We start from the raw sequence: 49,220 nt of genomic DNA, 5'->3' as shown, positions 1-49,220 counted from the left end.
CTTTGAGATCATTATTGACGATATCAGCAGCCAGAAGAGAAGTAAAACGGAGCCAGTTTGTTTTTGCCGAATTTAGGAACCGATAAAAAGTGTTCTTTGAAAAATCTTCCTTAAAAGAGCCAGTTCGTTGCTGCATATACATGCTTCTTCCGACAAAAATGTTGCTGAGCTTGTAGCGGAGCAGAGAAACAGGTGAAACACCTTTTTCTTTCATCCCATTGCATTTGGCGAGAAGCTTGCCGACATGATGCCTGGAAAAAAATCTCTGAACACAATCAATTAACTCGTTCTCATCGCAATAGTTTTGTGGTATACTGGACATGGCATAAATCTCCTTTGTATAGATGGTTTTTCGTCAATTCCATTATACCAAACGGGACAGGTTTATGCCTTTTTTATTGGCTGAAATATTGAATTTTCAAGGTTCAACACACCGTATTGGTGTGGGAAGTTTTAGTTATTTATATTTAGCAGGAGCACAATATGAGCGGGCACTTGAATTGGAAAAACCAGAAAAAATGTTAAAAATGTCTTTGAATACACTTAGACAACTCTCACCAGATGATTGTAGCGATATGGGATATACTATTGAATGTAATATTTTGTATTACTTGAAAGAATATCAAGAAGTTCTGAAAATTTATAAAAAAGCAAAAGACAAATATGGTGAAGCAATAGTTGCTGGACAATGTGGGCGAGCTGCACTTTTTGCTGCTTTAGAAATAATGAGAGAAAGTAGTGGAAATATAGAAAAATTAGAAGAAGTATTGAATGAGGCGGTAGACTGCTATTTAAAGGTACCAACAAGTATGTTAGATAGTGCTAAACGTTATATCCCTATATTTGATTTTTACTTAAAATACAAAGAAAAGCAATATATACAAATAGCATTAATTGAGCTGTTTTTTGATTTGGTAGAGGTTTCTTCTGAGTTGATGGAAAAACTTTGTTTTGACGATGAATCTGTGGATTTGGGTTACTATACAAGTTTATCATCACTATACTATCTTTTAAATGATGATATGGAGGAGGTAAAATATAGAATTGCGTTGTTTGATGCGAGACATATGAATGATCCTAATGAGGGGAAAGTGCTGGACGAATATTTAGGAAAGGCAAATGGGGAAAAATATAATAAGCGGAGAGGCCAACTCAAAAGATGGAAGTATGATAATACAATTATTTTTTTAAAGTCATTCACTACAAAGGTAGACAGTTTACCTATGTGGGTACAATATGCGGATGAAGGAAAAGGCTGTTTTATTCGTATAAGTCAAGAAATGTTTAAAAAAGGACAAAAACTTGTAGAAAGTAGAGAAGATATGGAAATCAATAATCTTCGAAATGAAGAGTCGTATTGTTTATATAATGTTGCTTACTTTGATGGGCAAAAATTTTGTACCAGTAATGGAAAAGATGTTACGACATACATAAACGCAATGCAAAAAATTTATCTACAAATTTTAAAAGTGATAGATAATTGTACAGAGGAGATAAAAGACGACGTAGAGGAAGTTGTGAATTGTATTTTAAATCGTGTGCAATATCTGATCAAAAAAGATGATTATAAAAACGAGGAAGAGGTACGAGTATTTTTTATCAGGAATGGAAATGAGAAAGATATAAAGGAATCAAAATGTATTGAAGGAGGAGTACCGAGAATATATCTCCAATTGAAAGTATCAACAATTATTAAAGAAATTATTTTGGGGCCTAAAATTGGTAATGGTTATGATAAAGTCCCATACATATATTGGAAATTGCAGAAAATAAGTGAGCAACAACCTGTTAGCGTATCTCAGTCAGCCATCGAATATGTGTGATGTATATTTCATTGAAGTATTACTGAATCATTTATAAAGAGCAGTATATTTGTGATCAAGAAAATGTTTTAGACAAATGATTTGAAACAGACAAAAATGTTGGGCAATACTGAATCTGCGGAAAGATTTAGAAGGAACAGTAGCTCAGATTTTGTGAACAGAATCGGATGAAATGGACAGGATAATGCTAGGCCGATAAAATGATTTTGCGGCTTTGGGCAGGAAAATTCGTAATGATAGTCTTTTGAAAAGGTTTAAAAGGTTGTTATTAGGTGGCATTTACACTATAAAGTGTCTGAGTGGAGAATAGACATCTGTTTTAAAATATAGAAATATGAGAAAGGGGGTAAAATAATGAAAGATTTTTCCTTTTGGGAGGAATATGAAGGCGCATCTGAAGGAAGTGGTAGAAGTGAAAAAATTTGGCTTCAAAATCCTGCTACAGGTCAAACGGGCTTGTTTAAATTTAAAAAAGATATTGGTACAACAGATCACGTTTCTGAATGCATTGCTTATGAAATAGCAAAGTTGCTGGAAATTCCCTGTGCTAAGTTTGAATTGGGAATATATCATGGAAGAGAAGGTTCGATGAGTTATAATATTATAAAAAATTCTAATCAAAGTCTTGTTGAGGGAATCTATTTTATTACAGTAATATATCCGGAATATAATCCTGAACAGTTTATTGATAGTGTAACGAAGCATAGATATTCTATTGAAATGGTAAAAAAAGCAATAGAACCATTTGTACCAATAGAAGGTTTCTTGAAAATGCTAATGTTTGACTATTTAATAGGAAATTCAGACAGACATCAAAATAACTGGGCAATTATTATAGAAGATGATAAAATGGAATGGTCTCCATTGTATGATAATAGTTCTTCGTTATGTGCATATATTGCGGAAGAACAGATAGCAGGTTATTTTGGAAAAGATAAAACTAGGTGGAACTCACTAGTTGATACAAAATCAAGGTCATTGCTTCGATGTAAAGAGCTTGATGAAAAGCGTCCAACTCACTTAAATGTGCTGAAATATTTAAAAGAAAACTATTTTGACGAGACATGTGATTTTGCAAAAAAAATTTTTGCTATTATGACGGAAGAACAAATTTATGATATACTAAAAGTGTATTCGAAAGAGGAATTATCAGATAGTAAGAAAAAGTTAATTTCAAAATATTTATTGGAAAAAAGGCAGATGTTGAGAACGGTCTATTTTGGAGAGGAGGAGTAACGTGGCAATTAAAGATGGCAAGGACTATTTATATTTGATTTGGAAATGTGCTTCAAATAGACGACAATACATTGTTGGTCAGCTAACAAAAAATGGACAGTATGAGTTTCAATATTGTGAAGAAATAACAGAGGCTCTTAAAGTTGGATTTACACCTTTAGTATCATTTGAAAAATTAGAAGTTGTATATAAATCTGAAAAATTGTTTCCTGTTTTTGCCAGCAGGCTTCCAGATAGAAAAAGAAAAGATATCAACAAAATTTTAAAAAAATATGATTTGGAAGAGTACGATTCGTATCAGCTGCTAAAGAAGAGTGGGGCTAAATTGCCGATTGATAATTTACAATTTATTGATCCGATTTTAAATTATGAAAGTAGTTTTGAAAAATTATTTTATGTGGCTGGAGCAAGGCATTATTTGGGCTGTGATGGTAATCAGTGTAAGGAGGCAATTCAAGTTACAAGAGGAGATGAAGTTTTTCTGAAACATGAAGTTGATAATCCGCATGATGCAAATGCGATTCGTGTAGTCAATGAGCAACAAAAAACATTGGGATATGTCCCTAGGTATTACTCTCGAGCTTTTGTTAAGTTTATTGAGGAAGCTAGAGTTGAAGAATGCCATGTCGAGAATGTTTCAAAAGAGAATTGCTGCGATGAATGTATAAGGGTAGTAATAAAAATTACGGAATTAAAGAAATAATCAATTTTTAATTGTAATATGAATAATTGATTCAGTTAAAGTACAGAACGAATTCGAATGTTTGTTCTGTACTTTCTTTTTATACTTTGCTATAATAGCGGAAGAGAATGAAAATACTAGATTCATAAAGGAGATAATCATGGATCATTTTGAATTAGTATCAGAATACAAGCCGACCGGCGACCAGCCTCAGGCGATCGAACAGCTGGTTCAAGGTTTCAAAGAGGGAAATCAGTGTGAGACGCTTCTTGGTGTCACCGGTTCCGGAAAAACATTTACGATGGCAAACGTCATCCAGCAGTTAAATAAACCGACGATTATTATCGCCCACAATAAGACACTTGCCGCGCAGCTCTACGGTGAATTCAAGGAATTCTTTCCTCATAACGCCGTAGAGTACTTTGTCTCTTACTACGATTACTACCAGCCGGAGGCATACGTTCCGTCCTCAGACACCTACATTGCCAAGGATTCAGCGATCAATGATGAAATCGACAAGCTGCGGCATTCGGCCACTGCGGCGCTGTCTGAGAGAAAGGACGTTATTATTGTAGCGAGTGTTTCCTGTATCTATGGACTTGGTAGCCCGATCGATTATCAGAACATGGTGATTTCCCTGCGGCCGGGTATGATCAAGGACCGGGATGAAGTGATCGGGAAACTGATTGATATTCAGTATGACAGAAATGATATTGATTTTAAGCGGGGAACATTCCGGGTGCACGGTGACGTGCTGGAAGTATTTCCGGCGGGATCGGGAGAAAATATCATTCGGATAGAGTTTTTTGGCGATGAGATCGACCGGATCACAGAGGTGGATTCTCTGACAGGAGAGATTAAAAATGAGCTGAATCACATCGCGATTTTCCCGGCGTCCCACTACGTGGTATCAAAGGAAAACATGGACCGGGCGCTTGGACAGATTGAGGAGGAACTGGAACAGCAGATCCGTTTTTTCAAAAGTGAAGACAAGCTTTTAGAGGCGCAGCGGATTTCGGAACGGACGAACTTTGATATTGAGATGCTGAGGGAAACAGGATTCTGCTCCGGGATTGAGAACTATTCTAGACATCTGACGGGTCTGAAAGAGGGCGAACCGCCGCATACGCTTCTGGACTATTTCCCGGATGATTTCCTGATGATTATCGACGAGTCTCACAAGACGATTCCGCAGATTGGCGGAATGTATCATGGAGACCAGTCCAGAAAGACGACGCTTGTGGATTATGGATTCCGTCTGCCGTCAGCAAAGGACAACCGTCCGCTTAACTTTGAAGAATTTGAAAGCAAGATCAGCCAGGTGATGTTTGTGTCAGCGACGCCGGGCACCTACGAGGAAGAGCATGAGCTTCTGCGGGCAGAGCAGGTGATCCGCCCGACGGGACTTCTGGATCCGGAAGTGGAAGTGCGTCCTGTGGAGGGCCAGATTGACGACCTTATCGGTGAAGTCAACAAAGAAGTGGCCAAGAAAAACAAGATTCTGATCACAACACTGACCAAGCGGATGGCAGAAGATCTGACGGATTATATGCGGGAATTGGGAATCCGGGTGCGGTATCTTCATTCTGATATTGATACGCTGGAACGGACAGAGATTATCCGTGACATGCGTCTGGATGTATTTGACGTGCTTGTGGGAATCAACCTGTTGAGGGAAGGTCTTGATATACCGGAGATTACACTGGTGGCGATTCTGGATGCGGACAAGGAAGGATTTCTGCGTTCGGAGACTTCGCTGATTCAGACGATCGGACGTGCCGCACGAAATGCGGAAGGCCATGTCATCATGTATGCGGATACTGTGACGGATTCCATGAAAGCTGCCATTGACGAGACGAGACGGCGCCGGGAGATTCAGATGCAGTATAATGAGGAACACGGCATCACGCCGAAGACGATTCAAAAGGCAGTCCGCGATCTGATCAGCATTTCCAAGAAGGTGGCAAAACAGGAAAAGATGCTGGAGAAAGATCCGGAATCCATGAGCAGGGAAGAACTGGAAAAACTTGTAAAAGACTTGAACAAGCAGATGAAAAAGGCAGCCGCCGATCTGGATTTCGAGACTGCGGCAGAGCTGCGTGACAAGATGATTGAAATCAAAAAGCATCTGCAGGAGATAGATGGATAATAAGAAGGGAAAAAAGATGGGCAACAAACAGTATATCCGTATACGCGGAGCAAATGAACACAATCTGAAAAATATTGATCTGGACATACCGAGAAATGAACTTGTCGTACTGACGGGATTGAGTGGTTCCGGAAAGTCATCTCTTGCCTTTGATACGATTTATGCAGAGGGGCAGAGACGATATATGGAGTCATTGTCTTCCTATGCGAGACAGTTTCTGGGGCAGATGGAAAAGCCGAATGTAGAGAGCATCGAGGGACTTTCCCCTGCGATTTCCATTGACCAGAAGTCGACCAACCGGAATCCAAGATCAACGGTAGGAACCGTTACAGAGATCTATGATTATTTCCGTCTTCTCTACGCGAGAATCGGAATTCCGCACTGTCCGAACTGTGGAAAGGAAATCAAAAAGCAGACGGTGGATCAGATGACGGATCAGATTATGAGCCTGCCGGAGCGTACCAAAATCCAGCTTCTTGCACCGGTGGTAAGAGGCAGAAAGGGAACTCACGCCAAGCTTTTGGATAAAGCGAAAAAGAGCGGGTATGTCAGGGTCCGTATCGATGGAAATATGTACGAGCTGACAGAAGAGATCAGTCTGGAAAAAAATATTAAACACTATATCGAGATCGTAGTCGACCGGCTTGTGGTAAAGCCGGGAATCGAAAAGCGTCTGACCGATTCCATTGAGACCGTACTGAATCTGGCGGAAGGACTGATGACAGTCGACGTGATCGGAGGCGAGCCGATCAACTTCAGCCAGAGCTTTTCCTGTCCGGACTGCGGCATCAGCATTGATGAAATTGAACCAAGAAGTTTTTCGTTCAACAATCCGTTCGGCGCCTGCCCGGAATGTTTTGGACTTGGATATAAGATGGAGTTTGATGCAGACCTGATGATTCCGGATAAAGGACTGAGTATCAATCAGGGCGCGATTGCAGTGCTTGGATGGCAGTCCTGCATGGATCCGTCCAGTTTTACCAATGCCATCCTGCGTGCTCTCGGAGAAGCCTATGATTTTGATCTGGATACCCCGTTTGAAGAGTATCCGAAAAAAATTCAGGACATTCTGCTTTACGGAACCAACGGAAAGTCGGTAAAAGTCCGTTACAGAGGACAGCGGGGAGAAGGTGTCTATGACGTGGCTTTTGACGGACTCATAAAGAGTGTGGAAAGAAAATACCGGGAGACCGGATCGGAGGCGATGAAGGCCGAATACGAAACTTTTATGAGAATTACCCCGTGCCATGCATGTAAGGGACAGAGACTGAAGAAAGAGGCGCTGGCAGTGACGGTAGGCGACAAAAATATTTATGAAGTTACCGCAATGTCGATTGAAAATCTCCAGAAATTTCTCGAGAATCTGGAACTTACACCGGTTCAGGAAATGATCGGAGGCCAGATTTTAAAAGAGATCAAGTCCAGAACAGGATTTTTGATGGATGTAGGACTGGATTATCTGACGCTTGCCAGAGCAACCGGAACGCTGTCCGGAGGAGAGGCACAGAGAATCCGGCTTGCAACACAGATTGGATCCGGACTTGTCGGAGTCGCCTACATTCTGGATGAGCCAAGTATCGGACTCCATCAGAGAGATAATGACAAGCTGCTCAGTACGCTCAAACATCTTCGTGATCTTGGAAATACGTTGATTGTGGTAGAGCACGATGAAGATACCATGCTTGCTGCAGATTACATCGTGGATATCGGGCCGGGAGCCGGGGAGCACGGAGGCGAGGTAGTTGCTGCAGGTACAGCGGAAGAGATTATGAATACGCCGGGTTCTGTCACCGGAGATTACCTGAGCGGAAGAATCCGTATCCCTGTTCCGGAGAAACGGGCGGTTCCGTCCGGATATCTGAAAATTGTCGGGGCAAAAGAAAACAACCTGAAAAATGTCAATGTAGAGATTCCACTTGGCGTTATGACCTGTGTAACAGGAGTTTCCGGTTCGGGAAAAAGTTCTCTGATCAATGAAATCCTGTACAAAAAGCTTGCAAAAGTGCTCAATCATGCAAGAACGATCCCTGGAAAGCATAAAGAGATTCTGGGGCTGGAGAAGCTTGACAAAGTCATTAATATCGACCAGTCTCCGATCGGGCGTACGCCGCGGTCCAATCCGGCCACGTATACAGGAGTGTTTGACCTGATCCGTGACCTGTTTGCGGCAACGCCGGATGCAAAGGCGAGAGGCTACAAGAAGGGCCGGTTCAGTTTCAATGTAAAAGGAGGACGCTGTGAGGCGTGCAGCGGGGATGGAATCCTGAAGATTGAGATGCATTTCCTGCCGGATGTCTATGTACCGTGTGAAGTCTGTCACGGAAAGCGTTATAACCGGGAAACATTGGAAGTGAAATATAAAGGAAAGAGCATTTACGACGTGCTGGATATGACAGTGGAAGAAGCGCTGACCTTCTTTGAAAATGTGCCGAGTATCCGCAGAAAGATGGAGACGCTCTACGACGTGGGACTTTCCTATATCCGTCTGGGCCAGCCGTCTACCACCCTTTCCGGAGGGGAAGCACAGCGGATCAAGCTTGCTGCCGAGCTGAGTAAACGAAGTACCGGAAAGACTGTTTATATTCTGGACGAGCCTACAACAGGACTTCATTTTGCAGATGTCCATAAGCTGACCGAGATTCTCAGAAGACTTGCGGCTGATGGAAATACAGTCATTGTCATTGAACACAATCTGGATGTGATCAAAACAGCAGATTATATTATTGATATGGGTCCGGAAGGAGGAGACAAGGGCGGAACTGTGATTGCAAAAGGAACTCCAGAAGAGATCGTCGAATGTCCGGAATCCTACACAGGACGCTATCTCGCCCCATTCCTTAAGAAATAATGAAAGTTACAGATTCTGGGAAAAAACTCTTTCCATTTTCAGGAAGATTGATTATAATAACAAATGTATGCGTAGAACCAGAGGTTTATGAGTTCTGACATGCGAAAGAGGAAGTATAATAGACCAAAGAGGAGCGAATATAGAGGATTTGCGAAAGGGGTTTAGTTCATGGCGGTAGTAGATATTGGAATTGACCTGGGGACAGCGAGTGTCCTTGTATATGTGAAAGGAAAAGGCGTTGTGCTCAAGGAGCCGTCCGTAGTTGCGTTTGACAGAGATACAAATGAGATCCGCGCAATCGGGGAAGAGGCAAGACTGATGCTTGGAAGAACACCGGGCAATATTGTAGCGGTACGTCCTCTCAGACAGGGCGTGATTTCAGATTATACGGTTACGGAGAAGATGATCAAATATTTTGTGCAGAAGTCGCTTGGAAAGCGTACATTCAAACGCCCTCGTATCAGCGTCTGTGTACCGAGCGGTGTAACAGAGGTTGAGAAAAAGGCTGTGGAAGAGGCGACATTCGCGGCAGGCGCAAGAGAAGTGCATCTGATCGAAGAGCCGGTTGCAGCGGCAATCGGGGCAGGTATCGACATTTCCAAAGCATGTGGAAATATGATTGTAGATATCGGAGGAGGCACATCGGATATTGCGGTGATCTCTCTTGGCGGTACTGTTGTCAATACATCACTGAAAATTGCGGGAGATGACTTTGATGAGGCGATTGTGCGTTACATGAGGAAAAAGCACAATCTTCTGATTGGAGAACGTACCGCAGAAGATATCAAGATCCGGATAGGCACGACTTATCCGCTGGTGGAGGACGAGACGATCGAGGTGCGGGGACGTAACCTTGTTACGGGTCTTCCAAAGACGGTAACGGTTTCTTCTTCGGAGACAGAAGAAGCTTTAAGAGAGCCGACAAGTCAGATCGTGGAGGCTGTAATTGGTGTGCTGGAGAGAACACCTCCGGAGCTTTCAGCAGATATTCTCGACAGAGGAATTGTTCTGACAGGAGGCGGTTCCCTGCTCAGAGGCTTGGAAGAGCTGATTGAAGAGCGGACAGGCATCAATACAATGACAGCGGAGGATCCGATGCAGGTTGTTGCGATCGGAACCGGTCAGTTCGTAGAATTTATGAGTGAGAACAAAAAGTTTCATGTATAGAAGTCAAAACAGAAGGACTGCTGCGGGAAGAGGATTACTTTCGCAGCAGTCCTGTTGCTTTCCGCCGGTTGCATGACAAGAGGCTGGCGGTATTGAAGGTGAATACAAATGGAGGAAACAGGTGGAAAAGATAACGGGATACATTGACCATATTATTTTCAGAAACGAGGAGAATGGTTATACGGTATTTCAATTTCATAATGAGAACGGGGAAGTAACCTGTGTCGGAAAATTTCCGTACATTGGGGATGGGGAATTTCTGGAACTGGAAGGAGAGTATGTCATGCATCCTTCTTACGGGCTGCAGCTTCAGGTGACAGGGCACAAGGTAAAGGAGCCGGAGGACAGGGAATCCATTGAGCGGTATCTTGGATCCGGTGCTGTGAAGGGGATCGGGCCTGCGCTTGCAGGAAAGATCGTTGCGAAATTTGGAGAAGATACATTCCGCATTATGGAGGAAGAGCCGGAGCGGCTGGCGGAAATCAAGGGAATCAGTGAGAGAAAGGCCCGGGAAATCTGCGTACAGGTAGAAGAAAAGAAAGACCTCAGACAGGCAATGATTTATCTGCAGAAATACGGGATTTCCATCAATCTGGCAGTCAAGATCTATCAGAAATACGGACTGGGAATTTACAGCATTCTGGAAGAAAATCCATACAGACTGGCAGATGATATTGAAGGAGTCGGATTTAAAACGGCAGATGAGATAGCATTCAGAATCGGAATTCATACGGATTCAGATTTCCGGATTCAGAGCGGGATTTTTTATACACTGCTTCAAAGTGTACAGGAAGGTCATGTATATCTGGAAGAAAAGGTGCTTTCAGCAAAAGCGGCACAGCTTCTGGAAGTGGAGATTACAGATATTGAGAAGTATCTGATGGATCTTGCGATGGAAAAGAAGGTTGTCCTGAAGCAGGATGAAGAGCAGGTCCGTGTATATCCGGCAAAGTACTATTACATGGAGATGAATACGGCACGGATGCTCAAAGAGCTGAATATCCGGTACGAGGAAGACGACAGTCTGATCCGGAAACGGATTGAAAAGCTGGAAAAGCAGAATGAGTCCACGCTGGATGAAAGACAGAGAGAAGCGGTGGCAGAGGCGGTAAAAAACGGTATCTTTATCCTGACAGGAGGGCCGGGAACCGGAAAGACAACCACGATCAATGCCATGATCCGCTATTTCCTGAGTGAAGGGATGGATATCCGTCTTGCCGCGCCGACAGGACGCGCCGCCAAAAGGATGACAGAGACGACCGGATATGAGGCGCAGACAATTCACCGCCTTCTGGAAGTCAGTGGAAATCCTGAGGAGACAGGGAAAGGAGGATTCGGGAGAAATCAGGAGAATCCTCTGGAAACAGATGTGGTAATTATTGATGAAATGTCCATGGTGGATCTGCCTCTGATGCATGCGCTTTTGTCTGCGGTGATCCCGGGGACAAGACTGATTCTTGTAGGAGATATCAATCAGCTTCCGTCGGTGGGTCCGGGAAAAGTGCTCAAGGATCTGATCGATTCCGAAGTATTTCCTGTCATGATGCTGACCAGGATTTTCCGGCAGGCACAGGAAAGTGATATTGTCGTCAATGCGCATCGGATCAACGCGGGACTGGAAGTACGGCTTGATAATAAGAGCAGAGATTTTTTCTTTTTAAAAAGACAGGATGCAGATGTTATTATCAGCGTGATCCTGACACTGATCCAGAAAAAACTTCCGCGGTATGTGGATGCAAAAATGACAGATATTCAGGTGCTGGCGCCGATGAAGAAGGGGCTTCTGGGAGTGGAACGGTTAAACCGGATTCTGCAGCAGTATTTAAATCCGCCGTCCCCTAAAAAGCAGGAAAAGGAATATGGGGAAAAAATATTCCGTGTCGGCGATAAAGTGATGCAGACGAAAAACAACTATCAGCTGGAATGGGAGATTGCCACAAAATACGGACTGGTTGTTGATAAAGGGATCGGAGTTTTCAACGGAGATATAGGTATTGTGACGGCCATTCATACATATGATGAGACTGTGGAAGTGGAGTTTGACGAAAAACGTAAGGTAAAATATCCGTTTAAGCTGCTGGATGAACTGGAGCTTGCCTATGCGGTTACTATCCATAAATCTCAGGGAAGTGAGTATCCGGCGGTTATTATTCCGCTTCTCTCGGGGCCAAAACAGCTTTATTGCAGGAATTTATTGTATACGGCAGTTACAAGAGCAAAAAAATGTGTTACACTTGTAGGAAGCGATACTGTTTTTCAGGAAATGATTCGAAATGTTGAAGAGCAGAAGCGGAACACTTCTCTCTCGGAGAGGATCCGGGAACTATCGTAGGGAAAATCAGAACAAAAACAGCATGAAGAATATATGGAAACTGCTTTATCCGGATGTCTGCCCGTTCTGCGGAAAGGTGAACGCGAAGGGGCCGTGTACAGACTGTCTGAAAAAACTTTCATGGATAAAAGAACCAATGTGCAAAAAATGCGGGAAACCGGTCGGGGATGAACAGACAGAGTACTGCAGGGACTGCCGGGAGAGAATTGAGGATGGAAACTGCTGGTTTGACAGAGGGAGGAGTCTCTGGACGCACCGGCCCCCGGTGAGCGGCTCCATCTATCAGTTCAAGTTTAAAAACCGCAGGGTATATGCCCGGTATTATGCGGAAACAATGAAAGAACGTCTGGGAAAGCAGATTCAGAAATGGAAGGTACAGGCGATCCTTCCGGTTCCGATGGATAAGTGGAAGAAGAGAAAACGTGGTTACAATCAGGCGGAAATTCTGGCAGAAGAACTTGGAAAACTTACCGGAATTCCGGTGGAAACCGGACTGATCCGAAAGCGGAAGACGTCAGACGCTCAGAAAAGTCTGAACAGACGCGGAAGAGCACATAATCTGGAAGGAAGTTTTCAGGTTGAACGAAAAACCGGACTTCCGGAACGGGTACTTCTTATTGATGACATCTATACGACGGGCAATACGGTCAATGAGGCCGCAAAAACACTGAAGAAAGCAGGAGTCAGGAGGGTGTTCTTTTTGACGATAAGTATTGGACAAGATATTTGATTTTTGATATACTGAACATAGTTTTCTGAGGATAGGAAGGTGGAATATGGTTAACGAAGAAAAAGTAAAGCTGATGAACAAAATGGCTCTATATGAGGAAAAATATGGAAAAGAAGATTTTAAAATTGCTTCCTATTACAAAAAAGATTATATCAGCTATCAGACGATTATTACTGTGATCTGGGTTACGATAGGATATGTAGTTCTGTTTGGAGTGTTTGCGGCCGCTTTTATGGAATCCTTTCTGAATGAGGCAACTTTGATAAGCATAGTTCTGATTATGCTGGCGGCTGTTGCGCTATATCTGATTCTTGCTGTTTCTTACGGGCTTTTTGCTTCCAGGTTTTACCAGAAGAAGCATATCAGGGCAAAGGGGAGAGTAAAGCGCTATGTCCGTATGCTGACTCAGCTGGAGAAATTTTACGGTAAAGAAAGGAAGAAAAAAAATGAGTAATTTATTTGTCCTGAAGGAGCAGCTGCAGGCCTTTTACGCGAAATACTCAAAAGAAGTAGATAAAATCGTACAGTTTCTGCTTGCTTTTATTGTATTTTATCTTGTTAATTCCAAGATTGGTTATATGGAGGCTGTGGCAAATCCGCTTGTTACTTTGATACTGGCTCTGATCTGTGCGTTCCTTCCGGGAACACTTACCGTACTGGTGACAGCGGTGCTGATTTTAATTCACGTATATGCCCTGTCGATGGGAGTTATGATTGTGACGGCAGCTCTGTTTGCAGTAATGTTCATTTTCTATTTTCGTTTTACACCGGAAAAGTCGATGATTGTCCTTCTTGTTATGGTCGCATACTTTTTCAAGATTCCGTTTGCGGTTCCGATGGCATTTGCGCTGATGGGAACGCCAATCTGTATCATGCCGATTTTTTTCGGTACGCTGATCTATTCCATGATCAATTATCTGGAAATGTCGGCAACAGCTGTAACGGGGGCAAGCGGAATGGCAGGAGAGATGACCTTGTTTGCCACACAGATCCTGCAGAATAAAGAAATGTGGATTTACATCGCATCATTTGTTGTGGCGGTTCTGGTTGTCTACACACTTAGAACAAGTGAGTTCGATCAATCATGGAAAATCGGCGTGGCAGCCGGAGCGGTGGCCGACATTATCGTCATCGTTGCAGGAAGCATCGTCTTCAGTGTACAGATTGATTATGTGACATTGATTTTCGGAAATATTATTTCGGTTCTTCTTGCCCTGATTCTGGAGTTTTTCATTTTTTCTGTCGACTATTCCAAGGCAGAAAAATTTCAGTACGAGGATGACGAATATTACTATTATGTTAAAGCGATACCAAAGGTATCTGTTGCTGTTCCTGAAAAACGGGTGAAAAAGATCAGCAGACGAAAGACAGATTCCAAAAAGAATGAGAACAAAAACCGGGATACAAGGATCGAAGAAATAGAAGAAGCTTCCCCGTCTCCGGCGGAAAAAACTACAGAGAAGACCTACATACCGGGGATGACAGAAGAGATGCTTCTGGCCAAGCAGCTTCAGGAAGAAATGGATCTTGAGAAGCTGCTGAAAAATGAATTGGACGATAAAGACGAATCTAAATAGCAAAAGAAAAAAGGGGATAACATGGGTGAGTATAAGATGATGGGAGGTGACAGGAATGAACAGCAGATTTTTTGAAGCTATGAGAGGATATTTTCCGGACTGGTATCTGCCGGATATTTACTGGACGGATATTGTGGAAATTGTGATTGTAGCGTTTCTGATCTATCAGATCATGGTCTGGATCAAAAACACAAAGGCATGGATGCTGCTAAAGGGAATTCTGGTCCTTGCTGTTTTCATTCTTGTCGCAGCCATATTGAAGATGAATACCATTTTGTGGATTGCAAGGAACAGTGTATCGATCCTTGCGACCGCGGCGATTGTGGTTTTCCAGCCGGAGCTTCGCCGGGCGCTGGAAAAGCTTGGGGAAAAACGGTTCCTCACAGCGATTGTGCCGCTTGACAAGGGGAAAGAAAACGAACGGTTCAGCAGCAGGACGATCGATGCGATTGTGGAAGCATGCTTCGCCATGGGAAAAGTAAAGACAGGAGCACTGATTGTAGTGGAGCAGGCGATCCGTCTGACGGAGTATGAAAGTACCGGAATCTATATGGACTGTATTGTATCTTCCCAGGTTCTGATTAATATTTTTGAGCATAATACCCCGCTGCATGACGGTGCAATTATTGTAAGGGAAAACCGGATTGTTTCCGCGACCTGTTACCTGCCGCTCTCAGATAACATGGAGATCAGTAAGGAACTGGGGACACGGCACAGAGCTGCTCTTGGAATGAGCGAAGTCAGCGACGCGCTGATCATTGCGGTATCCGAGGAGACCGGATATGTGTCTGTAGCACAGGGCGGACAGCTTGTAAGAAATGTGACTCCGGAATATCTTAAGGAGAGTCTGATCAAGATTCAGACGAAGAATACGGAAAAGAAAATAGCGAAACTGTGGAAAGGAAGGCGGAAACATGAAAAAGAAACTGACTAAAAACCTCCCTCTGAAGCTGTTGTCGCTTGCACTTGCCGTATTTTTATGGGCAGTCGTTGTAAACGTTGACGATCCGGTTACATCCGTGCAGTTTTCAAATGTACCGGTCGAAGTACTGCATCCGGAGGTTGTGACCAGTAAAGGAAAGACCTATCAGATTGAAGATGAAACAGATACGGTCCGGGTGACAGTAAGGGCCAAGAGGTCTGTCCTGCACAGCATGACTGTTTCTGACATTAAAGCATCTGCGGATATGAAAGAGATGTCTCTTGGTTCACAGGTTCCGATTGAGGTGTCGATACCGGGATTTGAATATGTGGAGGCATATTCCAGTCCGAGAAATCTGCAGGTAACGATCGAGGATGAAGCACAGAATACATTCCCGATTACGCCGACAACAACAGGAAGCGTCAGAGATGGATACGTGCTGGGAGAAATTAAAGCAGATCCGGAGAAAGTAAGAGTCAATGGACCGAAGTCCATCATCGATCAGATTGACAAGGTGGTTGCTGAAGTAGATGTAACCGGACTGGCAGAAGATACGACACTTCAGTCCAAGCTGGTATTCTATGACGCGGAAGGAAAGACAATCGATAATACGCTGCTCACACTTCAGGATCTGAGAGATGAGAACGATGTAAGTGTTCAGGTTGAGGTGAGAAATACAAAACGACTCCAGCTGGAGTTCGACACATCATCCATCAGGACGGCTGACGGATACATATTTACAGGTATCACGACAGAACCGACGGAGGTTCAGGTATCAGGAAGTTCAGATGTACTTGAAGATCTTGACAAGATTGAGATCCCTGCAAGTGCTTTGAACATTCAGAATCTGAACAGTAAAGAGGAGGTTGTGGTTGATATTACCCCGTATCTCCCGGATGGCGTGGAGCTGATTGATAAAAATGCCGGAGCGGTTGTCGTCACAATAGGAATTGAAGAGGAAGGAAGCAGGACTCTGGAGATGCCGACAGGATCCATTGTCGTGAACAATCTGCAGGAAGGTCTCCGCTATTCCTATGTATCCGGCAGCAATCTGGAGATCAAGGTTCAGGGAGATCAGGAACTCCTGGATTCTCTGGAACTTGGAGAAGGCAGTCTGTCAATTAATCTTGTCACATATCGAGAGCCGGGAGAATATGATGTACCGGTGGAAGTAAGACTGCCGGAAGGATGTTCACTGGCGGAAGATGTTGTCATCAAGGTCAGGCTGGAACAGGTTGAAAACGAAGAAAGTGAATAACTGGAGGGAATACTATGGTTAGCCGGAAAGTAGTTGTAAGCAATCCTACGGGACTTCATCTGAGGCCCGCAGGACTGTTCTGTAAGACTGCGGTTGAATTTCGGTGCAGTGTAAAGTTCCGTACGAATAAAGGCGAGAGCAATGCAAAAAGTGTTCTCAGTGTTCTTGGAGCCTGTGTGAAATGCGGAGATGAACTGGAGATCATCTGTGACGGAGAAGATGAAAAACAGGCACTTGAGACAATGGTGGCACTTGTTGAGAGCGGACTAGGAGAATAGAGACAGAAGAATGAGGAGTGTGATTGGAATGCTGAATTATCAGAGATACAGGAGGGTGCCGGTTGTTCCGTATCCAGAACGGACCTGGCCGGATAAACAGATCGAAAAAGCACCGGTATGGTGCAGCGTGGATTTAAGAGATGGAAACCAGGCATTGATTGAACCAATGGTTGTAGAAGAAAAAATAGAGATGTTTAACCTGCTTGTCAAACTTGGGTTTAAGGAGATCGAAGTAGGATTTCCGTCTGCTTCCCAGATTGAGTATGATTTTCTGCGGAAACTGGTGGATGAAAATCTGATTCCGGATGATGTATGGATTCAGGTGCTTGTACAGTGCAGAGATCATCTTGTGCAGAGAACATTTGAGTCTCTCAAAGGAGTGAAGAATGCGATCGTACATATCTACAACTCTACGTCCACCCTTCAGAGGGAAGTTGTATTCAAAAAGGGAAAAGAAGAAATTAAAGAAATTGCCCTTGATGGAACAAGGATGGTAAAAAAATACGCGGAGGACTTTGAGGGGAATTTAAGGCTGGAATATTCCCCGGAAAGCTTTACCGGAACAGAACTTGATTATGCTCTGGAAGTGTGTGTGGCTGTTCAGAAAGAATGGGGAGCGACAAAAGAGAAGCCTATCATCATTAACCTTCCGGCTACTGTGGAAATGACAACACCGAATGTGTATGCAGATCAGATTGAGTGGATGAACCGTCATTTCAGCGACAGGGAAAGCGTGATTCTCAGCATTCATCCGCATAATGACAGAGGAACCGGTGTTGCCGCGACCGAGCTCGCACTCCTCGCAGGAGCAGACAGAGTGGAGGGAACGCTTTTTGGAAACGGAGAAAGAACAGGAAACCTGGATATTCTCACCGTTGCTTACAATATGTTCTCACAGGGTATTAATCCGGAGCTGAATATCGAAAATGTGACAGAGATCAAAGAAGTTTACGAAAGATGCAGCAAGATGGATGTTCCGATGCGTCATCCATATGCCGGAAAGCTGGTGTTCACTGCATTTTCAGGTTCTCATCAGGATGCCATCAACAAAGGTATGCAGGCAATGCATGAGAAGAATCAGGAATGGTGGGAAGTACCGTATCTTCCGATTGATCCATCCGACATCGGAAGAGAATATGAACCGATCGTCCGCATCAACAGCCAGTCAGGAAAAGGCGGCGTAGCGTTTGTGATGGACAGCGAGTTCGGCTACAAGCTTCCGAAACGGATGCACAAAGAGTTTGCAGATGTAATCCAGAAGATTGCGGAAGAACAGGGTGAAGTTGCACCGGCAACCATCATGGAAGTATTTGAAAAAGAATATCTGCGGAAAAAGACACCGTATGAATTCATTCGGGCAAAGGCAGAAGATGTGGCTGAAAATGAGACAGAAGTAGAAGTAGTATTCATGGCAGGTGAAGAATTAAAGAGTGCAAAAGCAGTAGGAAACGGTCCGCTTGCCGCACTTAAAAAGCTGATGGCAGACGAAACCGGCATGGATTTCACACTGGTGGATTATTCACAGCATGCACTGAGCAAAGGATCCGAGGCAAAGGCAGCTGCTTATATCTGTCTGCATGATAACCGCACCGGAAAAGAAACATACGGAGTTGGTGTCAGCGCTAATATTACGAGAGCAGGCTTCCGCGCATTCTTCAGCGCAGTTGACAGACTGATTGAAAATTAAGATACAGGGCAGGATATCCTGCCCTGTTTTGTTATGTTGTCAAAAATGAGAAATGGGCTGATGTGTCTGGTAGACAATTATTATAAAATTCAGTATAATGAAGAAAAATCTTAATTTATAAAAGGAGAAAAAGTGATGAGCAGAGCAGCTTTAGTGATTATGGCGGCCGGTATCGGCAGCAGATTTGGCGGAGGGATCAAACAGCTGGAACCGGTAGGGCCAAATGGGGAAATCATTATGGACTATTCAATCCGGGATGCCGTGGAGGCTGGATTTGACAAAGTTGTATTTGTCATTCGAAAAGACCTGGAAAAAGATTTCAAAGAGGTCATCGGGGAGCGGATTGAAAAACAGATTCCTGTTGAATATGCTTTTCAGGAGCTGGATGACATTCCGCAGGAATTTCAGGAAAAATTCCAGGGAAGAACAAAGCCTTGGGGAACAGGGCAGGCAATTCTGGCATGCCGGGGTAAGGTAACAGAGCCGTTTCTTGTTATCAATGCAGATGACTTCTACGGTAAAGAAGCATATGTGGAGGCATATCAGTATCTGAAAGAGAAAAAAGAAGCATCAGGAAAAGAGCCGATCTGCATGGTTGGATTCGTACTGAACAACACCTTGAGTGAAAACGGGGGAGTGACAAGGGGTGTCTGTGAGGTCGATGAAAACGGACATTTGACAAACATTGTGGAGACGCACAATATTATCAGAAAAGGAGAAAAGGCTGAGGCGGAAGACGGAGCAAAAGAGCTGGAGCTTGATGTTCCGGTATCCATGAATATGTGGGGACTGCAGCCGGAATTTCTGGATATTCTGGAAAAGGGATTTCATGAATTCCTTGAAACAACAAAAGCAGATGATCTGAAAGCAGAATATCTGCTTCCGACCATTATCGGAGGACTTCTGAAAGAGGGCAGGGCAGAAGTCACCGTGCTGAATTCAAAGGACAAGTGGTTTGGAGTCACTTATAAAGAGGACAAGGAAAGTGTGGTGAATGCTATCAAAGAACTGATTGAAAAAGGAATTTATTAAGGAGTAAAGAGTTATCAAAGGAAAGAGAGAGGGATCAGGAATGAGAAAAATGATGAAGTGCGCAGCAGCGTGGGTACTGGCGTTTGCGGTTGCACTGACGGCGGTTCCGGTGGCCTATGCAGAGGATGCGGCCGGAAATCCGGAGACAGAGAATACAGTACAGGATGAAGCTGTGAAAGAGGCAGCCACAGTGGATCAGGAGTCCCTGAACGACCAGGCAGGACAAGGTGATCAGAATCCGGATTCTACGGAAGGAAGTGTTCTGGAAACAGAAGACGAGAAGGCAGGAGCAGAAGAAAATGCGGCACAGCAGACAACGCCGGGCGAAGGAGTAGAGACTGAGAATCCTGCAGCAGTGGATCCGGCAGTGGAGAGTGAAGAGCAGACGCAGCCGGCGGAAGAGGCGCAGGCGGAGGCTGTACAGCAGCAGACAGAAACTGATGTGCAGGAAAAAGCAACACCTGAGACCGAACAGGAAGCTGTTTTGCCGGAACTTACCTATCGGACTCATGTGCAGGATATTGGCTGGCAGAGCTGGAAACAGGACGGAGAGATGGCCGGAACCAGCGGACTTTACAAGCGGCTGGAAGCAATTGAGCTGAAGCTTTCAAAAAGCGATTATGAAGGAAGCATTGAATATCAGACCCATGTACAGAATATTGGCTGGCAGGGCTGGAAACGGGACGGACAGCTGTCCGGAACACAGGCAAGAGCACTTCGTCTGGAAGCCATCCGGATCCGTCTGACCGGGGAAATCGCAGAGTATTATGATATATACTATCGGGTACATATCCAGAATTATGGATGGCTTCCGTATGTAAAAAACGGGGCGGCAGCAGGAAGTGAGGCCTTTGGACTCCGGCTGGAAGGCATCGAAGTTAAACTGGTGAAAAAGGATGAAGGCACGGCACCGGCTGTCGGATATGGTTTTTTGAAAAATGTGCTTTATTATTCCGGCCATGTCCAGACACTTGGAAATGTAAAAGAGGTTAAATCAGGAAGCGTTCTGGGAACAGTAGGACAGTATAAGCGGATGGAGGCTCTTTCTGTCCGGCTGAAAGGGATGGACGGATATGCGTCGGGAAATATCCGCTATCAGGCCCATGTGCAGAATATTGGCTGGCAGGGCTGGAAACAGAACGGAAGCAGTGCCGGAACAACCGGAAAGGCGCTGCGCCTGGAAGCGGTTCAGATTCAGCTTGACGGTGAAATCGCTCAGATTTACGATGTGTATTATCGGGTACATGTTCAGAATTACGGATGGCTGGGATGGGCTAAGAATGGAGCCGTATCAGGAACAAGCGGATTCGGATACCGGATGGAGGCCATCCAGATTCAGCTGGTTCCTAAGGGATGGAAAGCCCCGGGCTCTACAGCGCATGCTTATCTGAAAAATTACACGAACAATGATCTGACCTATTCCGGTCATGTTCAGAACGTGGGAAACGTAGCGGCAGTAAAGGGCGGTGCCACACTTGGAACCGTTGGAAAAGGAAGAAGGCTGGAAGGTTTTTCGATCAACCTGAATGATTCCGCAGATGGACTGGCGAAAGGAAGTATCCAGTACCGTGCCCATGTACAGGATATCGGCTGGCAGGGCTGGAAACAGGAAGGGACTCTTGCCGGAACAACCGGACAGGGAAAACGGATGGAGGCCGTTCAGATCAGACTGACCGGCGAACTTGCTTCCTACTATCACGTATATTATCGGGTTCATTCACAGTATTTTGGCTGGCTTGGATGGGCAAAGGACGGAGAGTCTGCCGGAACAAGCAGCCTGTCTCTGAGAATCGAAGCCATTCAGATTAAACTGGTGCCGAAAAAAGACAGTCAGAGTGCCTATCAGACAGGAAAGGCATACTATAATACGTATCGCTATCAGAATCCAAAGCAGTACCTCCAGATCAGACATGTGCAGAAGACGTTAAGCGGCGGCGGATATAATCTGAGCAGAGGATACATGGGCCTGAAAGTCTGGTATGTACAGAGAAAACTTGGACTTTCCGGAAGAAGGGCAATCATGGACTCCACGACCATCAACGCTGTAAGGAATTATCAGAGAAGGAGCGGTCTTTCGGCGACAGGTGTGGTCGATCTGGCAACCTGGAAAAAGATGGGATATTCCGAGTCTGCATGGTATCATCTTGGAGCATACGCAAGTCCTCTGAAGACGAATCCGGCAAGCACACGCAGTGACTGTATCGAGGCTATGATCAGTACGGCGTATCAGTATCTTGGCAATCCATATATTATTGGAGCTTCAGGAGATCCGAATCATGGACTGGACTGCAGCGGCCTTGTCATGCAGGCACTGTATTCCGCAGGAATTGATCCGGCACCGGTAAGTCCGATCCGCCATTCAAGACCGGGATACGAATATGAATGCAGGAATTTATGGAATCTCCCGATGAAACATGTCCCGTATTCACAGCGGCAGAGAGGAGATCTGATATTCTATAAGAGCGCAAATGGAACAATTATCCATGTGGCGATTTATCTCGGAAATAACAGGGTGATTGAATCCTGGCCAAATAAAGTAGTAGTATGGCCGGTTCAGAATTCACACCGCTCCCTGATTGCAGGGGTCGCAAGACCATTTGTATAGGGAGGCGGAAAATGAGAAAGCAGAAAAAACGGTTCATAGCGTGTATTCTGGCTCTGACACTGGCAGGAGGACAGCTTGTTCCGGCATCGGCCGCCGGAACAGACCAGATGCCTGCACAGGAAAAGACAGTTGGTACTGTGGAAGAAACGCAGGAAAATCAGGAGACAGATCTGACGGATCAGGGAGACATGGCAGAATCCGGTGAAAATCCGGATATGGATCCGGCAGAAGACGCAGATGCCCCGGATTCTGTTCAGGATGATACTGACAGCAGCCAGGATGATGCTGGAAGCACTGAGGAACAGGACCCGGAAGCCGGAGCCGGTGAAGAGGAAGCTGGCAAGACAGGCGGGGAAACAGAGACTCTTCCGGATGGAGAAATCCCGGAAGACACAGATGAAACAACTCCGGATATGGATGCAGAAGGTCAGACAGAAGAAGCGGCAGAGGAAGAGCAGGATCTGCTGACACAGAGTCTGGAAGAACCGGTTGCAGGCGTGTCTTATCAGATATCCGGACAGAGTAATATGGAAAAACCCGTGATGGACGGTGCTGTGGCGGGCCGGCCGGGATCCGGACAGAGAATAGAGGGGATTTCCATAAAGCTTTATACAAAAGAAGGGGAGGAACAGCCTGCCGGAGGAATCCGGTACCGGGCCCATGTACAGAATATCGGCTGGATGGACTGGGTCAGTGATGACGATTATGCCGGAACAAAGGGACAATCACTTCGGATGGAAGCAGTACAGATCGAATTGACAGGTGAAATAAAAGAGCAGTATGACGTGTATTATACAACCTATGTACAGAACATCGGCTGGCTTGGCTGGGCGAAAAACGGACAGAGCTCCGGAACAGAAGCTTTTTCACGGCAGGTCGAAGCAATTCGGATCTGCCTGGTGGAGAAAGGAAGCGAAGCGCCTGGAGAAAATCAGGGATATTTTGTAAAGGGGGTTCCATCTTCCGCATTATCTGCAACAGCACATATTCAGACATACGGCGACCGGACGACAACAGGTTCTGGAAAGTTGATTGGAACGACCGGAGAGAAAAAGCGGATGGAAGGTCTCAGGCTGACTATAAAAGGAGCCGGGGAATCAGGTTGTCCGTCCGGAGGAATCCGGTACCGCGCCCACGTCCAGAATATCGGCTGGCAGGGCTGGAAACAAAATGGTGAACTGGCAGGTACGAAAGGAAAGTCGCTCAGAATGGAAGCGATCCAGATTGAGCTGACGGGAGAACTTGCCAGATATTATGATGTATACTATTCTGCTCATGTTCAGCAGCTTGGGTGGCTTGGCTGGGCGAAAAACGGTGAGAGCGCCGGAACCGAAGCTTTTTACTATCGGATGGAGGCAATGAAAATCTGTCTGGTCAAAAAAGGTGATCCGGCACCGGGAACAGCCGGAAATGCGTTTTGTAAAGGGTACAGCACGGGAAATCTGAAGTATTCCGGTCATGTGCAGAATATCGGGAATACCCGTGAAGTCACAAATAATCAGATTCTTGGTACGGTCGGGAAGAGTCTTCGGATGGAAGCTTTGAAAATCCGGTTGACGAATGCAGCCATGAATGGAAGATCCGGAGGAATTCAGTACCGCGCCCATGTGCAGAATATCGGCTGGCAGGGATGGAAACAGAATGGAGCCCTTGCGGGGACAACCGGCAGGGCGCTTCGTATGGAGGCGGTTCAGATTCAACTGACCGGAGAGATCGCAAAGTACTACGACATTTACTACCGTGCCCATGTCCAGAATTTTGGCTGGCTTGGGTGGGCGAAAAATGGTCAGAGTGCCGGAACGACAGGATACGGATATCGTATGGAGGCACTCCAGATCCAGATGGTTCCCAAAGGAGGAAATGCTCCGGCAAATTCAGGATACTATAAACAGTATACGGGGAAGAAGTCATTAAATGTACCTTTGACCTATCAGAATCCAAAGTATCCGAACGGGTGTGAGGCAATTTCTTTATATATGGTACTTCGGTATTATGGGTATATGCTGACGACAAATGATGTCTGCAATAAATATCTTCCAAGAGGGCCGCTTCATTCCACAAATCCATATGCGGCCTATATGGGGAATCCGGGCTCACTGACAGGCGGTTATGGATGCTGGGCCCCAGTGATCTGCCAGACGGCGGCGAACTATTTCAAGGCGGTCAACGTGAAAAACAGATCTGCCAAAAATATTACCGGAACATCGCTTGAAGGACTGTTTCAGTATATTGACAAGGGAATGCCGGTTGTTGTGTGGGGAACCCTCAATATGGGAAGTACGACATGGTTCCGGGCAGGAAGAAAAAATGGTGTTACCTTTTACTGGCCTTCCAGAGCCCACTGTGTCGTTCTGACCGGCTATGATAAAAACAGAAAAGTGGTAAAAGTCAATGATCCTATCCGGGGAAAAGTAGAATACAGCTTTTCGAGTTTTGAAAAAGCGTATAGGACCATGAACAGAAATGCAATGGTAATACAGTAAACGAGGAAAACAAGGAGAAATCTTTTACGGGATTCTCCTTGTTTTTTATTTTCACAAAAATTTCAGAAAATTGATAAATGAAGAAAAGTATGACAATACATTGGAAAAGATAAAGGCTTAGAAAGGATTTTGAGAAAAAAGTGTTACAAAATTATTACAAGATAAGAAATTTTTAAGGTCTAAAAACTTGCGGAAAGTATGGAAATCTTATATAATATAGGAAGTTTGTAGACCAGAGAGGTGTTTTATGAAACGAGAACTGAAAAAATTTGAGTCAACCATGTGGCTGTGCATCAAATTGTTGCTATATATTTTATTGATGGGCACCTTTATGTTTATTATGTCCAGAGAAAATAAGGCTCTCGGCGTACTTTCCAGAACGATGGGAATTACGTTTTCCACATACTGCATTGTAGGGCTTTTGTTTCTCAGCATTTACGGCAAGTATGATGTAGGCCGGAGAAAGAGTAAACCGATCATCTATTCACTTTCTCTGGCTGTTTTGTTCACGGATATTGTGACGTATATTCAGCTGATGATTATGAATACGATTACTCCAAGCATTTATGCATTCCGGCTCGACAGCATCGGGTCTCTGATTTTGAGTTTTATTGTTCAGGTCATTATTATTATCATCTTTGCGTATGCCGGAAACGGACTGTTTTTTACGATTCACAAGCCGGAGAGCTGCTGTATCGTAACATCTTCTCAGGAAAGCCTTGATAATATTGTAAGAGGAATTCTGAAATATAAAAAACAGTATAAAATCGACTATATCATGGACTATAGAGATAGACATCTTCTTGAGACGGTAAAGAAAGCCGATACCGTGTTTATTCATGACGTTCCGCTTGAGGTCAGAAGTAAAATAGTAAGATTTTGTTATAAGTATAAGATCAATATTTATTTTAATCCGGAAATCGAGGATATTGTTGAGATGAGTGCCAAATACTATCTTCTGGACGATGTTTCCGTTCTGAATGCCAATGTCAAAGCCTGGACGATGGAACAGCGTGTTATGAAGAAGCTTCTGGATATGTCTCTTGCGATTGTTCTTGGAATCGTAACTTCTCCAATCTGGATTGTCAGTGCAATTGCGATCAAAGCATATGATGGAGGACACATTTTTTTCAAGCAGAAGCGTGCGACATTAAACGGACGTGTTTTTGAAGTGTACAAATTCCGGACGATGAAAGAAAATGTAGAAAATCACTCTGTAACAGATGACGATGACCGGATTACCAAACCGGGAAGAATTCTGAGGAAAATCCGGATGGACGAGCTGCCTCAGCTGATCAATATCTTAAAAGGGGATATGAGTTTTGTAGGACCTCGTCCGGAGATGCTGGAAAATGTGGAGGCGTACGAGGAAGAACTTCCGGAATTCCGTTACAGACTCCGGGTGAAGGCGGGACTGACCGGATACGCGCAGATTGCGGGGAAATATAATACATCACCAAAAGACAAGCTGATCATGGACATGATCTATATTGAAGAATTCAATATTTTGCGCGATATTCAGCTGATTTTCCAGACGGCGATTGTCCTTCTGAAATCGGACAGCACGGAGGCGTTCCGGACAGGTGAAACAAGTCAATATATTTTTAAAGAAGCAGAAGAAACGGAAGCGGAGGAATAACAGGATATGAAAAAGTATGATTATGTGATTGTAGGCGGAGGGTTATTTGCAGGTACTTTTGCGTACTTTGCAAAAAAAGCAGGGAAGTCCTGCCTGATTGTGGAAAAAAGAGAAACTCTCGGAGGGAATCTTTACTGTGAGGATATCGAGGGAATTCATGTACACAAATATGGCGCCCATATTTTCCATACAAGCAACAGGAAAGTATGGGATTTTGTCAATTCTCTTGTAGAGTTTAACCGTTATACGAATTCTCCTGTCGCAAACTACAAAGGTGAAATTTACAATATGCCGTTCAATATGAATACTTTCAGTAAGATGTGGGGAATTGCGACTCCAAAAGAGGCGGAAGAAATCATCAACAGACAGAAGGCCGCAGTCAAGGGAGAACCGAAAAACCTGGAGGAGCAGGCCATCAGCCTTGTAGGAGAGGATATTTATAAAAAACTCATCAAAGGATACACGGAAAAACAGTGGGGCAGAGACTGTAAAGATCTTCCGGCGTTTATCATTAAGCGCCTTCCGGTGAGATATACCTACGATAATAACTATTTTAACGATCTTTATCAGGGAATTCCGATCGGCGGGTACAATGTTTTGATTAACGCTCTGTTTGAAGGATGCGATGTAGAGCTTGGCGTTGACTATAACGAGGAAAAAGAGAAATACAATGCACTGGGTGAGAAGGTACTCTATACTGGAATGCTGGATGCATATTACGGATATCGTTTTGGAAAGCTGGAGTACCGGAGTCTGAAATTTGAGACGGAAGTGCTTGATGAGAAAAATCATCAGGGTGTGGCGGTTGTCAATTATACCGACAGAGAAACTCCGTATACCCGGATTATTGAGCATAAGCACTTTGAATTTGGAACTCAGGAGAAAACTGTGATTACCAAAGAATATCCGACCGACTGGGAAGAGGGTATGGAGCCGTATTATCCGGTTAATGACGATAAAAATCAGGAACTTTATCAGAAATACAGAAACCTTGCGGATGAGGAACATCTGCTTCTTGGCGGAAGACTTGCGGAGTACAAATATTATGACATGGACAAAGTGATTGAATCCGCATTTCAGCTTGTGGAAAAAGAATTACAGTAGGAGAGCGTGATTATGGGAGAAAATAAAATCAAAGTCAGTGTCATTATGCCTGTCTATAAGGTAGAAGAATATGTAGGAAAGGCGATTGAGAGCATTCAGGCCCAGACATTAAAAGACTGGGAATTTTTGATCGTCGATGACGGAACTCCGGACCGGAGCGGTGAAATCTGCGATGCCTATGCCGCAGAAGATGAGAGAATTCATGTGATCCATAAAGAAAACGGGGGAGCTCCAAGTGCCAGAAATACAGCAATTGATATTGCAAAAGGGGAATACATGTATTTCATGGATTCCGATGACTGGGCAGAGCCGACTATGCTGGAAGATATGTACAAGCTTGCAAAACGTGATAACGCTCAGCTTGTCGTGGCAGGATTTTATATCGATACCTACTACGATAAAGAGAATTATGTGACAGATGACTATGTGGTGGAGGATGCCGTATATCCGGACAAAGAGTCTTTCCGCCGCAATGCCTACAAACTGTTCGATAAAAACCTGCTCTACACACCGTGGAACAAGCTTTTTGAATCCAGATACATCATGGAAAACAATCTTCGGTTTCCGGAAACATTCTGGGATGATTTCCCGTTTAATGTCAGCATTGTAAGAAACGTAGAACGGGTGACAGTGACTCACAGACAGTACTACCATTTTCTCCGGGCACGTTCCGAATCCGAGACAGCGGCTTACCGCCCGGGAATGTACGAAAAACGGGAAGAAGAACATGGCTGGATGATGGATCTTTATAAGGAATGGCATGTCGGAGACGCGAGAAGCAAAGAGATGATTGCCAGAAGATATATTGAACGCTTTATCGGATGCGTGGAAAATGTCACCAACCCGAAATGTGATATGACAGAAAAAGAAAAACGGGACGAGATCAAAAAGATGCTGGCAAATCCAAGAGTAGAGAAAATGGTCAGAATCGCGAGACCAAGATCTTCCTATATGAAGGTAATGCTTTTGCCGGTACGCTGGAAGAGCACATGGCTTACTTATCTTGAGGCGAAAGTGATCACATTTGTAAAAACAAAGAACACGAAACTGTTTACAAAATTAAAGGCGGGAAGATAATGGAAAAGAGACAACCGTGGATCAGTGTGGTGATGCCGGTGTATAATGTGGAAAAGCATCTCAAGAAGGCGGTGCATAGTATTCTTGATCAAAGTATACAAGACTTTGAAATTATTTTAGTGGATGATCATTCACCGGATGGCTGCCCAAGCCTTTGTGAGAAATTTGCGGCTTCTGATGAAAGGATCAGGGTAATACATCATGAGGTCAACCGGGGACTCAGTATGGCAAGAAATACCGGGTTAAAAGAAGCGAAAGGAAAATATATCTGGTTCATGGATTCTGACGACTATGTAGATGATGGACTTTTTGAAATGGTAAAGGAGTCACTGAAAAGAAATCCGGCAGAAATTGTAGTATTTGGTCTTACAGAAGATTATTATGATGAAAATAACCGGTTTCATCATAGTGAGAAGATCTTACCGGAACAACATTATTTTTCGGAGCAGGATGAACTAAGGGAATATATTATTGAACTGGAAAAAAAGACCTTATATGGATATGCATGGAATAAGATTTATGACTTGGATTACCTGAAAGATATCGGACTTCAGTTTGAAAAAATTACATTGATCGAAGATATCCTGTTTAATGTAAAATATTGCATGAACATTCAAAAAATGAATGTGATACCATATTCAGGATATCATTATAATAAAAGAATGGATAACAGCCTGACGTCTAAGTTTGTGCCAGAGTATTACAAGCTGCACAGGAAACGGATTGATCTGATTTACAGACAATACGAAATCTGGAATAAGTGCAGCGATGAAATCCGTTCTGTGCTGGGAGCATTGTATACAAGATATATTTTTTCTGCCGTACAGAGAAACTGTGACAAACGTGCGAATATGAATTTTCACAGCAGAAAAAAGTGGATACAACGTATGTTAAATGAACAGCTGGTACAGGAACTGATTCCGTATGCGGAAACAGAGGGGATACTTCTAAAAGTAATGATCTTGTTAGTGAAGAGAAAATGTACGTACGGCATCCTTTTATCCGGTAGAGTTATTTTTGTATGTAAGAACAAACTGCCATTGATGTTTGCTGTATTGAAACAGAAACGATAAGGGGTGAATCATTTGAAGTACTTAAAATTAGGAATTATCTATTTGTGCAGGATCGGTTTGAAAGTACTGTATATCCGGCCGGTTCGAAGGAATCGTATTTATCTTTCGGCTGACAGAGGAAGCGGAATTCGCTGTAATCCGCTCTATATTTACCGGTATATGAAAGAAACTTATCCGGGAGAATATGAATATATCTGGCAGTATGATGGTGTAAGTGATGAAGCAGATACCACCTATGTGAAACCGGGGAGCATCAAAGATCTGATTGCCATGATGACATCCAAAGTACTGATCAGTAATGATGGTTTTGGAAGTTTTATTCCAAAAAGGAAAACGCAGCTGTTTATCAATACATGGCATGGCGGAGGAGCATATAAAAGATCAGGTGTTGATTTCATAACAGATCAGCACCCGGTTGATTTAAAGATCAATCAGATTTGCGGCAGACAGACAGATATTTTTTTGTCAAGCAGCCGTAAATTTTCTGAAGTGATGACAACAGCAAAAATGGTTCCGAAAAAACGGTTTCTGGAATGCGGTATGCCAAGAAATGACTTTCTTGTGACAGGAACAACAGAAGATATCAAAGGGAAAGTCAGAGAATATTTTGGACTGAAAAAAGAGACGAAGACAGTACTGTTTGCTCCGACATACCGGGGAGAAGAACAGACGGCAACATTTCATTCAGAACTGGACAGTCAGGGGTGTATCGAAGCTTTAAAAGAACGGTTTGGAGGAGAATGGGCATTCCTGATGCGGAAGCATCATTTTGTAAAAGAGACAAGCTATGATGGCAGTATCAATGCAAGTGATTATCCGGACATGCAGGAACTTTTATATGCGGCAGACGTCTTTATTACAGATTATTCATCGACAATCTGGGACTATTCACTGACATTTAAACCGGGATTTCTGTTTGCGCCGGATCTTGATCAGTACAGTAAAGAGCGTAATTTCTATACGGATCCGGACACCTGGGCATTTCCGATTGCCAAAAGCAATGAGGAGCTTCAGAAGCTAATTCGGTCGTTTGATGAAGAAGAAGCTAAACAAAAGATTGAGGAGCATCAAAAACTGCTGATCAATAAGGAAACCGGAAGAGCAGCAGAAATTGTGGCAAAAAGAATCAGACAGTTCAAATAGAAGAAAGGAACAGATGTATGGAGAACTTTTACGATTTGAATGACTTTATAGCATATATTTTGAGAAAATGGAAAATCATTATTGTGATCGTATGTATCGGAACAATCGGATTTGCAGGATTTAGATTTCAGAGTCTGTATCAGGATTACAGAGCATCACAGAATCAGCCTCAGGAGACTGCTCAGGCCGTTTCTGTAAGTGAGCCCATGAAATGTTGGTCAGAAATCAGTGTGAATGTCGGTCCGAATTATGAGGTTGTCGGGACAACAGGCATTGCAAGAGGAGAAGAAATTGCGAATGCGTATAATGCAGTGAAAAATGATAATGAGATTATGACGCAGATGCATGACCAGTTTTTTGAACAGGCTAAAATTTACGGCGATAAAATGCGGGAGCTGATGTCTACATATGGATATATTCTTGATAAAGAACGAAACAATGAATATGTGGAATATGATTTTCGCAGGCAGTTTTCAGTGTCTGTTACACAGAATTATGTAACGATTGGTTTTTATTCCTTAAATGAAGAATTTTCAAAGGAAGTGGTGACTGCATATGAGGGGCTTCTTACTGCGGCAGTGGAAGAGCAGTATCCTCATTTTGAGTATACAAAAGTTGCCCAGGCAACAAGATATGAACTTCCGGAGACTTCTGCAGGTGCTTCTCCGAGCAGAAATGTAGGAGGAAGTACACCGGCTGCTTCAACCATGACGATGTCAACAGTGATCAAACAGACAATAAAAGGATGTGTATGGGGAGTTATTATCGGATGTGTGGCGGCTCTGATTATTGTTTTCCTAATGTATATGATGTCAAGAAAAGTTTTGATCTGGGCACAGTTGCAGAAGGAGAATATCAGAACTTATGGACTCTGCTATAAAAAGAGGGGTAGCGGTATTACAAAACTTTATCGCAGATGGATTGCCGGACTGGAAGGAAATAAAACTGCATTTCCGAATGATGAAAACTTATGGCAGGTGGTCCTGACTGATATCAGGAATCGATTTGATGATGATGTGCCTATTGCTGTATGTGGAAGTACCGACTTTAAACTTGTCCGTAATATTGCGGATCGTCTGAATACACAGTGCAAAAAAGAGAGATTTCGGGCAGTGAAGTCTCCACTGACATCCGGTGCTGATATGGAAAACGGATGTGGAAAAGTGATTCTTGTGGAGTGTATTGGAAAATCACTGAAGCGTGATCTGGATAAAGAAATAGAGATTTTTGGTAATTACAATGTAACTGTCGTTGGAATTATTGGAGTCGAATAAAAAAGGAATGGTGAACTATCAGAACATATACGATTATGCTGCTGATTACCGTTGGATTCGCATTTCTTTGGCAGAGGTGCGAACAGCGGTGCCAGGCGGCGGGAAAAACTTTTTACGAAAATAAAACAAACTATTTACTTCTTGGGATTAGTGTTTTGGGGACGTTTCTTCCAATGTATCTGGTAAACAGCTGTATGTCTTATGTCGGAAATGACTATATCAACTATTACCGGTATTATCAGAATATTGCCGCAGGAAGAGAACAGGATGTTGATATCGCATATAAGCTGATAAATATTTTTGTGATTAGAGCAGGTCTTGATTTCCAGTGGGTATACTTTATTACCTGCTTTCTTGCGTATGGGCTGTTGATCTTGTGCATATGGAAATATTCGAAAAATTATGCTTTAAGTTATCTTTTATTCTTTTTTGGAGGATACTTTTTTCTTCTCGGTTTAAATCAGATTCGCCAGTTTGTCTCTATGGGGATGATTCTTTGGGGAATTCAGTATATTCAAAACAGAAAGTTCTGGAAATATTTGGTGTGCGTATGTATTGCAGGCCTGTTTCATTTCACTGCATTTATTATGATACCGTTTTATTTCATTCTGAATAAAAAGATCAAATTTTCCATGTATTTTGTTATCAGTATGTGTGCACTCCCGATTAACTTTTTCCTGACAGATATTTTGACATTTCTTTTTAAAACCTTTCTGCCAAGATATCTGCAGTCGAATTATATATCTAAAACATATTCTCTGAATGTGCCATATCTGACAATGATACTTATGACAACTGTAGTTACCTTGATTTTGGTTGCCAGAAGTCCAAAGGAACGTTGCGATGAAAAGAACCGGGTATATTTTAATGGCGTGATGATCGGAGCCGTAATTGCGATGTTCTGTACATGGATTCCTGAGTATCAGAGATTTGTATATTACTTTTTTATGGGGGAGATCTTCTTTTTACCGAATCTTCTGAAAACGGAAGAAAGTCGATGGAAGAAAATCTTACTGATCTTAATAGTGATTGCAGCGGATATGGTTTATCTGGTGACAACAGCCGGAGAAATGAATGTTTTGACTTATCGAAGTATTTTCTAAAAAGAGGAATTTATGAAGACAAATAAGCTGATAAAAAATTTTTCATATTCTGTTCTGGCAAATGGGACTAATACGTTAATTTCCTTAATTCTGGTACTGTTTGTACCAAAGATTCTGGGAGTCAAAGAATATTCCTATTGGCAGCTGTACTTGTTTTATGCATCCTATATAGGATTCTTTCACTTTGGATGGGCTGACGGCGTGTATCTGAAGTTTGGCGGAAAAAAGTACGAAGACCTGGATAAAGGATATTTTCATTCTCAGTTCTGGCTTCTGACAATTTTTGAGATTGTCCTGTGCGTGATTTTTGGAATTTTGACGGTTATTTTCTGTGAGGATGAAAGCAGAAGAATTGTTCTCCTTGCAGTAGCATTGTGCTGTGTCCTGCAGATTCCAAGAACGTTTTTGCAGTATCTGCTGCAGACTACAAATAGAATTGTGGACTATGCCAAGAATTATTTGCTGGAAAAAATTGTATATGCAATTCTCGTAGTGATCGCACTGTTTCTTGGTGTACGTAGCTTTGAAATTCTTGTCTGTGCAGATCTGTTTTCCAGATTCCTGACACTTGTTTTACTGTCAAAAGAATGCAAAAATATAATACTGGGAAAAGTTATTGACTGGACCGGAGGTATAAGAGAAGCGTGGGATAATATCAGTGTGGGAATTAAACTGATGTTTGCCAATATTGCCGGGCAGCTTTTGGTTGGAATCGTACGGTTTGCGATTGAAAATCACTGGTCGGTAGAGGTTTTTGGAAAAGTTTCTCTTACAATTACAGCATCAAACCTGCTTCTTGTGTTTATCAATGCAGTCAGTATTGTGATGTATCCGATGCTGAAAAATATGGATGAGCAACATTATGTGGAAATGTACAGGAAAATGAGAAATATTCTGATGATTTTTGTACTTGGCCTTCTGATTGTATATTATCCTGCAAAGGTCATCTTGTCATGGTGGCTTCCTAAATATGCGGATAGCCTGCGATATATGGCATTATTGTTTCCGATGTGTGTGTTTGAAAGTAAGGTGACGCTTTTGATCAGTACATATCTGAAAGCACTTCGAAAAGAGAAAGAATTTATGATAGTAAACTGGCTTGCCGTTGGAATCACTGTAATCTGCACAGGAATTACCGTATATCTGCTGGATAATCTGACACTTGCAATAGTTATGCTGCCGGTGCTGATGGGAATCCGATGCTGCATAGGAGAACTTTTGCTGGCGAGAGAACTTAAAATATCAGTAAAGCAGGATATCATTGCAGAATTTATGATGGCTGGAGGTTTTATTATTGTAAGCTGGCTGATTAATTCCTGGTTGTCTTCTGTTCTCTATCTTGCGATGTATGCAATATATCTGTGGTGGAAACAGGATACAGTATACGATATTACCGGAGAAATTAGAAAAAGAATCAAAAAGTAAAGGTTGAAATTACAAAATTTGTTGGAGGAGCGATATGGATAAAATAATGGTCAGTGTAATTATGCCGGTATACAATTCGGAAGAATATCTGGAAACGGCAATCAAAAGTGTCCTGAATCAGAAAATGGAAGAAATGGAACTTTTGCTGATTGATGACGGATCTAAAGATAGAAGTGGCTCGATTTGTGACCAGTATGAATCTGACTGGAGAGTAAGGGTCTTTCATAAGCAAAATGAAGGAATCTGTGCGACGAGAAATTTTGGCGTAGACCATGCGCGCGGCGAATATCTCATGTTTATAGACAATGATGATGAACTTACAGAAAATACAGTGGAAGACAACTATAGACTTGCAAAACAGTACAATGCAGATGTAGTCAAATTCGGGTGCAGTATTGAAGAATCCTTCAAAAGCGGCTTTGTGGAAAAAAGAGCAAACAGATTCCGTCAGCTTGCAGTATTTTCAAGAGAAGAGGCGGCATCTCATTATGCCATGGCAGAGAGAGACCGTTATTTCAGTTATATCTGGAACGGGATGTACAGAACAAACTGGTGGAGAGAGGAGAAACTTCAGTTTGACACCTCTATTAAGTGTGGTTTTGAGGATCGTGTCCTGAATTATAAGATTTTTGAGAAAGCTCAAAAACAGGTATTCAACCCGGGAATCGGATACCGGTATTTCCAAAGATATGAACATAGTACATTCAAACGGTTTAACAGAAATATGCTGTATTCCTGCCTTCTTTCTGCCGAGGCGGAATTCAGACTGTTTGAAGTTCTGAAAAATGATCAGGGATTTCAAGGAGACTGGGTTCGTAAATCGGCTGAGTATCTGATAGAGTTCCTACTTCTTTTAAGCAGAGAAGACAATGATATGAGCAAAGAAGAACTGGCAGACTTTATGAAGAAACTTCGGGTCAGCAGGGCGTTTCGGAGCATTCAGAAAAAGGGAATCGGTAAGAATCTTGCTTTGACAAAGAGAATGGTTGTCAGTCTGTTTGCGCAGCGAAGATACAGAGCATTGCTGGGTTTCGCGAAAGTATATCTGAAATTTATTTATTTGAAGAGAAGGCTTGGAAAACATTAGCAAAGGAGCTGAGTGGATGAAAAATATAGCGGTTGTGTTTGCCGGAGGAATCGGCCGGCGGATGAATAGTAAAGCGCTTCCCAAACAGTTTCTGAGACTGTACGGAAAAGAAATTATTATTTATACTCTGGAGCATTTTGAACATCATAAGGAGATTGATCAGATTGTCATTTCCTGTATAGAGGACTGGATTCCGTTTATGGAAGAACTGCTTATAAAATACCGGATGAAAAAGGTAAAAAAAGTAGTGCCGGGAGGAAGTACCGGACAGGAATCAATTTATCACGGGCTGAAAGCAGCGCATGAGACAGCGGGAGATAAAAAGGCTGTTGTTTTGATTCATGACGGTGTAAGACCGCTGATCAACAGAAAATTGATCAGCGAATGTATTGCTACAGTGAGGGAAAAAGGCAGTGCAGTTACGGTTGCACCTGCGATTGAAACGATCATCCGGTCAGAAGGGAAAGAAACGGTGGATGAAATTATAAGACGATCTGACTGTCTGCTGGCGAGGGCTCCGCAGTGCTTCTATTTGAATGAGATATTGGAAGCTCATGAAAAGGCGCGAAAAGAAGAAAAAGACGATTTTATCGATTCCGCGTCCATGATGTCATATTACGGAAAGAAAATATATCTTGTAGAAGGACCGACTGAGAATATTAAAATCACGACACCGATGGATTACTATACATTTAAGGCACTTGTGGAAGCCAGGGAAGACTCTCAGCTTTTTGGTGTATGATAGTAAAGGAGAAGAGAAGATGAAAGTATCGATTGTACTTTGTAGTTATAACGGAGAAAAGTATATTGAAGAACAACTGGATTCTCTGCGTGTTCAAACACGTCCTGCTGACGAAGTGATGATTTTCGATGACAGATCAACAGATCGCACAGTTAAAATTGTTCAGGATTTTATTCGGAAGTATGAGCTTTCTGGATGGAGCATTGAGGTGAATTCTGAGAATAAAGGATGGAAAAGAAATTTCATGGAGGGAATGCAGAAAGCCTCCGGAGATTTGATTTTTCCATGTGATCAGGATGATGTCTGGATGAGGAATAAAATTGAAAAGATGTCGGAAATAATAGAAAAAAATAATAACATACTTCTTCTGACGGCTAATTATAAATCAAGCTATGTTTGCGGGGAGGGGTACAGAAAGGTATCAAATGTCTTTACTAGACGGAATAGGGACGATGAATCAGTCTGGAAGATTGAAGCAGATAAAAAAGGGCTCTATATTATGCGCCCTGGCTGCGTGATGGCTTTTCGAAGAGAACTTCTGGATCTTTGTCTTCGTTATTGTTTTGATGAGTATCCGCATGATGCCCTGCTCTGGAGAACTGCGGTGATTGCGGGAGGACTTTACCGATATGAATATCCATGTATAGTATGGAGAAGACATGAAGATAATGCATCTGGACAGAAAGAACATCAGGTAAACCAGAGACTGGAAAATATCTGCTATTATCATGAGGTCTGTGATAAACTGATTCAGTTGGCAAAGGATAAAGGAGATCAGGAAAAACTGGTGCTGTTGAAGAAAATTAAAAAATTCTGGATTCTTCGAAAGCATTTTTATGAAACCAGATCGATCCGGGACGCTGTGATCCTGATGACAAGATACTTGGGCTATTACCTGACGCTGAAAATGGCTCTGGGTGATCTTTATATAGTCATGAGAAATAAATAGGAGGGAACAGCTATGAACCAGATTATTCGGGAAGATATGAAGCGGATTGCCGAAGATCCGTTTTTTCAGGAGCTGTCCGGAAGCAGCATCCTGATTACCGGAGCAACAGGGCTGATCGGTTCGCTTACGGCAAAAGCGTGTTTGAAGTACAATGAAAATCACGATACAAAAATTACGGTTATCGGTTTGATACGCAATGTAAAAAAGGCGGAAGAGGTTTTTGCAGAATTCCGGGGGAACCCACAGCTTTGCTTTGTAGAAAGAGATCTGACGGAACCGCTGCATATTCAGGAGGATATCGACTATATTCTCCATACTGCAAGTGTCACAACTTCCAAGTTATTTGTGGATCAGCCGGTGGAGACCATTGAGACATCCTACCGGGGAACAAAACATGTTCTGGAACTTGCAAAGGAGAAACAGTGCAAAGGAATGGTCTATCTGTCATCAATGGAAATGTACGGGAGGCCGGATCCTTCACTTGAGAGAGTGACCGAAGAGGATCTGGGGTATATTGATGTTCTGAATGTGCGGAGCAGCTATTCGGAAGGGAAACGGATTTCAGAATGTCTCTGTGCTGCCTATGCGGATGAATACAAAGTTCCGGTACGGATTGCCAGACTTGCCCAGACATTCGGAGCGGGTGTGCTGAAAAGTGACAACCGTGTCTACGCCCAGTTCGCAAGAAGCGCGGTAAAGGGCGAGGATATCGTACTTCATACAGAAGGTAAATCAAACGGAAACTACTGTTATACGACAGACGTGATCAGGGCTCTCGCACTTCTTCTCTGTAAAGGGGAAAACGGTCAGGCGTATAATATCTGCAACGAGGAGACGACAACTACCATTGCAGATATGGCAAAAATGGTGGCAGAAGAATTCGGAGGAGGGAAATCAAAGGTTGTTTTTGATATACCGGAAGACGCAAGAACATTCGGCTATGCCCCTGATGTGAAAATGCATCTGGACGCAGGAAAACTCCGCGGGCTTGGATGGAAACCCGAGTTTGGACTCAGAGAAATGTATGCAAGATTAATTGCGGGAATGGAGCAATAGAAAGTTAAGGAAAATGTAAGGGAATTGATAAGAGAATTTCTGGACATTTTATAATAAAACGTGTATCATAATCTTATGTATGTAAATAAAATCTGAGACGAAAGAAGAGGTACAAATATGAAATTGATGAAACGATTGGCAGCCATGCTGCTGGCAGTATGTTTGGTAGTACCATGTGCCAGTCTGGCTGTAAACGCGGCGGATGGGCTGATTTTCTTTACAGATCTGGAGGGAATCAGTGTCGGTGAGACTTTCACCATAACAGGAAGCGTGGTGAATCGTGACGGAAATCTCAGCCAGGTCGATCTCACGATGAGTTACGACAGCACAGCCATGAGGTATGTGGGCGGAGATGATAATGTGACAGATCAGGGAGACGGGACGCTTGTTTACTCCGGATCTGTAGACGGAAGCCGGCTCGATTTTGACATGCAGTTTGAGGCTTTGATCCAGGGTGAGACCAGACTGGAACAGGAGAGCGCGGAAGTTACGGACGCGAACGGCGATACGCTGAACCTGCTTGATCCTCCGGGATATTCAGATGTTCAGATCGTAGAAGGAGACGGAACGGCTGCATCTTCCTCTACTACTGCCCAGGCGAGCGGAGTTACCCTGACAGTCAATGATACGGAATACACAGTTGCAAGCAGCTACCCTGACAGTGAGCTTCCGGCCGGATTTGTTTCCGCAGATATTACAGTTGGCGGAGAGACAGTTACGGGAGCTTCACAGGAAAACGGCAGTGCACAGCTGGTCTATCTTCTTGACGGAAACAATGACGGAGCGTTTTTCCTTTATAATTCCGAAGATAATACAGCTTCCCCGATTCAGATTGTGACATTGACTTCCGGCAGTACACTGATTCTGCTCGGTGACAGAGGAGATGTGACACTTCCGGCAAGATATCAGGAAGTAGAGCTGGATATCTCCGATACACAGACACTGCCGGCATGGCAGGACAGCAAAAACAGCAGATACTATCTGATGAACGCGCTGAATGCATCCGGAGACCGTGCGCTTTACCGTTATGATTCTACCGATCAGACATATCAGTACTACGGTGATGATGTAACAACAACGGCTTCAGGTACAAATTCCGACAGCGGTATTTTCGGAAGAGTTTCGACGTTTGTACAGGATCATGTGGATGTAGTGATGATCGGAGCCGGATTTGCATTCCTTGTTCTGCTTCTCTTGATTATTATTCTGGCAGTGAAGCTTCACCGCAGAAATCTGGAGCTGGATGATGTGTATGATGAACTGGATGAACTGACAAAGAAAAAAGGTTCCGACGGACCGGGAGGACCGGAGCGCAGAAGCGAGAGCAGAGAGAGCGCGGAAAATCTTCCGGAGATTCAGATGCCTGAAGAGCAGTTCGATGAATTTGAGCAGTACGGTGACGAAGACTTCGAGGAGTATGACGAGTCCGAAGACGAAGAGTTTGAGGATTATGACGACGACTATGAGGACTTCGAAGACGATTACGAGGATGAAGAAGAGTCCGATGAAGACAGTGACTATGATTCGGATTACGATGACTTTGAAGAGGATTATGAAGATACAAAGCCGTCTAAAAAATCCAGACGTAGTAAAAAGAACAACGAGCAGAATAATGATGATGACGATGATTTTTCCATAGACTTTATTGATCTGTAGGAAATTGTCAAGATACAAAAACAGCAGGATTTTTCCTGCTGTTTTGTGTTTTGGTGTAATTTCGGACGTGGAAGGAACAAAATAATGCTTTACATCTATTCCGGAAGATGATAAAATAGTGCACGTGATACAAAAGTATAAAAAAAACGGTTGATTGTGCAAAATGGAGGAGAAATATGTGTGGAATAGTTGGATATATTGGAAAAGAAGAGGCTGCACCGATTCTGCTGGACGGACTGTCAAAGCTGGAATACAGAGGATATGATTCTGCAGGAATTGCAGTTTTTGATGGAGAATCTATCAATGTTGCAAAGACGAAAGGAAGACTTAAGGTACTGAGTGAACTGACACATGATGGCAGGATGCTTCCGGGTACACTGGGGATCGGACATACACGCTGGGCGACACACGGGTCACCGTCCGATACAAATGCACATCCGCATTTGAACAGTGAAGAGACAATTGTAGTTGTACATAACGGAATTATTGAGAATTACCTGAAGCTGAAAAAGAAACTTGAAAGTAAAGGATACCGGTTTGTATCAGAGACAGATACCGAGGTCATTGCACATCTTTTGGATTATTACTATAGAGGAAATCCACTGGAAGCAGTGACAAAGATTATGCACCGGATGGAAGGTTCTTATGCCCTTGGAATTATCTTTAAAGATCATCCGAATGAGTTATATGCGGTCCGCAAGGACAGTCCGCTGATTGTCGGACATACGGACGGAGGAAGTATTATTGCTTCTGATGTACCGGCAGTATTAAAATATACAAGAGATGTTTATTTCATTGAAAATGAGGAAATTGTAAGGCTTACCGAACAAAATATGGAGTTTTTCACGGTAGATGAAGAACAATTGAAAAAAGAGCCGGTCCATATTGACTGGGATGCGAACGCGGCGGAAAAAGGCGGATACGAACATTTCATGCTGAAGGAGATGTACGAACAGCCGAAAGCGATCGCTGACACCTTTTCTCCGAGGATCAAAGATGGCAGGATCGAAATCGAAGAGCTTGGAATGGATGATGAGGCAATCCGCGCAGTAAAGAAAATTGTGATTGTGGCATGTGGATCCGCGTACCATACGGGAATGACAAGCAAATACATTTTTGAAGGAATGGCAAGAATTCCGGTAGAAGTAGATCTGGCGTCCGAGTTCCGGTACCGCGATCCGATTCTGACAGATGGGACACTTGTTATTGTAATCAGCCAGTCCGGAGAGACGGCCGATTCTCTGGCCGCACTGAGAGAGGCAAAAGAAAAAGGCTGCAAGGTACTTGGAATTGTAAATGTGGTAGGAAGTTCCATCGCCCGGGAGGCTGACAACGTAATGTATACATGGGCGGGACCTGAGATTGCAGTTGCAACAACGAAAGCTTACTCCTGCCAGCTGATTGCGCTTTATCTTCTGGCAATGAAGTTTGCGCATGTAAGAGGAACGATTTCGGAAGGCGAACTTGCGGAGATGATTGAGGATCTGAAGAAGCTTCCGGCTCAGGTTGAGATGCTTTTGAACAACAAAGACAGGATTCAGAAATTTGCCAACCGTTATCTGGCGGCAAAAAGTATTTTCTTCATAGGCAGAGGCATTGACTACGCGATTTCCATGGAAGGGTCATTAAAGCTGAAAGAAGTATCGTACATTCATTCCGAAGCATATGCAGCCGGCGAGCTGAAACATGGAACGATCTCGCTGATTGAAGACGGAACACTTGTCACAGCGCTTCTGACGCAGGAAAATCTGTACAAGAAGATGATCAGCAACATCGAAGAAGTCAAGACAAGAGGAGCTTTTGTCATGGCGGTTACCAATGAGGGGCATATCGATGTGGAAAAAGCGGCAGATTATGTGGTCTATATTCCGAAGACCAACAAGTATTTTACAAATTCTCTTGCCATCATTCCACTGCAGCTGTTTGGCTATTATGTGGCAGTCGGACGGGGCTGTGATGTGGATAAGCCGAGAAATCTTGCAAAATCTGTAACAGTCGAATAGAGAAAAGGCTGAATTTCCGCAAAATGGGAATTCAGCCTTTTTTTATGAATTGATCACAAATTATACACATTTTTTCGATAGACTGACTATCGGAAAGAAAAAGTAATGGGTAACCTGTTGGAAAGGGGATAAATGTTATGAATCAAGAATATGAATATTACAATCCGGGGCCGGAACCGTCCGGGAACGGATCGTTTTCGAACGAGAACCCGAAAAGACCGAAGAAGAAAGTAAATAAGGCTGTTGTAGGGAAAGTTGCGGGCCTTGCTGTCCTGTTTGGGGTTGTCGGAGGTCTTACTTTTCAGGGTGTAAATTATATATCGGGAAGAATACTTGGAACCGGAAACGGAAGTTCACAGAATTCGGCACAGGTACAGACAGTACAGACACAGGAGGATTCGGGGGAAGAGCTGCAGGGATCTGATATTACACAGATCGCAGCCAATTCCATGCCGTTTGTTGTTTCCATTCAGAATATGAGTGTACAGCAGGTACAGGATTTCTTCGGAGGAACAAGAGAACAAACACAGACAAGTGTCGGCTCCGGTATTATTGTCGGTCAAAATAATTCGGAACTGATGATTGTTACAAATAATCATGTAGTGGAGGGAAGTACAACACTGACAGTCACGTTCAATGATGAAACAAGTGTGGAGGCAAGTGTCAAAGGGACAGACTCCACAAAAGATCTGGCGGTGGTAGCTGTTCCGATCCGTCAGATCGGCGATGAAACAAAGAATGGTATTAAAGTTGCCGTACTGGGAAACTCTGATGAACTTCAGGTTGGAGAAGAAGTCATTGCAATCGGAAATGCGCTTGGATATGGACAGTCCGTGACAAACGGAATTGTCAGTGCCAAGGACAGAGAGATCGAGATGGAGGGATTTGACAGCAAACTGATCCAGACAAATGCCGCGATCAATCCGGGAAACAGTGGAGGCGCGCTTCTTAATATCCGGGGAGAAGTAATTGGAATCAATACGGTGAAAGTAAATGCCTCAGCTGTAGAAGGTATGGGATATGCGATTCCAATTTCCGATGTGACAGATATCATTACCGGTCTGATGAATAAAGAGACGAGAACGCAGGTTCCGGAAGCTCAGAGAGGATATATCGGCATCGAAGGTACAAATGTAGATTCTCGGAGTTCGGAACAGTTTGGAATGCCGGAAGGTGTTTATGTTTCCAGAGTAATGGAAAATGGAGGTGCAGAAAAAGCAGGAATTACCAAAGGCTGTATTATCACCGGTATAGAAGGATCCGGTATCAACAATATGGAAAGCCTTCAGGAACAGCTGAGTTACTACAGAATTGGCGAGACCGTGACATTGACGGTACAGTTCCCGGCAGGTCAGGGAGAATACAACGAAAAAGAAGTGGATGTCACGTTGACAGAACAGTTAAGCTAAAAGGAAGAGACGCCGCCAGAGTAATGCCGGCGTTTTTTCGCGTCCGAAATAAAGGAGAGCTACTTGACAAACGGTCATCTGCAATGTAGTATGATTATATACCGGGTCAGGGTATAATTGCATGACTGATCCGGAGAAAAAAGCAGGCCGAATGAAAAGAAGCGGAGGAAACAGGATGGAAGAAGAGAAGAAAAAACACAGGGAAGGAAAAGAATACCGGGATCTGGTCAACCGCCTGAGCCGAATAGAGGGACAGGTGCGTGGAGTTAAAAAGATGCTGGAAGAGGACCGGTACTGTATTGATATTCTTGTTCAGGTTCAGGCCATTCAGGCAGCGTTGAATGGATTTAATAAAACACTCCTTTCTGAACATATTCATTCCTGTGTGGTGAAGGATATCCAGGAAGGGAATGTAGAATGTGTAGACGAACTGTGTGAGACGATTAAAAAGCTGATGAAATAACAAGGTGCCTCCGGCTGGTATGGAGACGGGAGTGTGTAAACAACACACTCCCGTTTTTTTGAGAGAAAAATGCTTCCGGCACCATGCCCCCGGTCAGGATCGGCAGGCCGGATTGTCAAATTCCGGGTTGAACGCATAGAAGTTTTTACTGTCGAGATGGTCGGTTACAATGCGGAGTGATTCGCCGAAACGTTGATAATGAACAATTTCGCGTTCTCTTAAGAAACGGATCGGGGCGATGATATCCGGATCATCGATCAGACGGAGAATGTTATCATAAGTTGTACGGGCTTTTTGCTCTGCTGCAAGGTTTTCGTGAAGATCTGTGATCGGATCCCCTTTGGACTGGAATACAGTGGCGGTCCATGGCATTCCGCTTGCGGCCTGAGGCCAGAGAGCCAGTGTATGGTCCACATAATATGTGGCAAATCCGGAACGCTCAATTTCTTCCGGGGACAGGTTTCTTGTCAGCTGATGGACAATGGCACAGATCATTTCCATATGGGCGAGTTCTTCTGCTCCGAATAAGGATGAAGACGCTTTTGAACAGTAAAAAACAGGTCTTCGGAGATCAGGGCGGGATGAAGACCCTGGACAATGAGATAGTCGTTCTGCCTTGGCCGGTGTGCAGTAAGAATTCCATCCTTCAGTTTTGGCGAAGTCTTCCGGTAATTCCAGCGAAGTTTCCCGATATAGACAGGATTATCCAGTATATCGTGAACGGAGGAATAGGTAAATACAGGGGCTTTCCGGGGATGGTAAGTGCGGGAACGGTTCAGTTCACCGACAACTTCGGAAATAGTGAAGGATTTTTCGCCGTAAAGAGAAAAAATCAGACGGACAGCAGGAGATTCGTGATTCGGGCAGAGTGTAAAACCTTTCCGGTCGGGAAGACGAATACGGTCATATCCGTACGGGGCAATATTCCCGACGTATTTTCCCTCTTTGATACTGGCGAGCCTTCCGGCCTGCATCCGCCGGTTGATTGTTTTATACTCTCTGCGGGACATGAAGAGACTGAATTCAAAATACTCCAGATCAAAATCATTTTCCGGTTCGTAGATTTTGTACGGGGTTATAATCCGCGTGCCGCTGTACTGAAAAGTCCGTGTTACGATCCCCTGATCGATAGAGTCGCCTCTTGCCAGACGTTCAATTTCCATAACCAGGACACCTTCCCACTTTCCCTGTTCTACCTCGGAAAGCAGCTGTTTCATTACGGGACGGCCGGAGATCGTATCGCCGGATCCGACTTCCCGGTAGATTTTCAGGACGGGGAGAGACATGGAGTCGGCAAGGGATCTCAGAACGGATTCATGCCGGAGAAGTGTGCTCCCCGGGTGAAGACGCTCCATTTCCAGATCTTTTCGGGATTTTCTAAGATACATGCAATAAGACAAAAAAATCATCCTGTTAACTGTTTTGTAGAAATTTATGAATAAAAAAGAGAAGATATGAAAAAGAGGTCCAAAAATGAGGAGTGCCGGTACAAAATGTACCGGCTGAATTATGAAAAAGAAAATTGTTTACTTAGAAAGGTTTTGCTTTCTATGTGTTTTAATATACAGGAAGAATATGAAAAAAATATGTTTCTGATTTGAAAAAAGCATGAACAATATGTAACCGGATCAATGTCTGATGTTATGTTCCTGGCAATAAGCAACAAGGATATCAATGAATTCTCCGGCAGAAGGTTTAAAGCCAAGAGGATAGGATGCAATCTGACTTAAAAACTCTCTGTTTCCACGTTCCCAGCAAATCGTGATTACTGTACGGAGGTTTCGTTCTACATTACTTACCGGAGTATGATAATAAGAAGCGATATCAAGATACAGCTTTTTTGTGATGGAAAGAAGATACTCTTCATTGGACAGGGCAAGAATGACTGCTCTGTAGAGGTAGTGATACCCGCGGTAAGTGGCATTGATACCCAGCCTGTGAATCAGCTGCGAAAGATTTTCCATGATTCTCCTTTCTCTTACATCTGAGACAACACCATAATGTTCTATTATAATATAGAAAAGCCGGGAAATATAAATACGACATTTTTAGACGGAAAAAGACAAAGAAAGACAAAAAAGAAATAAGAAATCGGAGCGGATTCTTCGGTCCCGATATCGGTCAGAATTCCGGTAACCTCTTTGTAAGGCATGGTATACCGTTGAGAGAGGTAGCGCATGGATGCTGCAAGCTCTCCGTCAGGGCCTCCGAACTGACTGATGATAATCTGGGCCGCTTTTGGATCCGGTTTTGAAATTTTTACCGGAAACTGAAGACGTTTTTCATAATTCCACATAAATCAGCATCCTCCTTCCTGCCATGGCCATGGTTCGTTGATCCAGTTCCAGCGGTCCCCGCATGATTCGTCCGTACTGTCAATGGTGAGAGGACCATAACATGCTGCATATTCTTCCAGCGCCTTGATACGCTGCTCTTTATATTTGTGAAAAAAGGCGAGTGCTTCTTCGTCATCCGGATGTGTGTCGAGATACAGCTGAATGTCATTTACAGCAAAGCTGACAGCGTTAATATGGTTTAAAAGCTCTTTTCGTGAAGGAAAGTTTTTCATGAACAGCAGCCTCCTTTGCCAAGAAACGGTTTGTCGAGCTCCTCGAAAATAGTCCCCCGTATAAAGGCCCTGCAAACCGGGTAAGGTTCCATATAGCGCTGCCACGGGACATAAGCCATTGCAACAGGAAACTCTTTTTTCAGATTTTCTTTCGCGCCGCAGATGCTCTTTCCCGTGTGATCCTGATTCTTATAAGGCTGGCGGAACGGAGGGCGCTGATAATAATTTTGCATTCTGAAACTCCTTTCAATCTTTTTTCTAAGATTATCATATGGGAAAACAAAGTGAAAGTTACAATTCATTTCCGGGAGAAGGTTGTTTTTCCGCGTCAATACGGATATAATAAGAAATCATCGGGGCAGTATAAATGAAAAATATGGAGTGAATGGATATGGATCAACGTCAAAGACTAAAAAGAAAACGAATGATACGCCAGAAGAAAATGACAGGTAAAGTAGAATATTCCTATTTTGATTACGGGCTCGTAGCTGTGCTGATCTTTCTTCTTTGTTTTGGACTGATTATGCTTTATAGTACAAGCTATTATTCGGCACAGATTGACTATGACGGGGACGGTACGTACTATTTCAGAAGACAGCTGATGATCAGCGCTCTGGGACTTGTCGTGATGTACGTGGTGACAAAGATTGACTATCATCTTTATGCGAGATACGCCAAGGCTCTTTATGTGATTTCCTTTATTTTGATGGCGCTTGTTCAGACACCGCTGGGAATTGAGGCAAACGGGGCGAGAAGATGGATTCAGCTTCCTTTCAGGCAGCAGCTGCAGCCGTCCGAGGTGACCAAAATCGCCGTGATTTTGTTTATCCCTTATATCATATGCTCTCTTGGAAAAGAGGCTTATACGAAAAAAGGGGCGTTCTGGATTTTTCTGTATGGAGGACTTGCCGCAGCAGGTGTATTCGTCCTGACGGAGAATCTGAGTACTGCGGTTATCGTATTTGGAATTGCAGCAGTCATCTTTTTTGTAACGTATCCAAGGACGAAGAAAATTGCGATTGCTTTTTTTGTAATTGTAATCGGGGGGCTGATTGCAGGCCAGATCCTTGGAAGACTTCTGGAGTCCAGCGGCAATTTCCGGCTTCAGAGAATCCTTTCCTGGGTAGATCCTGAAAAGTATGCCCAGAGCGGAGCATTTCAGACGATGCAGGGACTTCTGGCAATCGGAAGCGGAGGCTTTTTTGGAAAAGGTCTTGGAAACAGCGCCCAGAAAATGGTCATTCCGGAGCCGCAGAATGATATGATTCTTTCCATCATCTGCGAGGAACTGGGAGTCTTCGGCCTGATTGTCGTTCTGGTATTGTTTGGCATGCTTCTTTACCGGCTGATGTTTATTGCACAGAATGCGCCGGATCTTTACGGATCTCTTATTGTGACTGGGGTGTTCGCGCACATCGCGATTCAGGTTATTCTGAATGTCGCTGTTGTTCTGAATGTGATTCCAACGACCGGCATCACGCTTCCGTTTATCAGTTACGGAGGAACTTCGGCGTTGTTTTTGATGATTGAAATGGGGATTGTCCTGAATGTATCGGGAAAAATTAAAATACGCAGATAAAATATCTTTTCTTTCCCACGGGTTTGTGTTATGATGAATAAAGTAGTATTGAAAACTACATATTATAGATGCAAAAATCACACCATGGAATGTGGGAGGAATAAAAATGAGTTATAAAGTGATTGTAGACAGCTGCGGAGAACTGACACCTGAGATGAAAAATTCGGGAAAGATTTTTACAGCTCCGCTGATATTGAATGTCGGAGGACATCTTGTCGTAGATGATGAGACATTTGATCAGGCGGATTTTCTGGAGCGGGTAGCAAAATGCAGTGAATGTCCAAAGTCATCCTGTCCATCTCCGGAGTCCTATATGAAAGCATTTCAGGGAGAAGCCGAACGGGTTTATGTGGTGACACTTTCCGCAGAGCTGAGCGGCTCTTACAACAGTGCTGTGCTGGGAAAGAACCTGTTCCTGGAAGAGTATGGCGAAAAAGACATCTATGTATTTAACTCACGGTCTGCATCGGTAGGAGAGACGCTGATAGCAAAAAAGATTATGGAATGTGAAGAGCAGGGGATGACCTTTCAGGAGGTTATCGATGCGGTAGAGACATACATCGACGGACAGAATACGTATTTTGTTCTGGAGTCACTGGAAACCCTCAGAAAAAACGGAAGACTCACCGGATTGAAAGCGCTGGCGGCATCGGTGCTGAATATCAAGCCTGTTATGGGGGCGACAAAGCAGGGCATCATTATCCAGCATGGGCAGGCCAGAGGCATTAACAAAGCACTTGTTAAAATGGTGGACCGCGTGGTGGAGGAGATTGTCCAACCGGAGGAAAAGATTCTCGGTATTGCGCATTGCAACTGTCCGGCACGGGCAGAGCTTGTAAAGGAAATGCTCCAGAAGAGGATTCCGCTTAAAGAGGTCATTGTGCTCGATACAAGAGGAGTCAGCAGTATGTATGCCAATGATGGCGGTGTGATCATTGCCGTATAATGCAGACGGAGATTGTGTAAGAAATGTGAAATCAGGATTCAAAACTTGTATTTGCATGGTGAATGTGTTATCATGTATACCAGTTGAGTGCAAAAGGAGTAACAGATATGAGCC

General features: G+C 43.6%; 40 protein-coding genes and 3 pseudogenes (1 of these 43 only partly in view). 36 read left to right on the top strand and 7 right to left on the bottom strand.

From position 1 onward, the window contains the following. Positions 1 to 322: pseudogene (locus B5E64_RS18150) on the bottom strand (transposase); the annotation flags it as partial. 76 nt (positions 323 to 398) lie between these two features. Between B5E64_RS18150 and B5E64_RS09985 the strand changes: the two are divergent. The 33 genes from B5E64_RS09985 (at position 399) to B5E64_RS09825 (ending at position 44,012) form a co-directional block, all read left to right on the top strand. Next, positions 399 to 1,823, top strand: coding sequence for a DUF2971 domain-containing protein (locus B5E64_RS09985; RefSeq protein ID WP_162610175.1), 1,425 nt, complete (start codon positions 399 to 401; stop codon positions 1,821 to 1,823). Between the two features lie 354 nt (positions 1,824 to 2,177). Further along, the gene (locus B5E64_RS09980; RefSeq protein WP_087168369.1) at positions 2,178 to 3,059 is read left to right on the top strand and encodes a HipA domain-containing protein; all 882 of its coding nucleotides are present in this window, start codon (positions 2,178 to 2,180) and stop codon (positions 3,057 to 3,059) included. Position 3,060: 1 nt separating this feature from the next. Further along, on the top strand, positions 3,061 to 3,762 hold the full coding sequence (locus B5E64_RS09975) for an HIRAN domain-containing protein (protein WP_087168368.1): 702 nt from the start codon (positions 3,061 to 3,063) through the stop codon (positions 3,760 to 3,762). A 139-nt stretch (positions 3,763 to 3,901) separates the two neighbouring features. After that, positions 3,902 to 5,890, top strand: coding sequence for an excinuclease ABC subunit UvrB (uvrB, locus tag B5E64_RS09970; protein WP_087168367.1), 1,989 nt, complete (start codon positions 3,902 to 3,904; stop codon positions 5,888 to 5,890). Continuing rightward, the gene (uvrA, locus tag B5E64_RS09965) at positions 5,883 to 8,738 is read left to right on the top strand and encodes an excinuclease ABC subunit UvrA (RefSeq protein ID WP_242960141.1); all 2,856 of its coding nucleotides are present in this window, start codon (positions 5,883 to 5,885) and stop codon (positions 8,736 to 8,738) included. Before uvrB ends, uvrA begins: the two co-directional genes overlap by 8 nt. Positions 8,739 to 8,906: 168 nt before the next feature. Next, entirely contained in the window at positions 8,907 to 9,905 is a 999-nt protein-coding gene (locus B5E64_RS09960) for a rod shape-determining protein (protein WP_087168366.1), read from the top strand. Positions 9,906 to 10,026: 121 nt separating this feature from the next. Then, positions 10,027 to 12,237, top strand: a complete 2,211-nt coding sequence (locus B5E64_RS09955) for an ATP-dependent RecD-like DNA helicase (RefSeq protein WP_087168365.1) — start codon at positions 10,027 to 10,029, stop codon at positions 12,235 to 12,237. A gap of 22 nt (positions 12,238 to 12,259) precedes the next feature. Further along, the gene (locus B5E64_RS09950; protein WP_087168378.1) at positions 12,260 to 12,967 is read left to right on the top strand and encodes a ComF family protein; all 708 of its coding nucleotides are present in this window, start codon (positions 12,260 to 12,262) and stop codon (positions 12,965 to 12,967) included. A 46-nt stretch (positions 12,968 to 13,013) separates the two neighbouring features. Beyond that, the gene (locus B5E64_RS09945; protein ID WP_087168364.1) at positions 13,014 to 13,421 is read left to right on the top strand and encodes a hypothetical protein; all 408 of its coding nucleotides are present in this window, start codon (positions 13,014 to 13,016) and stop codon (positions 13,419 to 13,421) included. After that, a complete protein-coding gene (locus B5E64_RS09940; RefSeq protein ID WP_087168363.1) occupies positions 13,414 to 14,544 on the top strand; it encodes a hypothetical protein in 1,131 nt (376 codons plus the stop codon). The genes B5E64_RS09945 and B5E64_RS09940 overlap by 8 nt, the downstream gene beginning before the upstream one ends. Before the next feature lie 55 nt (positions 14,545 to 14,599). Beyond that, entirely contained in the window at positions 14,600 to 15,478 is an 879-nt protein-coding gene (cdaA, locus tag B5E64_RS09935) for a diadenylate cyclase CdaA (protein ID WP_087168362.1), read from the top strand. Continuing rightward, positions 15,459 to 16,724 (top strand): CdaR family protein, encoded by a 1,266-nt coding sequence (locus tag B5E64_RS09930; protein WP_087168361.1) that lies wholly within the window; start codon positions 15,459 to 15,461, stop codon positions 16,722 to 16,724. The genes cdaA and B5E64_RS09930 overlap by 20 nt, the downstream gene beginning before the upstream one ends. A gap of 14 nt (positions 16,725 to 16,738) precedes the next feature. After that, positions 16,739 to 17,002, top strand: coding sequence for an HPr family phosphocarrier protein (locus B5E64_RS09925; protein ID WP_087168360.1), 264 nt, complete (start codon positions 16,739 to 16,741; stop codon positions 17,000 to 17,002). A gap of 28 nt (positions 17,003 to 17,030) precedes the next feature. Beyond that, positions 17,031 to 18,689 (top strand): 2-isopropylmalate synthase, encoded by a 1,659-nt coding sequence (gene leuA / locus B5E64_RS09920; RefSeq protein ID WP_087168359.1) that lies wholly within the window; start codon positions 17,031 to 17,033, stop codon positions 18,687 to 18,689. Between the two features lie 135 nt (positions 18,690 to 18,824). Next, positions 18,825 to 19,721, top strand: a complete 897-nt coding sequence (locus tag B5E64_RS09915) for a sugar phosphate nucleotidyltransferase (protein ID WP_087168358.1) — start codon at positions 18,825 to 18,827, stop codon at positions 19,719 to 19,721. Positions 19,722 to 19,770: 49 nt separating this feature from the next. Continuing rightward, the gene (locus B5E64_RS09910; protein WP_162610174.1) at positions 19,771 to 22,326 is read left to right on the top strand and encodes an NlpC/P60 family protein; all 2,556 of its coding nucleotides are present in this window, start codon (positions 19,771 to 19,773) and stop codon (positions 22,324 to 22,326) included. A gap of 11 nt (positions 22,327 to 22,337) precedes the next feature. After that, on the top strand, positions 22,338 to 24,809 hold the full coding sequence (locus B5E64_RS09905) for a C39 family peptidase (RefSeq protein WP_162610173.1): 2,472 nt from the start codon (positions 22,338 to 22,340) through the stop codon (positions 24,807 to 24,809). A 247-nt stretch (positions 24,810 to 25,056) separates the two neighbouring features. Then, positions 25,057 to 26,448 (top strand): sugar transferase, encoded by a 1,392-nt coding sequence (locus tag B5E64_RS09900; protein ID WP_087168355.1) that lies wholly within the window; start codon positions 25,057 to 25,059, stop codon positions 26,446 to 26,448. 6 nt (positions 26,449 to 26,454) lie between these two features. Beyond that, positions 26,455 to 27,552 carry a UDP-galactopyranose mutase gene (gene glf / locus B5E64_RS09895; protein ID WP_087168354.1) on the top strand — a complete coding sequence of 366 codons (1,098 nt, stop codon included), beginning with the start codon at positions 26,455 to 26,457 and terminating at the stop codon, positions 27,550 to 27,552. 12 nt (positions 27,553 to 27,564) lie between these two features. Then, positions 27,565 to 28,629 (top strand): glycosyltransferase family 2 protein, encoded by a 1,065-nt coding sequence (locus B5E64_RS09890; RefSeq protein ID WP_087168353.1) that lies wholly within the window; start codon positions 27,565 to 27,567, stop codon positions 28,627 to 28,629. Then, a complete protein-coding gene (locus B5E64_RS09885; protein WP_087168352.1) occupies positions 28,629 to 29,702 on the top strand; it encodes a glycosyltransferase family 2 protein in 1,074 nt (357 codons plus the stop codon). The genes B5E64_RS09890 and B5E64_RS09885 overlap by 1 nt, the downstream gene beginning before the upstream one ends. Before the next feature lie 12 nt (positions 29,703 to 29,714). Further along, entirely contained in the window at positions 29,715 to 30,845 is a 1,131-nt protein-coding gene (locus B5E64_RS09880; RefSeq protein WP_162610172.1) for a CDP-glycerol glycerophosphotransferase family protein, read from the top strand. 17 nt (positions 30,846 to 30,862) lie between these two features. Beyond that, positions 30,863 to 32,119: a hypothetical protein gene (locus B5E64_RS09875; protein ID WP_087168350.1), complete on the top strand. Its 1,257-nt coding sequence runs from the start codon at positions 30,863 to 30,865 to the stop codon at positions 32,117 to 32,119. 35 nt (positions 32,120 to 32,154) lie between these two features. Next, positions 32,155 to 33,222, top strand: coding sequence for an EpsG family protein (locus B5E64_RS09870; protein ID WP_087168349.1), 1,068 nt, complete (start codon positions 32,155 to 32,157; stop codon positions 33,220 to 33,222). Positions 33,223 to 33,234: 12 nt separating this feature from the next. Beyond that, positions 33,235 to 34,647 carry a hypothetical protein gene (locus B5E64_RS09865; RefSeq protein ID WP_087168348.1) on the top strand — a complete coding sequence of 471 codons (1,413 nt, stop codon included), beginning with the start codon at positions 33,235 to 33,237 and terminating at the stop codon, positions 34,645 to 34,647. 34 nt (positions 34,648 to 34,681) lie between these two features. Then, positions 34,682 to 35,734 (top strand): glycosyltransferase family 2 protein, encoded by a 1,053-nt coding sequence (locus B5E64_RS09860; RefSeq protein ID WP_087168347.1) that lies wholly within the window; start codon positions 34,682 to 34,684, stop codon positions 35,732 to 35,734. A 16-nt stretch (positions 35,735 to 35,750) separates the two neighbouring features. After that, positions 35,751 to 36,476 (top strand): 2-C-methyl-D-erythritol 4-phosphate cytidylyltransferase, encoded by a 726-nt coding sequence (gene ispD / locus B5E64_RS09855; RefSeq protein ID WP_087168346.1) that lies wholly within the window; start codon positions 35,751 to 35,753, stop codon positions 36,474 to 36,476. 19 nt (positions 36,477 to 36,495) lie between these two features. Next, positions 36,496 to 37,425, top strand: a complete 930-nt coding sequence (locus B5E64_RS09850; protein ID WP_087168345.1) for a glycosyltransferase — start codon at positions 36,496 to 36,498, stop codon at positions 37,423 to 37,425. Between the two features lie 12 nt (positions 37,426 to 37,437). Further along, positions 37,438 to 38,481: an NAD-dependent epimerase/dehydratase family protein gene (locus B5E64_RS09845; RefSeq protein WP_087168344.1), complete on the top strand. Its 1,044-nt coding sequence runs from the start codon at positions 37,438 to 37,440 to the stop codon at positions 38,479 to 38,481. A gap of 117 nt (positions 38,482 to 38,598) precedes the next feature. Further along, positions 38,599 to 40,137 carry a cohesin domain-containing protein gene (locus B5E64_RS09840; RefSeq protein WP_087168343.1) on the top strand — a complete coding sequence of 513 codons (1,539 nt, stop codon included), beginning with the start codon at positions 38,599 to 38,601 and terminating at the stop codon, positions 40,135 to 40,137. Positions 40,138 to 40,313: 176 nt separating this feature from the next. Then, positions 40,314 to 42,140, top strand: coding sequence for a glutamine--fructose-6-phosphate transaminase (isomerizing) (glmS, locus tag B5E64_RS09835; protein WP_087168342.1), 1,827 nt, complete (start codon positions 40,314 to 40,316; stop codon positions 42,138 to 42,140). A 137-nt stretch (positions 42,141 to 42,277) separates the two neighbouring features. After that, the gene (locus B5E64_RS09830) at positions 42,278 to 43,549 is read left to right on the top strand and encodes a trypsin-like peptidase domain-containing protein (RefSeq protein ID WP_087168341.1); all 1,272 of its coding nucleotides are present in this window, start codon (positions 42,278 to 42,280) and stop codon (positions 43,547 to 43,549) included. 151 nt (positions 43,550 to 43,700) lie between these two features. Continuing rightward, positions 43,701 to 44,012: a metal-sensing transcriptional repressor gene (locus tag B5E64_RS09825; RefSeq protein WP_330677524.1), complete on the top strand. Its 312-nt coding sequence runs from the start codon at positions 43,701 to 43,703 to the stop codon at positions 44,010 to 44,012. 93 nt (positions 44,013 to 44,105) lie between these two features. Here the strand turns inward: B5E64_RS09825 and B5E64_RS09820 are convergent. The 6 genes and pseudogenes from B5E64_RS09820 to B5E64_RS09795 all read right to left on the bottom strand — a co-directional run. Beyond that, positions 44,106 to 44,534, bottom strand: a pseudogene (locus tag B5E64_RS09820) (manganese catalase family protein); the annotation flags it as partial. Further along, positions 44,504 to 45,400: a recombinase family protein gene (locus B5E64_RS09815; RefSeq protein ID WP_275532800.1), complete on the bottom strand. Its 897-nt coding sequence runs from the start codon at positions 45,398 to 45,400 to the stop codon at positions 44,504 to 44,506. The pseudogene B5E64_RS09820 and the gene B5E64_RS09815, both read right to left, overlap by 31 nt. Before the next feature lie 240 nt (positions 45,401 to 45,640). Beyond that, entirely contained in the window at positions 45,641 to 45,976 is a 336-nt protein-coding gene (locus B5E64_RS09810) for a sporulation initiation factor Spo0A C-terminal domain-containing protein (RefSeq protein ID WP_087168339.1), read from the bottom strand. A gap of 125 nt (positions 45,977 to 46,101) precedes the next feature. Further along, a pseudogene (locus tag B5E64_RS09805) lies at positions 46,102 to 46,308 on the bottom strand (manganese catalase family protein); the annotation flags it as partial. A 3-nt stretch (positions 46,309 to 46,311) separates the two neighbouring features. Next, complete coding sequence (locus B5E64_RS09800; RefSeq protein ID WP_087168337.1) at positions 46,312 to 46,581, bottom strand: spore coat protein CotJB; 270 nt, start codon at positions 46,579 to 46,581, stop codon at positions 46,312 to 46,314. Further along, positions 46,578 to 46,814, bottom strand: coding sequence for a spore coat associated protein CotJA (locus B5E64_RS09795; RefSeq protein ID WP_087168336.1), 237 nt, complete (start codon positions 46,812 to 46,814; stop codon positions 46,578 to 46,580). Before B5E64_RS09795 ends, B5E64_RS09800 begins: the two co-directional genes overlap by 4 nt. 209 nt (positions 46,815 to 47,023) lie before the next feature. Between B5E64_RS09795 and B5E64_RS09790 the strand changes: the two genes are divergently transcribed. From B5E64_RS09790 to B5E64_RS09780, 3 genes are all read left to right on the top strand, one after another. Beyond that, positions 47,024 to 48,160, top strand: coding sequence for a putative peptidoglycan glycosyltransferase FtsW (locus B5E64_RS09790; protein WP_343284056.1), 1,137 nt, complete (start codon positions 47,024 to 47,026; stop codon positions 48,158 to 48,160). Between the two features lie 106 nt (positions 48,161 to 48,266). Next, the gene (locus tag B5E64_RS09785; protein ID WP_087168334.1) at positions 48,267 to 49,106 is read left to right on the top strand and encodes a DegV family protein; all 840 of its coding nucleotides are present in this window, start codon (positions 48,267 to 48,269) and stop codon (positions 49,104 to 49,106) included. 107 nt (positions 49,107 to 49,213) lie between these two features. Continuing rightward, positions 49,214 to 49,220: the beginning of a hypothetical protein gene (locus B5E64_RS09780; RefSeq protein ID WP_087168333.1), read on the top strand. The gene runs 245 nt beyond the window's last position; 7 of the gene's 252 nt are visible here — the first part of the coding sequence; its start codon is at positions 49,214 to 49,216; its stop codon lies beyond the right edge, outside the window.

Source organism: Drancourtella sp. An12, from assembly GCF_002160935.1.
In the GTDB taxonomy this organism is placed as follows: domain Bacteria; phylum Bacillota; class Clostridia; order Lachnospirales; family Lachnospiraceae; genus Sellimonas; species Sellimonas catena.
The sequence above is the reverse complement of the archived record's forward strand: the minus strand, read 5'-3'. Positions and strand labels throughout refer to the sequence as shown.

Coding starts and splice junctions, on each gene's coding strand:
- B5E64_RS09910 (WP_162610174.1), top strand. CDS start 19,771: ATGATGAAGTGCGCAGCAGCGTGGGTACTGGCGTTTGCGGTTGCACTG.
- B5E64_RS09865 (WP_087168348.1), top strand. CDS start 33,235: ATGAAGACAAATAAGCTGATAAAAAATTTTTCATATTCTGTTCTGGCA.
- B5E64_RS09825 (WP_330677524.1), top strand. CDS start 43,701: ATGAAAAGAAGCGGAGGAAACAGGATGGAAGAAGAGAAGAAAAAACAC.
- B5E64_RS09785 (WP_087168334.1), top strand. CDS start 48,267: ATGAGTTATAAAGTGATTGTAGACAGCTGCGGAGAACTGACACCTGAG.
- B5E64_RS09790 (WP_343284056.1), top strand. CDS start 47,024: ATGACAGGTAAAGTAGAATATTCCTATTTTGATTACGGGCTCGTAGCT.
- B5E64_RS09925 (WP_087168360.1), top strand. CDS start 16,739: ATGGTTAGCCGGAAAGTAGTTGTAAGCAATCCTACGGGACTTCATCTG.
- B5E64_RS09795 (WP_087168336.1), bottom strand. CDS start 46,814: ATGCAAAATTATTATCAGCGCCCTCCGTTCCGCCAGCCTTATAAGAAT.
- B5E64_RS09960 (WP_087168366.1), top strand. CDS start 8,907: ATGGCGGTAGTAGATATTGGAATTGACCTGGGGACAGCGAGTGTCCTT.
- B5E64_RS09890 (WP_087168353.1), top strand. CDS start 27,565: ATGGGAGAAAATAAAATCAAAGTCAGTGTCATTATGCCTGTCTATAAG.
- glmS (WP_087168342.1), top strand. CDS start 40,314: ATGTGTGGAATAGTTGGATATATTGGAAAAGAAGAGGCTGCACCGATT.
- B5E64_RS09885 (WP_087168352.1), top strand. CDS start 28,629: ATGGAAAAGAGACAACCGTGGATCAGTGTGGTGATGCCGGTGTATAAT.
- B5E64_RS09870 (WP_087168349.1), top strand. CDS start 32,155: ATGCTGCTGATTACCGTTGGATTCGCATTTCTTTGGCAGAGGTGCGAA.
- B5E64_RS09900 (WP_087168355.1), top strand. CDS start 25,057: ATGAAACGAGAACTGAAAAAATTTGAGTCAACCATGTGGCTGTGCATC.
- B5E64_RS09945 (WP_087168364.1), top strand. CDS start 13,014: ATGGTTAACGAAGAAAAAGTAAAGCTGATGAACAAAATGGCTCTATAT.
- B5E64_RS09875 (WP_087168350.1), top strand. CDS start 30,863: ATGGAGAACTTTTACGATTTGAATGACTTTATAGCATATATTTTGAGA.
- B5E64_RS09800 (WP_087168337.1), bottom strand. CDS start 46,581: ATGAAAAACTTTCCTTCACGAAAAGAGCTTTTAAACCATATTAACGCT.
- B5E64_RS09845 (WP_087168344.1), top strand. CDS start 37,438: ATGAACCAGATTATTCGGGAAGATATGAAGCGGATTGCCGAAGATCCG.
- B5E64_RS09830 (WP_087168341.1), top strand. CDS start 42,278: ATGAATCAAGAATATGAATATTACAATCCGGGGCCGGAACCGTCCGGG.
- B5E64_RS09980 (WP_087168369.1), top strand. CDS start 2,178: ATGAAAGATTTTTCCTTTTGGGAGGAATATGAAGGCGCATCTGAAGGA.
- B5E64_RS09815 (WP_275532800.1), bottom strand. CDS start 45,400: ATGTATCTTAGAAAATCCCGAAAAGATCTGGAAATGGAGCGTCTTCAC.
- B5E64_RS09940 (WP_087168363.1), top strand. CDS start 13,414: ATGAGTAATTTATTTGTCCTGAAGGAGCAGCTGCAGGCCTTTTACGCG.
- B5E64_RS09840 (WP_087168343.1), top strand. CDS start 38,599: ATGAAATTGATGAAACGATTGGCAGCCATGCTGCTGGCAGTATGTTTG.
- glf (WP_087168354.1), top strand. CDS start 26,455: ATGAAAAAGTATGATTATGTGATTGTAGGCGGAGGGTTATTTGCAGGT.
- uvrB (WP_087168367.1), top strand. CDS start 3,902: ATGGATCATTTTGAATTAGTATCAGAATACAAGCCGACCGGCGACCAG.
- leuA (WP_087168359.1), top strand. CDS start 17,031: ATGCTGAATTATCAGAGATACAGGAGGGTGCCGGTTGTTCCGTATCCA.
- B5E64_RS09905 (WP_162610173.1), top strand. CDS start 22,338: ATGAGAAAGCAGAAAAAACGGTTCATAGCGTGTATTCTGGCTCTGACA.
- B5E64_RS09850 (WP_087168345.1), top strand. CDS start 36,496: ATGAAAGTATCGATTGTACTTTGTAGTTATAACGGAGAAAAGTATATT.
- B5E64_RS09930 (WP_087168361.1), top strand. CDS start 15,459: ATGAAAAAGAAACTGACTAAAAACCTCCCTCTGAAGCTGTTGTCGCTT.
- cdaA (WP_087168362.1), top strand. CDS start 14,600: ATGAACAGCAGATTTTTTGAAGCTATGAGAGGATATTTTCCGGACTGG.
- B5E64_RS09950 (WP_087168378.1), top strand. CDS start 12,260: ATGAAGAATATATGGAAACTGCTTTATCCGGATGTCTGCCCGTTCTGC.
- B5E64_RS09810 (WP_087168339.1), bottom strand. CDS start 45,976: ATGGAAAATCTTTCGCAGCTGATTCACAGGCTGGGTATCAATGCCACT.
- ispD (WP_087168346.1), top strand. CDS start 35,751: ATGAAAAATATAGCGGTTGTGTTTGCCGGAGGAATCGGCCGGCGGATG.
- B5E64_RS09915 (WP_087168358.1), top strand. CDS start 18,825: ATGAGCAGAGCAGCTTTAGTGATTATGGCGGCCGGTATCGGCAGCAGA.
- uvrA (WP_242960141.1), top strand. CDS start 5,883: ATGGATAATAAGAAGGGAAAAAAGATGGGCAACAAACAGTATATCCGT.
- B5E64_RS09860 (WP_087168347.1), top strand. CDS start 34,682: ATGGATAAAATAATGGTCAGTGTAATTATGCCGGTATACAATTCGGAA.